Raw genomic sequence first — 42,007 nt, 5'->3', positions numbered from 1 at the left:
AAACAGAGCCAATCACACATCAAAAACACGACATCTGTATTTAGCCGGTGGTACGACATTTCAATTTTGCTTTGACATTGTTTGTAGGTCCCAAGTGAGAAACACCGCAGCCATACCGCGTGTCAGCCGCCACGAGCCGCCGGTATCACCCGCACGGCCCGTAGCCCAAACGATCATCAACTCCTTTTCAAACCCTGCCACGCTTCACCGTCCGGAAAGCGATGCCTGTCGAGCGACGGCGCATTCATCTCGATGCTGTAGCCCGGTTTCTGCGGCGGCATGTATCGCCCATTGCGGATCACGACCGGATCGACAAAATGCTCGTGCAGATGATCGACGTATTCGAGCACGCGATTCTCCAGCGACGCCGACACGCAAACATAGTCGAAAATCGAAATGTGCTGCACGTACTCACACAACCCGACGCCGCCCGCATGCGGACACACCGGCACGCCGAACTTCGCCGCCATCAGCAGCACGACGATCACCTCGTTCAGCCCGCCAAGACGGCAACTGTCGATCTGACAGAAGTCGATCGCCTCGGCCTGCAATAGCTGCTTGAACATCACGCGGTTCTGGCAGTGCTCGCCCGTCGCGACGCCGATCAGCGGACTCAGGCGCTGGCGGATGGCCGCGTGCCCGAGCACATCGTCGGGACTCGTCGGCTCTTCGATCCACCATGGATTGAACTCCGCGAGACGTCGCATGTTGGTCACGGCTTCGTCGACGTCCCATACCTGATTGGCGTCCATCATCAGCTTCGATTTTTCGCCGATCTCTTCACGCAAGATGCGCGCGCGCCGCACGTCTTCCTCGATGTTTCCGCCGACCTTCTGCTTGAAATGCGTCCATCCTTGCGCGACGCCTTCACGCGCGAGCCGGCGGATCTTGTCGTCGTCGTAGCCAAGCCAGCCCGCCGACGTCGTATAGCCCGGATAACCTTGTTCGAGCATTTCCTTCACACGTTCGCCGCGCGTCTTTTCATGACGCTTCAGAATCGCGATAGCCTCATACGGCGTGATGGCGTCGGTCACGTAACGGAAGTCGAGGCAACGCACGAGCTCTTCCGGCGTCATGTCGACGAGCAGCTTCCACACCGGCTTTCCCTCCGACTTCGCCCACAGGTCCCATGCCGCGTTGACGACCGCGGCCGTCGCGAGATGGATCGCGCCCTTGTCCGGGCCGATCCACCGCAACTGGCTATCCGACGTGAATTCACGCCAGAACGCACCCATGTTCGCGGTGATGTCCGCGAGCTTCTTCCCTACGATTTGCGGCGCCAGCGCATTCACGGCCGCCACGCAGATCTCGTTGCCACGGCCGATCGTGAACGTCAGGCCGTGGCCCGTGTGCCCTACCGGTGAATCGGTTTCGAGCGTGACGTAGGTAGCGGAATAGTCCGGCGCCGCGTTCATCGCATCCGAGCCATCGAGCGAACGCGATGTGGGAAAGCGAATGTCCCTCACGGACAGCCTGGTGATCGTTGTCATATGAACGCCCTCCGAAAGCGTCGTCGACCAAGTCGAGTCTGCGATTTAACCGATGAAAAAGTCGCTACGTCCCAATCTTCGAACTAGGCATATGCACGCGTTGACAACGCCGTCGATGCTTTCTAGCATGCTAGCATCCATCTCGAAAATCAAGCGCCGGTGAACACGTCTCTCGATACAGCGACGACCGTCAGCACTCCCTATGATGCACTGCACAAGATCGGCAGCGGCGAACGCGGCAGCCTGACCGATGCAGTCGAGGCAGCGTTGCGGGAAGCTATCGTCACGCTGGCGCTGGAGCCTGGGATGATGATCGACAAACTGGCCGTCTGCGAGCGCATGGGCGTCTCGCGATTTCCGGTTTCCGCCGCGCTGGCCCGGCTCGAGCACGCAGGTCTTGTCGAAGTGTTGCCGCAGCGCGGCACGCGCGTGAAGCCCATCGCGCTCGAAGACATTCATCAGCATCTGTTCATTCGCAGCGCGCTCGAAGTCGAGACGGTGCGCGGCGTCGCCCGCATTCGCGAGGCCGCGACGCTCGACGCGCTCGCGCTCAATCTCGAACAGCAACGGATGATGCTGAAGACCGATCAGCGTCTCGCCTTCCATACGCTCGATCTCGCCTTCCACGAAATCCTGCTCGACGCGATCAACCTGCCGCGCGTGAAGGAGATCGTCGCCGTGTCGCGCAGCGCGCTCGATCGCGCGAGACAGCTTCTCGCGAGTCCGGAGCGCCTCGTCCATACGCTCGATGAACACGAACGCATCTTCGACGCCATTCGCAGCGGCGACGCCGACACTGCCGCGAAGGCGATGCACGATCATCTCGATCAGGTCGTCGCGGAATTGCGCCGATCGGCGCAGGAACGGCCCGACCAGTTCGCGCCATAGCCGTTCAACGCACGTATGACAGATCCAACGAAACCGAGCATTCATGCCACATCCATGACACCCCTCATCTCCGTCAACCAGTTGAGCAAGCGCTTTCCGGGCGTGCGCGCGCTGCATGAAGTGCGCTTCGACGTCATGCCGGGCGAGGTCCATGCGTTGATGGGCGAAAACGGCGCGGGCAAGTCCACGCTCATGAAGATTCTCGCGGGCGTGTACACGCGCGATTCCGGCGACATGTTCGTCGACGGCAAGCCGGTCGACTTCACGAGTCCACGCGAGGCGCAGGCATCGGGCATCGGCATCATTCATCAGGAACTGCAACTGATGAATCATCTGACGATCGCGCAGAACATCTTCATCGGCCGCGAGCCTCGCAAGCTCATGGGCTTGTTGCTCGACGAAGACAAGCTCAACGACGACGCCCGCGCGATTCTCGCACGCATGCATGTGAATCTCGATCCGCGCACCGTCGTCGGCACGCTCACGGTCGCGAGCCAGCAGATGGTCGAGATCGCCAAGGCGCTGTCCTTCGAATCGCGGGTGCTCATCATGGACGAGCCGACTTCCGCGCTCAACGATGCGGAAATCGCCGAGCTGTTTCGCATCATCCGGCAATTGAAGGAGCGCGGTGTCGGCATCGTCTATATCTCGCACAAGATGGACGAGTTGAAGCAGATTTCCGATCGCGTGACCGTGATGCGCGACGGCGAATATGTCGCGACCGTGAACACGCATGAGACGAGCGTCGAGACGATCATCGGCATGATGGTCGGCAGAACGCTCACCGACCTCACGTCGTTTCTCGGCGGCGCGCATCAGGGCGAAGTGGCGCTCGAGGTGCGTCATCTGAACGCCGGGCCGCTGGTACGGGACGTCAGTTTCAAGTTGCATCGCGGTGAAATCCTCGGCTTCGCCGGCCTGATGGGCGCGGGTCGCACCGAAGTCGCGCGCGCGGTGTTCGGCGCGGACCCGGTGGAATCGGGAGAGATTTTCGTCAAAGGCGCGAAGGCCGCGATCAGAAAGCCGAGCGATGCGGTGAAGCGCGGCATCGGCTACCTGTCGGAAGACCGCAAGCGCTTCGGTCTCGCAACGGGCATGGACGTCGAATCGAACATCGTGATGTCGAACCTCGGCAAGTTTCTCGCGGGCCGCATGTTCCTGCGCCGCGCGAAGATTCGCAAGACGGCCGCGCATTTCATCAAGCTGCTCGCGATCCGCACGCCCTCGCCTACTCAGCCCGCGCGCCTGCTTTCGGGCGGCAATCAGCAGAAGATCGTCATCGCAAAGTGGCTCGAGCGCGATTGCGACGTGCTGTTCTTCGATGAGCCGACGCGCGGCATCGATGTCGGCGCGAAGAGCGAGATCTACAAGCTGTTGCGCGCGCTGGCGCAGGAAGGAAAGGCCATCGTGATGATTTCGTCGGAGCTTCCGGAAGTGCTGCGCATGAGCGATCGCATCGTCGTGATGTGCGAGGGGCGCATCACCGGAGAGCTGTCATCGGGCGAAGCGACGCAAGAGCGCATCATGCAGCTCGCGACGCGGCGCGAATCTTTGCAAGCGGCATAAGCCGGACTTTCGAACACACGAGGTCAACTCATGACACAACCCACGGATACCGCGCCGCTCACCAACGAACGACGCATTGGCGGCCTGCGCGCGCGCGTGTTTTCGCCTACTGCATTGCAGAAGCTGCTGGCGTTCGCGAGCCTCATCTTGCTGCTGGCGTTCTTCAGCTTCGCGTCGCCCGCGTTCATGCAGATGGACAACATCCTCGGCATCCTGCAGGCGACGGCGGTCAACGGCGTGCTCGCGATCGCGGCCACGTTCGTCATCATCACGGGCGGCATCGACTTGTCCGTCGGCACGTTGATGACCTTCACCGCAGTGATATGCGGCGTGTTCCTCACCTACTGGCATTTGCCGATGTGGATCGGCGTGATCGCCGCGATTGTCACCGGCGCGATATGCGGAACCATCTCGGGCACGCTGACCGCGAAGATGAAGATCCCGCCCTTCATCGCGACGCTCGGCATGATGATGCTGCTGAAGGGCTTGTCGCTCGTCGTCGCGTCCGACAAGCCGATCTACTTCACCGACACCGAAAACTTCTACATGATCTCGCAGGACTCGCTGATCGGTTATTTCCTGCCGAGCGTGCCGATTCCGAACGCGGTGCTGATCCTGTTCTTTCTCGCGATCGCGAGCGCCATCACGCTCAATCGCACCGCGCTCGGGCGCTATACGTTCGCGCTCGGCAGCAACGAGGAAGCGGTGCGTCTTTCGGGCGTGAACGTGGACCGATGGAAGATCGCCATCTACGGTCTGGGCGGCGCGATTTGCGGCATCGCCGGACTGCTTATCGCCTCGCGGCTGAATTCGGCGCAGCCCGCGCTCGGACAAGGCTACGAACTCGATGCGATCGCGGCGGTCGTCATCGGCGGCACGTCGCTATCGGGCGGCTCGGGAACGATACTCGGCACGATCATCGGCGCGTTCATCATGAGCGTGCTGACCAACGGCTTGCGCATCATGTCGGTCGCTCAGGAATGGCAGATCGTCGTGACCGGCCTCATCATCATTCTCGCGGTCTATGCGGACATTCTGCGGCGCAAGAAAGGCGGAGCGTGACAGGGAGCATCAAAGCTCGCACGGCGAGCACAAATCGATAACCTGACCTTTGGAGGAGATCCATCATGCTGAAAAGAAGAATCATCGGCGCACTGATCGGAGCGGGCGCGCTCGTCGGCGCAACGAGCGCCGCGTATGCGGACGAGCCGTATATTCCGCTGATATCGAAAGGCTTCCAGCATCAGTTCTGGCAAGCCGTGAAATCGGGCGCGGAACAGGCCGCGAAAGAGCAGAAAGCGCGCATCACGTTCGAAGGCCCCGAAACCGAAGCGATGGTCGACAAGCAAATCGACATGCTCTCCGCAGCGCTCGCGAAGAAGCCGCAGGCGATCGGCATCGCCGCGCTCGACAGCAAGGCCGCCGTCCCGCTGCTCAAGCGGGCGCAGAACCAGAAGATTCCGGTGATCGCATTCGACTCGGGCGTGGATAGCGACATTCCGCTCACCACCTGCGCCACCGACAATCTCGCCGCCGCCGCGCTCGCCGCCGACAAGATGGCCGAAGCCATCGGCAATGCGGGCGAAGTGGGCGTCATCGTTCACGATCAGACGAGCCGCACCGGCATCGACCGGCGCGACGGCTTCCTCAATCAGATGAAGTCCAAGCATCCGAACATCAAGATCGTATCGGTGCAGTATGGCGGCGGCGATCATCTGAAGTCGGCGGAGATCGCGAAGGCGATGATTCAGGCCAATCCGAACATCAAGGGCATCTTCGGCGCCAATGAAGGTTCGGCCGCGGGCGCGGCTATCGGCATCAAGGAATCGGGCAAGAAGCTCGTGCTGATTGGCTACGACTCGGGCAAGGAGCAGAAGGAAGACATCATGTCGGGCCTCATGGCGGGTGCGATCACGCAGAATCCGGTCGGCATCGGCAGGTGCGTCGTCGATTCGGCGATGAAGGCGCTCAAGGGCGAAAAGCTGCCGAAGAAGGTCGATACCGGCTTCTACTGGTACGACAAGTCCAACATGAACGATCCGAAGATCGCCGCCGTGCTGTACGACTGATCGGCAAAGGACGGGGTCGCGCCCGTCCTCTTCTCTTCATGCGATCACGTCCAGGGAACGTGCACGCGATCGAGATTCCTGTCGAGCTGATACGCCGCGCTGATGAGCGCGAGATGCGTCAGCGCCTGCGGAAAATTGCCGAGCGCCTCGCCGCTCGTCGCCACTTCCTCCGAGAAGAGCCCGAGATGATTCGCGTAGGCGAGCATCTTCTCGAACACGAGCCGGCCTTCGTCGACACGTCCGGCGCGCGCGAGCGCCTCCGCATACCAGAACGAGCACGCGGAGAAGCCGCCCTCGGTGCCGGGCAAGCCATCGAGCGTCGAGCCGCGCGTATAGCGGAAGATCAGCGGATCGACGCGCAACTCGCGGCCGATTGCATCGAGCGTGCCGATCCAGCGCGGATCTTTCGGGCCGATGAAGCGCACGAGCGGCATCATCAATGCAGAGGCGTCGAGCGTGTCGGAGCCGGGCGTCTGCACGAAACTCTCGATGTCGTCGTTCCAGAACTGTTCGTGAATGTCGCGATGGATTTCATCGCGCGTTTCGAACCAGCGCGCAAGCGCCGCGGGCAACGAGCGCTTTTCTGCAAGCCGCAGCGCGCGATCCACCGTCACCCAGCACATCAGACGCGAATGCAGCAATGCGCGCGTGCCGTTGCGAAACTCCCAGATGCCGTTGTCCGGCTCGCGCCAGTGTTCGACGACGTAATCGACTGTGCGCGTCACGTGACGCCAGCCATCGTAGGAGATGGCCGCGCCGTACTTGTTGTAGAGATAGACGGAATCGAGCAGCGCGCCGTAGACATCGAGCTGAACCTGCTCGCGCGCTCCGTTGCCGATCACGATCCGTCCCGGCACTTCGCCGACGAGACTCTTCAGCTCGCTTTCTTCGGGCGCGTCGGCGCCATCGACGGAATACATCACACGCAACTGGCCGTGCGCGCTGCAATCGCGGCTGCGCTCGGCGATCCACTTCATGAAGCGTTCCGCCTCGCCGGTGTAGCCGAGGCGCAGCAGCGCGTAGACGGAGAACGCGGCGTCGCGTATCCACGTGAAGCGATAATCCCAGCGGCGCGAACCGTCCTGCGCCTCGGGCAAGCCGAAGGTCGGCGCGGCGACGATCGCGCCGAATTCTTCCGAACTCAACATCTTCAAGGTCAACGCCGAGCGCAGCACGACTTCGCGATAGCGCCCGCGATACGTCGAACGCGACGACCATTCCTTCCAGTAATCGATGGTCTCGGTGAGGATCGAGTCGTGATTCGCGTCGATGTCGGCGAGCCCTTCGGCCTCGCCGAGCACGAAGCAGGCGCAAGCGCCTTCTTCCAAATTCAGCGTCGCGCATGCGCTCTGGCCGTCGATCGTAAGCGGCACATTCGAGCGCAGCCGCAACGACGGCGCACCGTCGTCGCGCATGAATTCGACGCCCTTCTCCACCGCATGGGCCGTGTGCTTCGCGCGCGCGTAATCGAAGCGCGGATCGCAGCGCACGTCGAGCGTCATGCGTCCGAAGACGAGCCGCACGATGCGCAGCACGCAGTTCGGCAACGCATCGGCGCGCGTCCCGTTCGATGCGACCGGCATCAGATCGAGCAGCTCGCACACGCCGTCGCCGGTCATGAAACGCGTGAGGAGCACGTTCGTTTCGGGCAGATACATCTGCTTGACGTTCGCGTTGGGCGCGCGCGGCGTGATGGCGAAAGCGCCGCCGCGATCGCCATCGAGCAGGGCGGCGAAGACCGTGGGCGAGTCGATGCGCGGGAAACACATGAAGTCGATCGCGCCGCAAAGCGACACGAGCGCCGCCGTCTTCATGTTGCCGATCATGCCGCGCCCGTCGACGGGCAGCGCGGCCGGTGGAATCTGCTCAGGATGGTGTCCCATCGCGAAGTGCTCCCGACGAGCGTGGAATGACATCGTCGGAAATCGAGCAAGTCATATTCCTGTCGAACGCGACCGCTACGATGCGTGCGACAAACGCTAGACAGTGCGAATCAGCGCGCGGCGGTCCGGTCGCCCGGTGCGGTCTCCGGATGCTTCGGCGCGTCGCCGAAAGCGGCCGCGCTCGCGGCGCCGTCTTGCGCGGCGAGCACGGAAGGCGTCGGCACGGGGGCATCCGCATGACGCGAACGGCCGAAGCTCGCGATATAGACCACAGCCGCCACGGCGACGCCCACCAGAACGGCCGCCACAGCCACGCCCGACGACTTTCGTCTCATTACTCCTCCCTTTCGGATACGATGACCCCGGCTCGCGGCCCGGTCCCGCGTCGATGGTAGCAGCGCGAGGCGTGTCATCTGCGTGGGCCGCCGCGCACTGCCGCAAAAAAATCCCAAACAATCCGAGGACATTCCATGCACGCCGCTACGGCATTCAATCTGGTGCTCGTCTCCTTGATCGCCATCATCGCGCTCGAAGTGCTCGCCAAGCGCGTGCGCCTGCCACCCGCGGCCGCACTGCTCGTCGGCGGCGTCGCGATGGCGTTCGTGCCGGGCCTGCCGCAATTCGAGCTCGACCCGGAGCTCGTGCTCGTCGTGTTCCTGCCACCGCTCCTGATGTACGGCGCGTACTTCTTCGTGTGGGACGACTTCAAGCGGAACCTGAGCGGCATTCTGCTGCTCGCGATCGGCGCGGTCGCGTTCACGACGCTCGTCGTCGGCGTCGCGGTACATCTCGTCGTGCCGCAACTTCCCTGGGCCGCGTGCTTCGCGCTCGGCGCGGTCGTCTCGCCGCCCGACGCGGTCGCCGCCAAGGCCGTGCTGGAGCGCGTCGCGCTGCCGCGTCGGCTGATGGTGCTGCTCGAAGGCGAAAGCCTGCTCAACGACGCCGCCGGCCTCGTGCTCTTCCGCTTCGCGCTCGTGGCCGCGATGAGCGGCGTGTTCAGCGCGCCACGCGCCGTCGCGAGCTTCGCGGGGCTGGCGATCGGCGGCATCGTCGTCGGGATCGTCGCGGGCTTCATCGCGGTGAAGCTCATGCGCGCGCTCGAGGACGATTACCTCGTCATCACCACGTCGATGCTGACGTCGTGGGTCAGCTATATCGCGGGCGAGGAGCTCGGCGTATCGAGCGTCATCGCGACGGTCACGTGCGGCATGGTCGTCGGCTGGCATCAGCACGAAGTGTTCACGGCGGCGCAGCGCATGCGCGGCACGGCGTTCTGGCAGGTTGTCGTGTTCGTGCTGGAAGCGCTCGTGTTCGTGCTGATCGGACTGTCGCTGCGCGGCATCGCGGTGCGGCTCGGCGGCGTCGGCGATGCATTCTCTCTCCTCGGACCCGCGACGGCGGCGGTGATCGCGGTCGTGATCCTCTCGCGCTTTGTCTGGGTGTTCGGCGTCGAGGCGATGAAGTGGCTCGCGTGGACTGTCACCGGACGCAAGCGCGCGGACGCCGCAGGCGTTCCCGACTGGCGCGCGGCCACGGTCGTCAGTTGGGCCGGCATGCGCGGCGTGGTGACGCTTGCCGTCGCACTTTCGTTGCCCGAGACGATGCCCGGCCGCGATCTGATTGTGTTTGCCGGCTTCGCGGTGATTCTCGTCACCGTGCTCCTGCAGGGCGCGACAATCGGCCCGCTCATCGCGCTGTTGTCGCTCACGCGCGGTCACGAGCGCTCGACACGCCATCTCAGCGAGCCGCAGGCGTGGGCGCGCATGGAGACCGCGCAACTGGCGGCGATCCAGCCACTGGTGCACGACGCCGATGGCAATGTGATCCATCCGCGACTGCTCGAGCAATACACGTATCGCGCGGGACTCACGAAGCGCTTCGAGGACATGGAGGAGTTCCCGACGGATGCCCGCCACGCGCACTACGACGTCGTGCTCGCCGCGATTGCCGCCGGGCGCACGGAGTTGCTGCGGATGCATCGCGCGGGGGAAATCCACGACGAGCTTCTGCATTCGCTGGAGCACGACCTCGATCTTCAGGAGATCATCGCGCTTCATGCGCGCGGTTGAGCAGGATCGCGCGCCCATGTTTCGTCGCACTGCATCCACGCATAGGCCGTGACGGTCGCGCGCGCGTTGTTCCTCAGGCGGATGAGCCACTCGCCCGCGGTCGCGCGGCGCACGCCGCTGCGCGTGGCGGTCGGCGCGAGCGCGACGAGGATCATGTGCCCTTCGCCGCGCGCGCCGCGCCCGAGATGCACGACGGTGCACACGGGATCGCCGCCGCGCGTAAACGTGCCGACGTTGCCGAGCCCGATCCATGCACTCGCGACGTCGTCGGGCGGCACGATCTGCACGTCGACGCTAGGCGTTCCATCACGGGTCGACAGCCAGATTTCCGCGAGACTCGGCGATTCGGAATGCGCGCGCACGCGCCAGCGCCACTCCGATTCCGCGCGCTCCGCGAGCGTCGATGCACCGCGACAGCGCGACAAGTCGACATTGCCGGACGGAAGCACGACCGAGCATGCGCCGCTGTCCATCAGTTCGTCGAGCGCGCATTCGATGAGCGAGCTGCCGTCCTGCTGCCACGCGACATTGCCGATATTCAGACTGACGAGCGCATGACACGCCGCACTGCCGATGTCCTGCGCGCGCTGCACGACATAGCGGACGGCGTCGAGTACTTCCGCATCGGGGCAAGGGCCGAACGCGTCGCGCATCGTGCGATAGCGTCGTTTGAGTTGCACGCCGATCATCGGCAAGGGCGCGTCGCAATCGGCTGTCGATTGCGTGCGCGACGGATCGTACATGCATGCGCCCGCCGCTTCCGCATGAAGGCGCGCGTCGCCCAGAAGCGCGTCCATCTGATGTTTGAGCAGCTCGCTTCCGTAACCGAGCCCGGCTGCGGAGTCGGCGGGATCGTTCTGATTCCAGAAGCATTGAAAGCGCGTGCGCGTTCCGTTTGCATCCTCGGAGAATCGCGGATGCGTGAACGCGATATCTTCATCGCACACGCCGACGATCGCATTGCCCAGCCCTTCGCGCATCGGTACATGATCGGCAGGCACGCGTTCCGTACGCGCATCGACGTGCGTTGGAATCGCCAGCGCCTCCGTGAAGCGCTCGAACTTGCCCGCGAGATCGGTGTTCAGATGCGCGAAGAATTCGCGCGTCACGTGAGCCGTGCAGAAGCGCGTCGCTTCGAGCCCCGCGGGCGGATCGCGATAGAGCGCCGACATCCAGATCCAGCGTTGCCAGCCGTTACGCTCGATCGTCTGCGCGAACTGCTGCGCGGTCTCGCCGCCCTGCTTCATCTCGATGGCGATGGGAATTCGGCCGCGCGGCATGCCGCCGAGATCGCGATAGCGCGTCGCGTGCGCCCACACGATGTATGGATCGATCCGCGCGATGGGCTCGAACGCCTCGCTCACCGTGCCGATCTCCCAATGCGGGCTCATCTTCGCTCCTGTCGCCTGCATTCCGCCGACGATTGGTCGCCATGGCCGCGACGCGCGCGAATTTGTCGGTTGATTATTTCGGGACCCGAAAGAATTTAGACGTTCGCTAACGAATAACGTAGTCACTCGGACGACGAGAAGCAAGCGGAATTACGCGCGGGAACGCTCGCCTCGCGCTTGCCCTTCGCGCGCCTTGCAAGCAGGTTCAAACCTTCGACGAATCCCGCGAAGCCCATCGCCGCGTAGATGTAGCCCTTCGGCACGTGCGTGCCGAAACCCTCGGCGATCAGCGTCATCGCGATCACGAGCAGGAACGAGAGCGCGAGCGTCACGACCGTCGGATTGCGTTCGATGAAACGCGAGAGCGGTTGCGCGGCGAACAGCATTGTCGCGACGGCGAAGATGACGGCGATAAACATGATCGGCAGATGCTCGGTCATGCCGACCGCCGTAATGATGCTGTCGACGGAAAACACGAGATCGAGCAGCAGGATCTGGCCGATCGCAGCCCACGCCGTCATGCCGCCGACGCTCGACGCGACGCCGGGCACGACATCGTGCTCGCGTCCGACGTGATGACGCATCTCCGTGGTCGCCTTCCAGACGAGGAACAGGCCGCCCGCGAGCAGGATGATGTCGCGCCACGAGAACGCATGATCGAACATGGAGAACACCGGCGTGGTCAGTTGCGCGATCCACGCGACCGTGCCGAGCAGCGCGAGCCGCATGACGAGCGCGAGCATGATGCCGATGCGCTGCGTGCGCGCGCGTTGCGCCACGGGCAGCTTGTTGCTGAGAATCGAAATGAAGACGAGATTGTCGATGCCGAGCACGACTTCCATCACGATCAGCGTGACGAGCGCGGCCCAGACGGCGGGATCGGCGGCGAGCGAAAGGAGATATTCCATGAGTAACAGGGTTTTTGATTGAACGTATCGCGCCATGATCGGCTGAACTCGTACTCGAAAAAATCAGCGATAATCGAAGCCCTACTTCGGTTTTTTCGATGTATCGAAAAGGACGCACGGCACATGCTCAACTATCGTCATCTGCATTATTTCTGGGTTGTCGTGAAGGAAGGCGGGTTCGCGCGCGCAGCGGAACGGCTCGACATGGCGGTTCAAACCATCAGCGCGCAAGTGCGTGAGCTGGAAAAATCGCTCGGGCATCAACTGCTCAAGCCGGAAGGCCGCGGCGTCACGATGACCGAAGCGGGACAGGTGGCCTTCGCGCGTGCGGAGGAAATCTTTCATATTGGGCAGTCGATTCAGGACGAAGTGCGCGAGGCGGCGAGCGGCGCGCTCGCGCGTCTCGCGGTCGGCCTGTCGGATGGCATTTCGAAGCTTGCTGCGCACGCGCTGCTCGCGCCAGTGCTCGGCAATCCGTCGCTGCGTCTTCTGTGTCACGAAGGCGAGACCGACGAACTGCTCGGCGAACTGGCGCTGCATCGGCTCGATCTCGTGCTCGCGAGCCACCCCGCGCCGCACAATCACAATCTGCGTCTCACGAGCGAGCGGCTGATCGCCTCGCCGGTCGACTGGTACGGGCCGGCTTCGATCGTGCGCAAGAGCGCGATCGATCGTTTCCCTGAAAGTCTCGCGTCGCTGCCCATTCTTTTGCCGACCGGCCATTCGTCGCTGCGGGCAAGGCTCGATCGATGGCTGGAGGCGCAAGGCATCGCGCCGCGCATCGTCGGCGAATTCGAGGACAGTGCGCTGATGGCCGTGTTCGGCGCGCGCGGCCTCGGGGTGTTTCCGCTCGCGGAATTCGGCGCGGGCGATGCGCCGCTGTTGCGCGGACTGCGCTGGCTCGGCCGCTCGCCGGACGTGAAAGAGGAAGTGCACGCGATCGTGTCGCGGCGCGGACGGCATCATCCGTTGACTCAGCAGGTGCTTGCGCGAGCCACGAGCTAACTTCGGTTTTTTCGAAGCTTAGGTTCCGTTCAGTCTGCTTTTTCGGATCGCGACCGGCCTTTACGCTGAATCCATGTTCAACGAGGAGGCGTCAATGAAAGTCCTGTTCAAGTCCCGCGACCCCGAAGCCATTGCGATGCACGAGCTTGCGAAAGCGCGCAGCGAATTCGTCTTTCGCCGTCTCGCGTGGCTGATCTCGAAGGCGACCGTCAGCTTGTCGGACATCAACGGGCCGCGCGGCGGCGTCGACAAGCGCTGTCAGGTGGAAGTGCAGTTGAATCGGGAAAACAAGGTCGTCGCGACGTCGATTGCGCGCGACTGGCGCGGAGCCATCGATCTGGCGCTGGGGCGCGCCGTGCGCTCGCTGGTGCGCCGGCGTGAGCACGTCAAGCCGACGCGCCGCGTGCGTGCGCGCAGCCTCGCCTGGCATTTCGCGGAGGAGCCGGCGCTGCAGGAAGCAGTCGATCCCCGCGTGCGCCTGATGAGAAAGATGGCCGGCGCGTAAGCCGCGATCACGCGGGTTTGCGGATCAGGAGCGGCGTGCGCGGCGCCGCATGTTCGATGGCTTCGAAGCCGCCTTCCGGCACCGAATCCATCGACATGAACAGCGCCCGCATCTCGGTGCTCAGGCCGTGAAAGTGACAGAGGAACGTGTTCCGGTCCGCGTAATACCAGGGCGTGTTCAGTTCGCGAAAGCTCACGAGTTCGGGCGAATCCATCTCGGGACACAGACCGTGCGCGATCAGTTGCTCCATGAACACATACTGGTCGCCCTGACTCGAAAACGTGTACTGGATGTCCTCGATCTCGCGCACCTTCGCCAGCACGGCGTCGAGCACGTTCGTATTCGCCTCGGTGTTGCGAAAGCCCATTACGCCCGAATTGAAACGCCAGCCGCAGATGTCCGCGGTCAGCACGCGTTCGCGCCCTTCGGTGAACTTCTCCAGTTTCACGCTCCGGTTCATCGCGATGATGTCCGCGTCCATCCAGAAAACCCATTCGTGCTGCGGCAGGTACTTGCTGAGAAGAAAAGGCTTGGCCCAGTTGCCGCACGCATCGCGGCCGAAATCGGCCGGCACTTCGCGATGCACGTAAAGCGTATAACCGTGCTGCTCGCAGTACGCACGCAGACTCCCTTCGCCGAAGCGCGCATAGCTCGCGATGTTCGGCGTATAGAGCATCACGACCGCGATCGGACGTCCCGGCTGATACACCGAAAGCGGCTCGTTCGAATCGCTCGACATCGGCGCTGCATCGTCGAAAAAGCGAAGATCGCCTGACGCGTGACACGCGCTCACATGCCGCGCGAACACCGCGCGCCACAGCGGCCCGTACTTGCTGTAAAGGCGCGGCGTGTAGACGATCGACACCGCGACGACTTCGCGGCCACGAATATCCGGATGCTGGCTCGCCCACATCGACGCGATCGGCACCACGCCGTTCAGGTCGTCCCAGTCGGGCACGGTCGGCAGGGCTTCGAGCAGTTCCTCTTCCGTGACGAACTTGCCGTATTCGAAGTATTTGCGGCATTGCGCGGCGAAGCCACGAATCATGCGCCGGTTCTCTTCATTGTTTCGCAGCACGAACATCTCGGTGTTGATGCCGAAATGCCCTTTCGTGACCAGGACGTCGCGGTCCGCCATGATCGGCTCGAAGTCGTGAAAGCGGAGGAACAACGCGTTTTCCGTGGCGAAAATGACGAGTTCGCCCTCTTCGGCCTCCCGCAGTACGTCGTTCAGCAACTGGTATTTATAGAGCGTGCGCAATTCGAGCGAATCGACGCAGCCGGATATCGGCTCGAAACGATGCTTCGCGTTCGCGCGCCGGCAATATTCGATGTGATTGTCGAGCGATGATGTCGCGTTGCGATCGGAGAAACAGCTAACCAGAGTCACCATGGCGGTTCAACAGTCGGAAGACGGAAAGCGAGCAGATACGGGCGACCCGCCCGGATGGAACATCCGAGCTTATCCGGCCCGTCTCGTGGATTTGTAAATTATTGCGTCAAATCAGCGGATTGCCCCTAGGAATAGGCCGATTCTCAGCATTTCTTGAGACGGGTCGACGGCGCGGTCAGCGATGCTATTGCGTGTGTTCTTGTCAATCCGCAGTAGGTGGTCGCGGCGGCGTTCGTGTGCGCGACGTCGAGTCTCGCGTCGTTCGGACATCTCGCGGGGAAACCGGCGCTCGCGTGGCTGTCGCTGAGTGCGCTCTTTGTGACGGGCACCGGCACGGGCGGCGCGATGCTCGGCGCGCCTGGTTGCCGCCGCGCATTTTTGAAGCGGTAGCCGGGCCGGTCGCGATCTCTGCGGTCAGCGTGTGCGCGCTCGTGGTGTATCGCGCGCGGCATCCGGCGACGCCGGACGGCGCCGCGGCGGCGACTTCGGGCGAGCCGCGCACGAGCGGCGCCTGAGCGACGGCATCAGCCCGACACCGCGACGCGCGGCGCGCGCATCGCGGATGCGCCGTCGAGTTCCGCCTTGCCGCATTCGAACGCGAAGTTCGCGGCGGCCTGCGCCGTCGCAAACGCGCGCATCGGCCCGATCGCGCGCCGCACGCCGCCCGGCCGCTCGATCAGAAGCGTCGCGACGAATTCTCCCGCCCGATGCTGGACGATGACCGAAAGCTCACAGCCTCGATATTCGATTGGGGTGGAGTCCATCGCTGACCTCGTTTGCCTGAATGCACTGGGAGAACTCAATCTACGCAAGGTCCGCGAAACGCGTAACCCCGCGTGTGAGTGGCTGCGAACGCATGCCGAGCGATTGTTCCGCGCAAACGTTTCACCTTGCCGTCGGTGGAAATAGGAATTAGTCAGAACTTTGCGGGAGTTTTCCTAAGTCTGTATCCTGCATCCGGAACAGACCGCACGAAAGTTGCCGGAACCTTCCGAATCCGACCTCGCCGATGACAAGAACCCAGAACGAACGACATTGCAGAACGGCCCTTCGCGCGATCGCTTTCGCGCTACTCGGCATTGCGAGCAGCGCGGCTCACTCGCAGGAATTTTCGTTTCTGGCTGGCGCACTCCAGAGCAGCAGCCAGAACACGTATTCGTGGGAAGCGAATTATCGTGAAGGGCTCGGGCCTTACGCCGCCTGGAGCTTTTCCTGGCTCAACGAGGGCCATATTCCCGATCATCACCGTGACGGGCAGGCGCTGGAGTTATGGGGACGCCTGCCGCTCTGGAACGAGCGGCTGGAATTGTCGGCGGGCGCCGGGCCGTATCGCTATTTCGATACGAGCGAGGCGCAGTCGGGCGGCGAATACTCGAACACGCACGGCTGGGGCGCGATGTTCACGCTGCGCGCGGCGTATTACTTCGACAACCGCTGGATCGCGGAGATGAAGCTCAATCGCGTGCAGGCATTCGGCGGTCCCGACACGACCGCGCTGCTCTTCGGCATCGGCTATCAGCTCGACGCGCCCGAAGGACGCGGACCGCGCGCGCGCCCCGTGTCGCGCACGACCAACGTCACCAACAACGAAGTCACGGTGATGCTCGGCACGACGATCCTCAACAGTCCCGACTCGGAAACGAATCTGGCGGAGAGCATCGAATATCGGCGCGGATTGTGGCGTTACTTCGACTTCACCGCGTCGTATCTGCACGAAGGCGGCCACGTCCAGTCGCGCCGCGACGGCGTTGCCGCGCAACTCTGGGCGACGCGCGCGTTCTTGAATGACAAGCTGACGCTCGGCGTCGGCGCGGGGCCGTATCTGTCGATTACGCAGAACGACGATCTGGCGCAGAACCGCACCGGCGACGGACGCTTCTCCGGTCTCGTATCGGTGTCGGCGAGTTACCGCTTCTCGGATCGATGGCTCGCGCGCGTGACGTGGAATCGCATGGTCACGCGTTACGACCGCGATGCGGACATCATCGAAGCGGGTTTCGGCGTGCGTTTCTAGACTCGGAACTCAGAACAGCTCTTTCTGACCGGACATCAGCGCGGTGAAATCGTCGCGCAGGAAAGGCAGAATGCCGTCCGCGACCGGCTGAAGCTGCTTGCTGACGTAGTGCTCGTAGTCGATCGGCGCGTGGCGCGCTTCCACCGGTTCGGGACCGGCCGCCGTCATCACATAGCTGATCCAGCCGCCGTTCTGATATTGCAGCGGGCGTCCGGCACGCGCGTTGTACTCATCGGCGATGCGCGCGGCGCGCACATGCGGCGGCACATTGCGCTGATAGTCGCCGAGCGTGCGGCGCAAGCGCTTGCGATAGACGAGCAGTTCGTCCAGCTCGCCGCGCCGCGTGCGTCCGACGTACTCGCGCACGTAGTCCGCGTATGCCTCACCCTTGAAGACGCGCAGGTAAAGCTCCTGCTGGAAGCGTTGCGCGAACGGCGTCCAGTCGGTACGCACCGTTTCGAGCCCTTTGTAGATGATTTCCTCGCTGCCGTCGGCGCGCGTCGTGAGGCCGGCGTAGCGCTTCTTGCTGCCCTCTTCCGTGCCGCGGATCGTCGGCATCAGAAAACGCGTGAAATGCGTTTCGAACTGCAATTCCAGCGCGCTGTCGAGCCCGAAGGTCTCGCGCAAATGCTCGCGCCAGTATTCGTTGACATGCGCGACGAGCGCGCGGCCGATGCGCCCCGCGTCTTCCTCGCTGCGCGCGCGCCTCAGCCAGACGAAAGTGGAATCCGTATCGCCGTAGATGACGCCGTAGCCGCGCGCTTCGATCAGCTCGCGCGTGCGATGCATGATTTCGTGACCGCGCATGGTGATCGACGACGCGAGACGCGGATCGAAAAAGCGGCAGCCGCTCGATCCGAGCACGCCGTAGAACGAATTCATGATGATCTTCAGCGCCTGCGACAGCGGCTTGTTGCGCTGACGCTTCGCCGCTTCGCGCGCTTCCCACACTTGCGCGACGATCGCGGGCAGACAGTGCGTGTCGCGTGAAAATCGCGCGCCGCGAAAGCCGGGAACCGTGGCGGTCTCGTCGGAAGCCGCCATGCCTTGCGCGAGCCCGGCCGGATCGATCAGAAACGTGCGGATGATCGACGGATACAGGCTCTTGTAATCGAGCACGAGCACGGAATCGTAGAGACCGGGACGCGAATCCATGACGAAGCCGCCGGGACTGGCTTCCTCGGGCACGTCGCCGAGATTCGGCGCGACATAGCCGAGCCGATGCATCCGCGGCATATACAGATGCGTGAACGCCGCGACCGATCCGCCGCTGCGATCCGCCTGCAAACCGGTGACGGTCGCGCGCTCCAGCAAAAACGGCAGCAGTTCGGTCTTGTCGAAAACTTTCGTGACGAGCTCGCAGTCGTTCAGGTTGTAACGCGCGAGCGCGGGCTTGTCTTCCTGAAAGCGCCGCTCGATCTCGTCCATGCGCGCGTACGGACTGTCGATGGCCTTGCCCTCGCCTAACAGCGATTGCGCGACGTACTCCAGGCTGAACGACGGAAAATTCCACGTCGCCGAACGCAGCGCCTCGATGCCGTCGATGACGAGCCTGCCCGCGATCGACACGAACCAGTGATTGCGCTTCATGCCGTGCTCGCGCCATTCGACCGTGCCGCCGTCGCGGCCGAGCGTAAGCGGCACGCCGTAGTCGTCGGCGTGCCGCTGGAGGATGCGCAAGTCGAACTGCACGACATTCCAGCCGATGATCGCGTCCGGATCGTGATGCGCGATCCACGCGTTGAAGCGGCGCAACATGTCGGCGCGGGTGTCGCAATAGTCGAGCGCGAAATCCGCTGGCTCGGCGGCGCCGGTCGGCGGTCCGAGCATGTACACCTGACGCGCGCCGCAGCCTTCGAGCGCGATCGAATAGAGATCGCCCTTCACGCTCGTTTCGATATCGAGCGACACGACGCTGAGCGACGGCCGGTAATCCGGCGCGGGCTTCAGTTCGCTGCAAATGTAACCGTCGCGCGGCGCGCCTTCGAACGACACCGGCGCCGTGATAAAGCGCTCCATCAGATAGCGCTCGTGCGGACGGATATCGGCCTCGAAGACATTGACGCCGGCGCTTCTCAGGTTCTTTTCGAGCGCGAGTAACTGACGATACTGCGGGCAGTAAAGCCCGAGCACCGGCTTTTGACGGAAGTCCTTGAGCGGCAGCTCGCGCAGATACGTGTCGCGCACGCCGGCGACGACAGGCTCCGCCTTCGCGCGATCTTCGGCGCGAATGAACGCGACGCTCGTCTGCGTCGCGATGCGGATCTTTCTCGGGCCGTCGTCGGTCGCGAGCCAGAAATCGACTTCCGTCCCTGCTGCGGTGTCGCGCCAGTGACGAGTCAGCAGAAAACCCTGTTGTGCGGTAGCCAAGCCGTTATCTTCGAGAGCGCGTGCCATCGAAGCATTTTACTGGGCGGCAAAACAAAAAAGCCCGGCACGCCAATCGGCGCCGGGCTATCGATTCGGGAAAACGGGCGGGAAGTAAAACGCGGTAGCGGCGAGCCGGACATCCACCATCCTCGCGGACAGTCCCCGGAAGGAAAGCCGGCGGCCGCTACCGCCTAAGCAGCCTGTGCGACCAGGCTAGCTCGTTGCGGCTGTAACGCCGCTACTGCCGCTACGTTAGCGAGTACCGTGTGCTCCGCATGCTCCGGCACTTCGTTCTTCGACATCACTACCTCCAGCGCGGCTTCTTTGCTGGCCTGTTTCGCGGCCGCCGCTTTCTTGGTCTTCCCCGCGCGTGACGGCGGCTGGCAGGCCCCGCACACCACGTTGTTCTGCAAATCATGTTTGTGTGCGACAAACTTCCCGGTGCAGCGGCAGCAAGCCGTCATCTGCAGCATGCCCGCGTCGAAGAAGCGCACAAGAGTCCAGGCCCGCGTAAGATCGAGTACCGCCTCGGCGCCGCTATGGTTGCAGTGCTCGAGATACAGCCGATACCCCTTGGTCAACGCATCGAGATGCGAACAGCCGGCTTCGTTCTTCAGGAACGTATAGGTGTTATAGAAAAGCGATGCGTGGATATTGGCGAGCCACGTCATGTACCAGTCGGCCGAGAACGGCAGCATGCCCTTCGGCGGCGACACGCCCTTCACTTCGCGATACAGGCGGATCATGCGATCGCGCGAGAGCGTGAGTTCGCTCTCCAGCACTTGCATGCGCGCGCCGAGCTCGATCAGCGCGATGGCGCGGAACACTTCCTGGGCGTCTTCAGTGAGGCTCTTCTTCAGCATGGCTCGCTCCGTCATCACTTAAGCGAACTGTTCGGCCGGCTGGCCAGCCAGCAGGATTGCCGCGTGCGTCGGCGCGATGTCCGCGTTCTTCGCGGGCTGAACCAAGGCCGACAGCATCGTGTGATCGTTGAAGCGGAATGCGCAAAGCAGGTTATCCGACGACGCGAGCTTGACGACCTGTGCGAGCGTGAGGCCCGACAGCAGATCGGCGAGTTCCGCCGACAGACCGAGCCGGAACATGCCGATGGCGCGGTCTTCGCGCAGCAGACGCTGCGCGAGCATGATGTACGACAAATTGATTTCCCGGATCGATTCCAGCGTTTCGCGACCGTTCATGGTTGCAACTTCCAGTAAATCCCCGATTTCCCGCCGGCTTTTTGCCGATGTCTTTTTTGTGCCTCACCGGACTCGTTCTGCCCGGCTACGTACTGCGTAATCTTTGTTTCAGTGCGTTACATCTTGTAACAACCACTGTGAGACGGATTCTAAGAACTGTCTGAACCTAAAGCAAGAGTGTCTCAATAATATTTTGTTGCAAACAACACTTTAGGTCGGTAATTTTTTCGGTCTGGAGAATTTGACCGATTCTTTGATCCGGTGCGTATTTGTCTAACGTTTGCGAGGTCCGCCCGGCGCGGCTTCGTTTTTATCTTAATAATCGCCTTCCGCGCCATATAACGGGCATTTACGGGATTCCGTTGACGCCAAGACCCAGCTTTTATTCGCCATTCATCGGACGTGAAAGAGCAAAAAAATGCCGCGAAATCGGCGATTACCGATCCGCGGCAGGTTAGGTAATAGTTACTTGGTCGCAGTAACAGAGTTGTTACTGCCAGAAACATGGCCTTGTTACCGGCTTTGTAACGCCGTGGCGTTACTTTTGTGGGATGCCTTTGCGCCAGGCGCCCCAATGTGTAACAACCTCCTGTATGAATGGATTGCCCGTTCGATACAGGTTTTCGATGGCCGGCGCAAAGCCGCCCTGATCGGCGTAATTGAGCAGATTGTCCGAAGCGGCTTGCCCTTCGTACGGCCGGTCGAAGTCCGATCCGGCGCGCAGCACCGCCACGCGCGACAGATCCACCCGTTTCACGCTCGCCGCGCGCTTGAGCGCCTCGTACGTCGCGTTGTCTTCCTGCTGCGTCGTGCAATAGACACCGCGCCCGTCGGTCAGGAGGCGCGTCCACTCCCTCGCCCGCTCGCCGATATATTTGCCGGACCACCACGTATCGCCGGCGAGCGTGTCGCACTGGATCACGCGCGGCGGCTGGTTGGCCGGCGCGTAGTTGAATTTCGCGCGCGCGACTTTCGCCTGATCGCTGTCCGAGAGCGTGACGTTGCGCGAGATCGCGAAGGCCGCATCCGCAAGCGACGCATTGAGCGCGAACGCCTCCGTCCGATAGTCGAGCGGCGGTTTCTCGTACGGACTTTTCGTGTTGATGCCGAGGAAACCCGAAGGCCAGTCGGCGGGCTTCTCGCGCGCGTCGAGTTCCCATTGAATGCCGAAATCGACGAGATACTTCGCCCAGGCTGCCGAGCCGACCGTGCCCTGCTTCGGATCGATACCGGCGATGCCCGCGACGAGAAAATACGTGTGCCGCAGATTGAAGCGGTCGGAGAATGCCAGCGCCATCATCGACGCGGCCGCGTTGGTGTGACCCATGCCCGTCGTGATGACGCAGACATCGTCGCGATTGCAATTGACCTCGGGATAATCCGGCGACAGTCCCGGCACCTTGATCGCCTGCCACGGACCGAGCTTGTCGAGCCAGACCTGGCCTTCGGGGCCGAACATCGTGACGATCATCACTTTGACGTGGCGGCCGCCTTCGGGGCCGCTGTCATCGGATGGCTGGGCGAACGCGCAACCTGTCAGGGTCGCGAGGCCGGCGGCGAACAGTGACGCACAGGCGGTTTTTCTGAGCTTTATCGATCGTGACGCGCGGAGTTTTCTCATGGCGAGCGGATCCTCGTAAGGGTTCGACCTTCGAAAGAAGACCGCGCCCGGCCAGGGCGCGGTCAACCCGCACGATTATAGGAGCGCTAACCGAAAACTCAGGTGCCGCTTTGCGATGACCGCGGCGGCGGCGCGTTCGACGCGACGTTCGCCGAACCCGCCGCCTCGCCCGTCGGATGCTGCGCGGCCTTCGACGGCTCGCCGCGCTGATCCGCGCCCGCCTCGTCCGCGTCCTGAACGCCATCCGGGCCGCCTTCCTGATTGCCGCCGTTCACGATCACGAAGTTGCGCTGCGGATTCGCGATCTCGATGCCGCGCGCCGTGAACTCGTTGAGAATGCGCCGGTTGAACTCGCGCTGCACCGGCCAGCGTGCGCTGTCGCGGCACTGGATCTGGCCGGCGAGCGTGACGGTCGAGCCGTCGACGGCATCGACGCCCCAGAAACTGAAGTCGGAGAGAATGCCGTCGCGGAACGCTTCGTCGTCACGCAAGGCGGCGCCGATTTCCTTCAGCGTCGATATGGCGAGATCGACGTCCTGACCGAGTGCGATCGAGACGCGCACCGCTGCATTGCCGATGCCGCGATTCGTGTTGTTCACCGTCGAGACCGAACTGAACGGCACGGTGTAGAGCGAGCCGTCGCCGCCGCGCAAGCGCACCGTGCGAATCGACAGATATTCGACCGTGCCCGACACGCCCGCGAGCGTCACCCAGTCGCCGACCTGCATCGCGTTTTCCATCAGCAGGAAGATGCCTGTGATGAGATCCTGCACGAGCTTCTGCGAGCCGAAGCCGAGCGCCACGCCGAAGATGCTCGCACTCGCGAGCAAGGGCGCGGTGTTCACGCCGAGTTCCGAAAGGCCCGTCAGCACGACGACCATCGCGATCACGATGAAAAGGCCGGTACGCATCATCGGCAGCAGCGTGCGCAGGCGCGCGGCGCGCAGACGCTCGCCGCTCGCGGTCCATTGTTCGAGCCGCCGTTCGACGACGATGTTCGCCGCTTCCCACACGAGCACGGCGAACACGGCCGCGATCACGATGGTGACGAGCGCCGACGCGAGCCGGTTGCCGACGCCGCCCGACGTGAAGAAATGCACGATATCGACGTGCCACACCTGCAGCAGCGCGACCACGGTGATGACGGAAATCAGCGCCTGCACGATGCGCCGCAGCGCCGGGTAATAGCGATACGCGCGACGCCGCGCGATCGACTCGCCGGCGAGATCCTCTTCGTCGTTCTGATGGAAAACGCGGCCGAGCGCGCCGAACGCGACGATCGCGAGCACGCGCGCGCCGACCAGCACGAGCAAGGACACGCCGCCGAGATGAAACAGCGTGCGGTAGCCGTTCTGCACGTCGAGCGCCCACACGAACCACAGCGCGATCACGAAGAAAATCGCGACGCCCGCCCAGATATCGGCGAACCACGCGCCGACCAATCTCACCGAGCGGTTCGAACGCGCGCGCTGCCGGATGCGCTCCGCCACCGAATTGCGGCTCTGGAAGATCACGAATGCGATCATCAGATGCACGATCAGCAGCGTGACCTTCAGCACCGCGATGCGCGCATCGCCCGACAGGCCGATCGGTTCGCCGGCATTGGCGAGCGCGATGCCCGCGCCGGCGGTGCACACGATGCGCCGCACCCAGCGATGCGTGTACGCGGCGGCGGCATCGCGCATCTGGATGAGGCGCAGTCCGGGCGCACGCGGCGCGACGAAAAAGCCGCTCACGATCACGACGGCGCGGCACGCCAGATAGACGTCGATGAGCGAGCCCGCGACGCGCGCCTCGGCCGTGTTGTCGTCGATGAAGATCGACATCAGCAACGTCACCACGCCGATGAACACGATCAGCGGAACCAGCGACAGCAAGCCGTACAGGAGCGCGCTCGGCAGGCGCTGCAACAGCGTCCAGTGACGCGCGGCGTGACGCTGGCCGCGCGCGGTGTCCGCCTTGCGCTCGGCAAGATGCATCGCGGTGGCGTCGCCGGTTTGCGCGGCGGCGTCTTCCGCGCGCTCGGCGGCGTGCTGTTCGCGCACGAGGTCGGGATCCTGCTCCTCAGCATCGGCGACGCCGCGTGCCGCGATCCGGGCGCGCGGGCGCTTCAGCAGGCGCAAGCATAAGAATTCGAGCAGCAACGCGGGAATCAGCGAGGCCAGCACGGTCCACATGACATGGCCGATGAGCGCGCGCCCCGCGTCGCTCGACGTACGGTCGCGCCACCACGAAATCACGGAGCCGAAATCGAGCAGCGCGACGGTCGAATGCCGCAGCCCCGCGCCGATCTCGACGAGCCAGTGCCCCGCCTGCCGCGACAATTGCGACGCGAGCCCATTCGCGGTCAACGAATGCGCGAGCACGCCCGATGCGCCCGATGCCGGCGCCGCGGACGATGCCGCCTGCGGCGCGCTCGCGGGCGCGGCCAGCGCGCCGGCCGCGGCGATCGCGCGCAACGTATCCGCGACTTGCGAACGGCGCGCGGGATCGTTGAGCACGGCAAGCGCATCGCGCGCCTGCTGCGGCGTCAGCGCGACCGCCGGCTGCGACGCGTGCTGCGGGGAAGCGGCTGCGGCAAAGGAGGACTGGGAAAAGATCGGGAGAACGCTCGCCACGGCGACGAGCAGCACTGCAAGGAGCAATTTGCGCATGGGTCGGATGAAGATCACAGAATTTCAGGGACTCGATGCGGACGACGCGCACGCCATATGCTAGCGCGATGACGTCCGCGCGGCAGGAGCGGTCCCGGACGACCCTGAAAGCCGTAGCACGCCGCGCTCCTGGCCTGCCCTCGCCTCAGGCGGCCGTCGGCTCGCCGCGATCGCGTGCTACGTCGGGTTCGAAGAACACCCAGCGCACTTGCGGAAAGGCGCGCTGCAGATCGTCTTCGATGATGTTGATCGCATCGATCATCGCGCGGCCGCTGGCGTAATCGATCATTTCGGCCTGCACTGCCACCACGACGTGCTTGCCCCATTGCAGCGTAATGAGGCTGATGATGCGCGTGATTTCCGGGCGCGTGCGCAAGTGCGCGTCGATCGCCTTGCGTACTTCCGGGCTCGCCGATTCGCCGACGATCATCGACTTCACTTCACGCGCAACGAGAAACGCGATGATCATCAGCAGCACGCCGACGCCGATCGAGCCGGCGGCGTCGTAGGCCGGGTTGCCGGTGAGCATCGTCATGAGCACGGCGGCGAACGCGATCGCAAGGCCGAGCAGCGCCGCGACGTCCTCGCCGGCGACGACGAGCAATTCCGATTCGCGCGTTTCGCGAAACCATCGCCATAAGGTTTTGTTCGGCGCGCCCTTGCGGATTTCGCGGATCGCGCCCGCGAGCGAAAAGGCTTCGAGCACGACGGAGATGCCGAGAATCACGAGCGCGACGATCGGGTTCGACAACGGCTCGTGATGCATCAACCGATGCGCGCCCTCGTACACCGAGAACGCTCCGCCGACGAAGAACAGCAGCAGCGCGACGATGAGCGCGTAGAAATAGATTTCGCGCCCCGAGCCGAGCGGATGCAGCGCGTTCGCGGGCGCCTGCGCGCGCTTCAGGCCAAAGAGCAGCAACAGTTGGTTGCCGCAATCGGCCGTGGAATGGATGGCTTCGGCGAACATCGCGCCCGAGCCGGTGAAGGCAGCCGCCCCGAACTTGCAGACGGCGATGCCGAAATTCGCGGCGAGCGCGTAGAAAATGGCTTTCGGGGATTCTTCCTTCATGCGTTTCGAGTTTGTTTAGCTGACGTCGACGTGGCCCCGGCCGTCCACCATTTCGCCGATGATCGTCGCGTCGTGAAAGCCGTCCGCGCGGAAGATCGCGAGCACGTCGTTCACGGCATGCGGGGCGCACGACACGAGCAGGCCGCCCGAGGTCTGCGGATCGGTCAGCAAGGCGCGGGCCTCCTCACCTTCCTTGCCTTCGACGTTCAACGAGATGTCGTCGCCATACGCGCTCCAGTTGCGTCCCGACGCGCCCGTGTAGATGCCCGCGCGCACGAATTCGCGCACCTGCGGCAGCCACGGCAGATTGGCGTAACGGATGCGCGCCGTCAGTTGCGCGCCGCGCGCGAGTTCGAGCGTGTGACCGAGCAGGCCGAAACCGGTGACATCGGTGAGCGCGTGCACGCCCTCGAGTTGCGCCAGTTCCGCGCCGGGACGATTGAGCTTGGTGGTCGCGTCGATCATCGCCCTGTAGCCCGCCGCGTCGAGCTTGTCCTTCTTCAGCGCCGCCGACAGCACGCCGACGCCGAGCGGCTTGCCGAGCACGAGCACGTCGCCCGAGCGCGCGGCCGCGTTGCGCTTCACGCGCGACGGATGCACGATGCCGAGCGCCGCAAGCCCGTAGATCGGCTCGACGGAATCGATCGAATGGCCGCCCGCCACCGGAATGCCCGCTTCCGCGCACACCGCTTCGCCGCCCTTCAGCACTTGCGCGATGACTTCATGCGGCAGCACGTTGATCGGCATGCCGACGAGCGCGAGCGCGAGAATCGGCTTGCCGCCCATCGCGTAGACGTCGGAGAGCGCGTTGGTCGCGGCGATGCGGCCGAAGTCGAATGGATCGTCGACGATCGGCATGAAGAAGTCCGTCGTCGCGACGATCGCCTGCTCGTCGTTGAGCTTGTAGACGGCGGCATCGTCGGCGGTGTCGTTGCCGACCAGAAGATTCGGGAACGCGGGCAGCGGCGTCGCGCGCTTGAGCAGGTCGGCGAGCACGCCGGGCGCGATCTTGCAGCCGCAGCCGCCGCCGTGGGACAGGCTCGTGAGCCGGGGGGAAGTCGTGTCGGTCATAGTGGAAATCGGTTGAGGCGAATGTCTGCGTATTATCGCCGGATGCGCGTGAAGAGGCCGGGATAGTCGATCACGAGGCCGTCTTCGTCGACGGTGATATCCGCCGTGAAGCCCGTGTCGAGCCCTTCGTAACGATAGCGACAATCCGGCTCGATGCACGTATAAGCCTGCTCCACCGCGCTCACGCCGAGCTCGGGCACGCGCACATAGGCGACGCGAATCACGCGCCGTTCGCCGCGTTCGAGTTTCAGGCGGCGGATGGGCAGCGTGTTGGTGAAAGGCGTCGCGGTGATGTCCACGTCGATACAGCCGCGCAGCGCCTCGAGCGGCTCGCCGTTCGCATCGGTCCATGCGTGCGCGTCGCCGTTGTCGCCGTCCCTGCGATGCAGATCGAGCGATGCGCCGCCCGCGAGCTTCAGCGCGAGCCGCGTCACTTGCCAGCGCGCATCGCATTCGATGCGATACACGAGACCGAAGGCACGCGCTTCGTCTTCGCCCACGACCGCGCTTTCGATCACGATGCCATCGCGCGTCTCATCGAGAACGAGATGCTCGAGCCCTGAGCCGTCTTGTTGCGACCATCGCACCGCTTTCATTGGGCACCTCGTTCGCGTGTTTATCGGCATCAAAGGATACATCGCTGCGGGCGAGGCTTTCGATCGGCATTCGACCTGCGCGAATCGCTCGACGTCACAAAACGTCACACGGTATACTTCGCGCCATTCCTGCGCAGGCGCGCGCACCGCACGTTCAGCGCCATTCACGCGATCCGTGCTCCGGCGATCCGCGCTCTGCCCGAACATCTCCGAACGCCCTTTTCATCGCCCATCGCATGAAGAACATTCTTGCTCCCGCCCTGGCCGCGCTCGCTTTGTCGGCGTCGATGTTTCAGCTCGTCCAGGCGCAGGAAACGCCGGACGTGCCCGAGGATTATTCGTATCTGACGAGGCTTCACGTACCGGATGCCGTCGCGCAATGTGTCGCCGCATTCGATCGCTGGGTGGAGAACGCGCCGAAGTACGACACGCTCATCGTGCCCGACCGCCGCGTGCTCTCCGCGAAGATCGACGACGATACTACGATCTTCAGTGTCGGCAACCCGATTCCGGTCGATCAGGTCATCGTGATGCGCGCGTTCGCGAAGGCGCGCGGCAAGGAGCAATGGACGCGCGTCGATAGCCGCTGTGGCGTGCGCGCCGGACATGTGGTCGGCGTATCGCTCACGCCGAACATGAAGCCGAAGATCGTCCGCTAAAGTCTTTCAGCGCTTGGCCGCGCGGCGCTGGTCCGTGCGCCCGCCGAGCCATTTGACGACCTGCGGCCCGAACGTGCGCGGCGCTTTCGCATGCATGCGCCCGGAGAGATCCGCCAGCCGATCCGCCGCGAGCGCTTCACGCATGCGCTTTTCGGCGTTCTTCATCACCGCGTGAACCGCGCATACGCCGCTCGTCGCCCAAGGCGGCGCGTCGTCGCCGAACACGGCGCAGCGCGCGCGAATCTCCCTGCATTCGAAGAGAGGCTTGTCGCCGTCGATTGCGTCGACGACATCGAGCACGCTGATTTCCTTCGACGGACGCGCGAGCGCGAAACCTCCGCGCGCCCCTTCCGTCGCGACGACGAGTCCCGCCTTGTGCAGCTTCGTGAAGAGCTTCGCGACGTATTCCGCAGGCACGCCCTGCAATTCCGCCAGATCGCGCACGCTCGCCTCGCGCACGCCGTGTGGCGGCTCCGCGAGATACAGCATGCAGTGCAGCGCGTACTCGACGCCCGTGCTGATGTGAGACATGTTCACTCCGACATTTCGAATCGGAGTTCAGAATAGCGCGTCCTGCATCCGCCGTACAACGGCGCACGACGGAGCTTGTAGACGCCCGTCGCGAATATTTCAGATTACACGTTTGCTTACAAACGAACACGGCTTGTCATTTTGCGAACCGCTAAATTGGTCTCCATGGATTCACACGGAGAAACCCATGAAGAAACTAGCGATCCTTGCAGCGTTGAGCGTGTTGTTGGGTAGCGCGCTATCGGGCTGCATCGTCGTGCCGGACGGTGGCGGTTATCACCATCATCACGATTACTACCGTTGATAAGCCGGTCCTGAACCACACGCCAAAGTTTGGCCGAACTGCGACCAATCGACTCGCGGTTTCACCACCAGGCAAACGACCAAGGAGCACACATCATGAACAAGACGAAGAAAAGCCTGTTGATCGCTTCCCTTGCCGCCGCGCTGGGCATGGGTCTCGCAAACGCGGCGTCGGCGGACGTTCACCGCGGTCCCACGCATCGCGTGACGGTCGGCTGGCATGGCGAGCGCTACTGGGACGGTCATCGTTACTGGCAGCGTCAGGAATGGGAACGCCATCATCACCACGTCGCGCCGCCTCCGCCGCATCGCTATCGATAAGCACGATCGCGCATGAGAAAGGCCGCAACGATCACGCATCGTTGCGGCCTTTTTATCGATTCCCGGCTCACCAGTTCTTCGGATCGCCGCCCAGCTCCTTGCAGGTGTCATAGGCGATTGCCTGCAGCTTTTCCTCGCCGATCTGCCCCGAAAGCGCATAGCCGACGCGATTCCACGCCCAATAGAACGTGGTGCGTTGTCCGTCCTTCAGCGTGCGGATCTTGCTGTCGTTGCGCCTGATCGTGGCGGTCGTCATGTAGAGCGTGAGGCGCTCGCCCGCCGCGTTCTGATACATGAACTGCGCGGCCGGACCCTCTTCGTCCGGCAACAGGCGTCCGCCGACGAGCTGAAATCCGTACTCGGCCAGCGACGGAATCGTCACCGCGCGATTCAGCCGCTTCGAGAGCCAGGTGACGAGATGATCTTGCTGCGACGCCGCCACTTCCACCGCGTGCCGCTGCTCGGGCGCGTACACGGCATACGCGATATCCGCGCGTTCCGCGAAGCGCGGCTTGTCGCCGAGCGCGGGAAGGAGCATCTGCAACAGGAATCCGCACGCGACCCCGACGGCCATGAAGCCTGCCGCGATCAGATAACGCTCGCGCGAGCGCGGCCGCAGACGCACGATCTGCGGCTCGCTCTGATCGGCGAAGAGCGCGCGCAACGCATTGTCCTGCGCACGATACGCGGCGACGGTCGCCTCGCTCGCGGGATCGCCCGAGACGCGTTCGGCCACGGCATCGCGCTCATTGCCGGGAAGTTCGTCGTCGATAAAGGCGGACAGCGCCTGCAGATCGCGATCGGGTTTGGGCGGCCCCATACGGTCGCCGCCTTCGGATGGACGGTCTTGATTGGTCATGAGCGGCTCACCACTTTCAGCGACGAAGGCGACGCCTTGCGGCCCGATTCCTCGCCGAGCAGAACGCGCATGTGCTCCCGCGCTCTCGACAAGCGCGACATCACGGTTCCGGTCGGCACATTCAACACCACGGACGCCTCCTGATAACTCATTTCCTCGACACACACGAGCAGCATCACTTCGCGCTGCTCGACCGGCAGACAGTACAGCGCGCGCTGCACGTCGCGCAGCACGAGGCCGTCGACTTCCCCGCGCGGCGCGGCCATCTGCCGCCAGGGCGCGCTTTCATCATCGACGGCGATATCGCGGCGACCGCGCAACTGGTCGATATACAGATTGCGCATGATCGTGAACAGCCACGCGCGCAAATTCGTACCCGCATGAAACGACCGGGCGCGATTGAGCGCGCGCTCGGTCGCGTCCTGCACGAGATCGTCGGCCCAGGCGCGATCGCCCGTCAGCGCGCGCGCGTAGCGGCGCAACTGCGGCAGATGCGCGAGAAGATCGCTCTCGAAGCTCAAGACCGTGCGTCCTCGTGCGTGCGGGGCGAGCCGGAGGCGTTCGCCATCAGTAGCTGCCTCCGCCGGCAGGTCCGCTCGGCGCGCCAGAAGAAGGCGGCGCACTTTGCGTACCGCTCGCGCAGCCCGCTGTGCCGAGCGCGAGCCCGAGCGCGATCAGGAGCGCCGTCACGCCGATCGATCGTTTCATGGTCGTTACCTGTTGATTGAAAGACTGGCGGACTCGCCGATTTATTCCGCGAGCCCGCATCGATGCGAAGGCGCTCAGGGCCTCACGACGTGCCAGACATCGCGGAAATTGTCCCCGTTCTTGTCGCCGGGCTTCGTGTCCTTCGCGAAGCGATAGACGCGCTTGCCGTCATAGGCCCACTGTTTGCCGCCGTCGGCGGATTCCATGGTCCATTTCCCGCTCGGCTTGTCGGAGTCGCTCGCCATCGCGGCGGGCCAGGCCTGCGCACAGCCGCCGCTGCACGCGCTCGGGCCGCCTTTCGTGTCCTTGTCGAAGGTGTAGAGCGTCATGCCGTTTTCATCGACGAACATGCCGTTCGATTCTTTCGGCGCCGCAGCGTGCGCGGACGACGCGAGCGAAGCAAAAGCGGTAGCGACGGTTGCGGCAGCGACGAACATCTGGATACGCTTCTTCATTTCATCTTCCTTGTTGTAGAAGTCTCCGTAGAACGTTCGGAAGCGCTGCACTATTCCGCGGACGATGAAATAAATCGATGCGGCAGCGCCGTCGCATCGCCTGTTGGCAATCCATTCAAGACCATTCGCGCGCGCTCGGCCAGTGCTTCGTTGAAATTTCGGTGCTCAGGCCCCCGCGGCGGCGGCCGTCGCGTCGCGCCAGCGGCGGGTGTCGCGCAACGGCGGCGCACCGAAAAGCCGGCTGTACTCGCGGCTGAACTGCGATGCGCTTTCATAGCCCACGCGATGCGCGGCGGTGGCGGCATCGACGATATCGAGCATCATCAGGCGGCGCGCCTCCTGAAGCCGCAGCTGCTTCTGGTATTGCAGCGGGCTCATCGCCGTCACCGCCTTGAAATGATGATGCAGCGAAGACACGCTCATGTGCACGTCCCGCGCGATGTCCTCCACGCGCAGCGGCTGGTCGAAATGCTGGCGCAGCAACTGGATGGCCTTCGCGATGCGCTGCGTCTGGCTGTCCTGCAGCGCGATCTGCCGCAGACGCGCGCCGGAGCCGTTCATCAGCAGGCGATACAGGATTTCGCGCTTGACGAGCGGCGCGAGGATCGGCACGTCCTCGGGCGTGTCGACGAGCCGCAAAAGGCGCAACACGGCATCGAGCATCGAGTTGCCGAGGCGGTTCACGTAGAGGCCGCGCGAGGCGTCGGTCTGCGTCGCGGGCGGCAGGCTTTCGTCCTGGATCAGCGACGTGATTTCGTCGACATCGAGATCGAGCCGCATGCCGAGATACGGCTCGGACTCGCTCGCCACCGACACCTGCCCGCACACCGGCAGATCCACCGACGACACCAGATAGTGCATCGGATCGTAGATATAGACCTCGTCGCCGACCATGAGGCGCTTGCTGCCCTGCGCGATGAGCGCGAGCGCGGGCGTCTGGATGCCGTGCTTCGGCCCGCCCGGATTCATGATCCGATGCAGGAACAGCCCCGGCACCGGCGTCTCGACCGAGCCTTCGCAACCGATGGTGAAACGGTCGAGCAGCGCGACGAGATCGAGGCGCGCCTGATCCAGCGCGGCGTCATGACGCGTTTCTTTCGGCTGGTCATGACTTTCTTTTCCGGCGAAGCCGGGCGTGTCGTTCAGAGCCATGGTTTGCGGACTATTTTCAAGATGGGAGAAGTCTGGTTAGCTTACTCGCGCGAGGGCGTGATTGCTCGCGCGCGCCCCCAGCGTTTGCAGGAACAGGCAAGGATTGAACAGGATCAGGCTATGAACCCGCCGCGCGCCGGGACGATACTGCATTGCCGGCGCGGACCCTGTCGTGAAGGTCGTGCGATGCCGCGCCATTCCAGTCACTCGGGAGCAACCATGCGTTACAGGAAATTCGGCAACACCGGTCTTTTTGTCTCGGAGCTGTGCTTGGGCACGATGACCTTCGGCGGCGGAACGGGCGGAATCTGGGACAACATCGGTCAGTTGCAGCAGGCGGAAGCCGACAAGCTGATCGGCCGTTCGCTCGATGCGGGCATCAATTTCATCGACACCGCCGACGTCTACGCCGACGGCCGATCCGAAATCATCACCGGCCAGGCGCTGAAGAACCTCAACGTGCCGCGCGAAAACGTGGTCGTCGCGACGAAAATCCTTGGCGAGACCGGCACCAAGGGCGTGAATTCGCGCGGCGCGTCGCGCTATCACATCATCGATGGCGTGAAGGCGAGTCTGAAGCGGCTGCAGCTCGATCACGTCGATCTGTACCAGATTCACGGTTTCGATCCGGCGACGCCGATCGAGGAAACGCTGCGCGCGCTCGATAATCTCGTGCAGCATGGACACGTGCGTTACATCGGCGTTTCGAACTGGGCGGCGTGGCAGATCATGAAGGCGCTCGGTATTTCCGAGCGTCTCGGTCTCGCGCGTTTCGAGTCGCTTCAGGCGTATTACACGGTCGCTGGCCGCGATCTGGAACGCGAAATCGTGCCGCTGCTGCAAAGCGAGAACGTCGGGCTGATGGTCTGGAGTCCGCTCGCGGGCGGCCTGCTTTCGGGCAAGTTCACGCGCGAAGGCGGCAAGGAAGAAGGCAGCCGGCGCACCAAGTTCGACTTCCCGCCGGTCAATGTCGAACGCGCGTACGACTGCGTCGACGTGATGCGCCGCATCGCGGAATCCAAGGGTGTATCGGTCGCGCAGATCGCCCTTGCCTGGCTGCTGCATCAGAAGGTCGTGTCGAGCGTGATCATCGGCGCGAAACGGATCGAGCAGCTCGACGACAACATCGCGGCGACCAACGTGCGTCTCAACGGAGACGAACTCGCCGCGCTCGATGAGGTGAGCCAGTTGCCGTCGGAATATCCCGGCTGGATGCTCACGCGCCAGGGCGAATATCGGCGTAATCAGTTGAAGGAGGAAGCGGCGGAGTAAGGCCGTCCGGCGCGGGCGACCGGCCCGCGCCGGCTAGGGATTTACCCGTATTTCAGGCGATTTTCCCGCGTTTTAGGGGCTTTATCTCCGAATCAGATAGTTCTTATCCTCCCTATTGCGTTGCGGCATAAGGCCGCTCTGCCGACACTGTACGCACAACATCACCACTACCTCACGGAGACAATCATGCGTACTCAAGTCGGCATCGTCGGCGCGGGCCCGGCCGGGCTTCTTCTCTCGCACCTGCTTCATTTGCGCGGCATCGAATCGGTCGTGCTCGAAGCGCGCAGCCAGAACGACATCGAATCGACGATTCGCGCCGGCGTGCTCGAACAAGGCACGATGGACACGCTCACTCAGGCCGGTCTCGGCGCGCGCATGCAGGCCGAAGGCGCGCTGCACCACGGTTTCGAGCTCGCGTTCGAAGGCCAGCGCCGCCGTATCGCGCTGACCGAGCTCACAGGTCACTCGATCACGGTCTACGCGCAGCACGAAGTCATCAAGGATCTGGTCGCGGCGCGGCTCGCGGCGAACGGCGAGCTGAAGTTCAACGTGTCGAATGTGTCGCTGCACGACTTTCAGGATGGCAGCGATCGCAAGCCGCGCATCAAGTATCAGCACGAAGGCCGCGACGAAGAACTCGAATGCGACTTCATCATCGGCTGCGACGGTTCGCAGGGCGTTTCGCGACAGTCGATTCCCGAAGCGGTGCGGCAGGATTATCAGCGCATCTATCCGTTTGGCTGGTTCGGCATTTTGGTCGAAGCGCCGCCCTCCTCCGATGAACTCATCTACGCGCGGCACGATCGCGGATTCGCGCTCATCAGCACGCGCTCGCCGGGCGTGCAGCGCATGTACTTCCAGTGCGATCCGAAAGATACGGTCGATGCCTGGTCCGACGACCGCATCTGGGCCGAACTGCACGCACGCGTCGATACCGCCGATGGCTGGCAGATCACCGAAGGCAAGATCTTCCAGAAGAACATCGTCGGGATGCGCAGCTTCGTGTCCACGCCGATGCAGTCGGGCAAGCTGTTCCTCGCGGGCGACGCAGCGCATATCGTGCCGCCGACCGGCGCGAAGGGCCTGAACCTCGCCGTGTCGGACGTGCGCGTACTGAACGCCGCGCTTCTCGATTTCTATCAGGAAGGCAACGGCGAGAAGCTCAGCCACTATACGGAAACGGCATTGAAGCGCGTCTGGCGCGCCGAGCATTTCTCGTGGTGGATGACGCGCATGCTGCACAAGCTGGACGATACGTCGCCGTTCGAGCAGCGCCTGCAGGTGGCCGAACTCGAACATGTGACGACATCGCGCGCGGCCGCCACTGCGCTCGCCGAAAATTACGTGGGCAGCGTCGCGGTATAAGCGCGGACCGGTCGCACGGCGCTTGGTCGGCGCCGTGCGTCGTCGACGTTACAGAACGGCCACGACCCTGACGTCGCCTTCGACGGACGGAATGACCTGCCCGCCGACGCGCCGGAACGTGATCGTCGCGGTCTTGTCGCCGAGCCGCAGATCGCCGATTTCGAGCCAGTCGATGCCTTCGGGCAACTCCGGCCGGTCGATACGCACTTCTTCCTTGACGGCGTCGACGGTCACGCCGAGACACGCTTCCAGAATCATGAAAGGCGCGCCCGCCGCCCACGCCTGCGGCAGACACGCGACCGGATAGGCGATCGGCCGTTCGCCGCGTTGGCGCGTGAATCCGCAGAAAAGCTCCGGCAGACGCATGTCGAACGTGACGGCGGCTTCGAACAGCGACTGCAGCAGTCCCACGGCCGCGCCGCGATCGCCGTAGCGCGCGAGGCCGCGTGCGCAGAGCGCGGTGTCGTGCGGCCATACCGAGCCGTTGTGATACGACATCGGATTGAAGCGCGGCTGCCCCGCCGCAAGCGTCCGCACGCCCCAGCCCGTGTGAAAGAGCGCCGATTCGAGTTGCTTGGCGACAGCCTCGCCGCGTTCGCGTTCGACGAGATCGAACGCGAGCAGATGCCCCGCATTCGACGACAGCACGCGGCATAGCTCGCCCTTGCCATCGAGCGCAATGCCGTAAAAATCCATCTCCGGCATCCAGTACATCTCTTCGACACGCTCGCGAATGTGACGCGCACGCCGCTCGAACTCGCTTGCGTTCTCGCCTTGCCCGCGCTCGCGGGCGAGACGCGCCATCGTGGAAAACGCGGTCGATGCGTAACCTTGGACTTCGACGAGCGAGATCGGGCCGATCGGAAACTTGCCGTCCGCGTGGAAGACCGAATCCTGGCTGTCCTTCCACCCCTGATTCGCCAGACCGTGCTCGGATGCGCGCTGGTAGTCGAGCAGACCGTGCGGATTCTTGTCGCAATGGCGCGCGACCCATTGCGCTGCGAGCTGCAGCGCCGGCCAGATTTCATCGATCAGGGCGGTGTCACCGGTGCGTTCCGCGTATGCGCCCGCCAGCACGATGAAGAGCGGCGTGCTGTCGACGCCGCCGTAATAGAGCGCGAACGGCACTTCGCCGGTTGCCGCCATCTCGCTCTTGCGCGTCTCGTGCATGATCTTGCCGATTTCGGCATCGCGGAAAGCGGAGTCTTCACGCGCCTGATTCGCGGCAAGGAAGCGCAGCACGCCGCGCGCGAGCGTCGGATGCAGCCAGAGCATTTGCAGCGACGTGATGATCGCGTCGCGGCCGAACGCCGTCGAGAACCACGGAATGCCAGCGTACGGATAAGGGCCGGTTTCGAGATCGGTGGTGAGCAGCCCGAGATCGGCGAGCGAACGGTCGATCCATTCGCTGAAGAGCGGATTGCTCGAACGCACGCGCGCGCTCGCGCGGCGCCGGTCGCGCATGCGGCGATGCGCCTCCACGAGCGCGTCGCGGATCGCGGGACGGCCCGATTCGGGCGCGCATTCGGCCGCTTCCGCGGCGTTGCGCTTGCTTTGCTCGCTGGCGTCCGAGAGCGCGTGCGTCACGGCCGTCACCGAGAGATACACGGAAATGGCCGTTTCCGACTGGATATGCAGCGCGTAGTCGGCGCGGGTGGGCGAAAGCACGTCCGGCGCGGGCGTGAACTGGATGCGCGCCGTGCGCTCCACCTCGTCGAGGCCGACATAGCGCAACACGACCTCGCCGTTCTCGACGACCGGCGGACGCAAAGCCCCGCGCTTGCCACGTATCGCGCCGCGAACCTCGAACATGTCGAGGAAGTCGGCCTTGAAGGAGATCGACAGCGGCACGGTGGACGGCTCCGTGCCGTAGTTCGTCAGCACGATGCTCTCGTGCAGCACATGCCCCGACAGCACGCGCTTGCGTTCGACGTGGATTACGCCTTCCGGCGTGCGTGCTCCGCCGATGGGCGGCAGCGGGCGGTTGGTCAGGTGCGCGGTAAAGACGGCGTTGTCGCTCGATACGCTGCCCGAAAGCAGCGACGGCGCGCGTCCGCCGAACGTCAGCACGAGCTCCGACAGCACGCGCGTGTCGTTGACGAAGAGGCCGTCGTCGTCGCCGCGGATATCGCCGTTCGCATCGTAGACGGCGAACGTGTTGCCCGACTTCAGCACGAACTGGCGTTCGCTCGGTATGTTCGGGTGCTCCGTCGGGATGAACGCTTCGTCCGGCAGCTTCGATTGCGACACCTGCATCTGCTGTTGTTGCTGCTGTTGCTGCTGTTCCTGTGTGTTCATTGCACCTTCCTGAAAGTAATCTGAAGGGTTTCGCGAGGCGTTCGGGGGCGCTTACCCGCTGTCATCGAAAGCCTTTCGACCCGCCCACGCCTGACGCGTTCTCCGCGCGCAATGTCATCTCGATATGTCGGACCATAAGCCTCTCGGCCTTATGTGGCAATGGCTTGGGCTAAAATTGCGCTTTTTGAGCGAACTCAGAGGTGGATTTGCGCAACAGAACAATCGACGCAGCCCGAGGGATCGGGATCGTTCTTGTTGTCCTTGGACACGCCATTGGTTTGCCAGAGTGGCTCTTCCGAGTCATTTACTCGTGTCATATGCCTCTGTTCTTTTTCCTGTCTGGATACCTTTTCAACGGCAAGAGAGGTCCGCTAGAGGTAATGCGCAGGAATTCCCGACGCCTTCTGATGCCGTACGCAGTCGCCGCCGCAATCGCGATCTTCCCGTCGATTCTATTTGGGAATACAACCAGTCTCTCCCAATTCTTCGTGCAACTCGGGGGTACGGCGTATTCCATACCTCGATCGAATCTTACTTTCTATTGCACGCCGCTCTGGTTTCTAACTTGCCTGTTCTGCACTGAAGCCATGTACGCGGCGTTGACCCGGTACGCGCGACACGTTGTGCATGTCGTGATCGCCGCATCATTGGTCGTCGGCTGCACGTTAATGGCCTTCGTGAAAGGCTTCTCACCCTGGAACATCAAGATCGCTTTTGTCGCGCTCTTTTATTTCCACCTGGGTTTCGTTGCAGCCGAATCCAAAATGCTGGACGGCAGGCGTTTTCCCGCTTGGACGCTGCCACTTTGCGCGCTCGGATGGATCATCGCTTCGCTGTGGAATCCCAAAGCAGCGAACCTCGCCGGCGAGACTATCGGTAATCCAGCGCTCTTCCTCCTCGCATCAATATGTGGGATATGGGCATTGGCCAGGTTAGCCCGGCTCACCGCGACGTCGCGCGCACTCAGTTTTCTCGGTAAGAACACGCTGCCCATATTCGCGTTCAACTATCCCCTCAATCTTTTTGCTCAGTGGCTGTTCGCGCCGACCACGCCGTGGTTCGTCTTCGCTGCTTCGGAAATGGCGTTAGCCGTCGGGTTCGTTTTCCTGCTTCGACGCATTCCGGCAATCGCGCGCGTGTTCTCGATCGAATCGGGACAACGCGCAAGCCCAACTGCGGTCTAGGCCGGCCAGGCTGGTCAGTTCGGCATAGGCTCCGCGAGCCATAGCTGAAGAGTGCTATGCTCTTAGCCCTTTTGTCCGGCCAGCGCTAAAAGGCGTCTGCCGGGAGGCGCACGGTTTCATTAGAAGGCCGGCGCAGCGTTTGGGCTCCGATCGCTGAAAGAGTACTTCGCGGACGCGCGCGAAATCGGGACGCCCTAAGCCGCGACGCCGAAAGGTTCTCACGAAATCCGACCGCTCTCGGCGCGCCTCCGTTTGCAGGAAAAAGGAAAGGATTTTGCCCGGGCAATTTTCGGGCGTCGGTCGGCCGCGATGACCGAGTCGTACAAGGATGTCCGAAGCCAAGAGTCGCGATTCGGACAAATTTTGGATGAACGTTAAACAGCCCCGCCCAGCAAGGGTTGCGGGCGTCCGGCATGTCATTTCCGCATATCGACTTACTTTATTCTGCCTCAGGCCTCGCAGTGGGTTTCCTGGTCGGCCTGACGGGCGTCGGCGGCGGCTCCCTGATGACCCCGCTGCTCGTCCTGCTGTTCGGCATACATCCGGCGACCGCCGTCGGCACCGATCTGCTGTACGCCACGGCGACCAAGACGGCCGGCACGCTCGTGCACGGCATCAAGGGTTCGGTCGACTGGCGCATCACCGGCCGTCTCGCGGCGGGCAGCGTGCCCGCTGCGGCCATCACCCTCTACTTTCTGCACGAACACGGTTTGACAGCGCCGGGCACCGCGCGGCTCATCCAGCTGATACTCGGCACCGCGCTCCTTATCACGGCGGTTTCGCTGATCTTCCGGCCGCAACTCGCGCGCCTTGCCTACAAAAAGGGACATGGCCGCCCCGAACACCCGACGCGTACCGCCGCGTGGACCGTCTTCACCGGCGCGATTCTCGGCCTGCTGGTCTCGATCACTTCCGTGGGCGCAGGCGCAATCGGCGTGACTGTACTTCTGCTGCTGTATCCGCGTCTCGCGACGGCGCGCATCGTCGGCTCGGACGTGGCTCACGCGGTGCCGCTCACGCTGATTGCCGGCACTGGCCATTGGATGCTCGGCTCAGTCGACTGGTCCTTGCTCGCCTCGCTCCTCGTGGGCTCGATTCCCGGCATCGTCCTTGGCAGCATGCTGTCGACCAAGGCGCCGGAAGCGTTACTCCGTCACGTTCTTGCCGCGACGCTCGTTCTCGTCGGAGCAAAGCTCGTGTTCAGTTGATGTTAGTCACGGTCGTTCGCGCTTTCCAGTCGGCCAAAAGACATAGGCCGATTCGTACGATATTCCTGTTTTTTGCCTATGTCGTTCGGCCGGGTTTCCCGCGGCGGGACGATGCGGCATCATCCCCACTCAGTTGAGCCGCACGCAGAGCGGTTCAAGTCGGGGCGCCGGTAACGGGCGCGTCATCTTTCGGCGTCGATCATGCAGCGTGCGTCAACGGGCGTGGGCCGCATATTCACGAGGAGTCAGGCGATGAATGAAAACAATCATCCGCAGCACGAGCTTCCTTCCGGCAACGATACGCCAGCAGGCGACGCACCCGCCGACCCCGCGCGGCGGCGGCTTCTCGCGGCGGGCGTGGGCCTGGCGGGGCTGTCGCTCGGCGGGTGCAATCTGTTCGAAAACAAGCCGACCACCCCGAAAACTGCCGCCGATATCGCACTCGACCGCACGCTCGCCGCGAAAGTGCAGCACATCGTCGTGATTTACGCGGAAAACCGCAGCTTCACGAATCTCTACGGCAACTATCCGGGCGTGCAATATCCGCTGTCGGCGGTGCCGGCATCGCACTACACGCAACTCGATCGCGATGGCGTCACGCCCATGCCCACGCTGCCGAAAATCTGGGGCGGGCTTGTGCCGCAGGCGCAGGAAGTCGACGGCAAGCGCTACGCGATCACCGAGCAGCAGATCATCGATCTGCGCAACGCGCCCTTCCAGATCGCAGACGCGCACGGTGCGCCGCTGCCCAATTCCGTCATCACGCGCGATCTCGTGCATCGGTTCTATCAGAATCAGATGCAGATCAACGCAGGGCGCAACAACCAGTTCGCGGCGTGGGGCGATTCGGGCGGCCTCGTCATGGGGCACTACCAAAACTCACCCGAAACGCTGAAACTTTGGGGGCTCGCGCAGCAATACACGCTCTGCGACAACTTCTTCATGTCGGCGTTCGGCGGCTCCTGGCTGAACCACATCTTCCTCATTTCCGCGCAGGCGCCCTTCTATCCCGATGTCAAAGGCAGCCCGGCTTCGAAGCTGCTCGCGGTCGTCGAAGGCGACGATCCTGCCGGTTCGCGCCTGAAGCTCGCCCCGGATTCGCACAAATCCGCGCTCGAGGGCCCGCCGAAGTACGTGCGCGACGGCGCGCTCACGGCGGACGGATACGCCGTCAACACCATGTTCCCGCCGTATCAGCCGAGCAACGTGCCGCCTCCGCAAGGCGGCGACTCGCGCTATGCGGACCGCTCGAACGCGCTGGTATTGCCGCCGCAGACGTATGCGACGATCGGCGACCGCCTGTCGGACAAGAACGTCGATTGGGCGTGGTACAGCGGCGCGTGGCAGTACGCACTGGAACATCGGGACACCGGCGCGGTGCCGGACTTCCAGTACCACCATCAACCGTTCAATTACTTCGCCAACTTTGCGCCGGGCACGGCCGCACGGGCGCAGCATTTGCGCGACGCGGGACTTGGCGACGATCCGTCGACGAACAAGCTGCTCGCGGACATCGACGCGGGCCGCCTTCCTGCCGTCACGTTCTACAAGCCCCAGGGCAATCTCAACATGCACGCGGGCTATGCGGATGTCGCTTCGGGCGATCGGCATATTTCGAACGTGATCGAGCGTCTGCGGCGCGGGCCGCAATGGGAGAACACCGTGGTGATCGTCACCGTCGACGAAAACGGCGGCTGGTGGGACCACGTCTCGCCGCCGAAGGGCGATCGCTGGGGGCCCGGTTCGCGCATCCCGGCGCTCGTGATTTCGCCGTTCGCGAAGAAGGGCTACGTCGATCACACCGTGTATGACACGAACTCGATCCTGCGCTTCATCTCGCGCGTGCACGATCTCGCGCCGCTGGACGGCGTGGCCGCGCGGGATCGCGCGTTCGCCGCAAGCGGTCAGGCGCCGCTCGGCGACCT

The 42,007-nt window shown here is 63.5% G+C and carries 38 protein-coding genes (1 of these 38 only partly in view); 16 read left to right on the top strand and 22 right to left on the bottom strand.

Annotation, left to right across the window (positions count from 1 at the left end):
- Window positions 1–176: 176 nt before the first annotated feature.
- Window positions 177–1,490, bottom strand: coding sequence for an L-fuconate dehydratase (locus NCS02_RS17395; RefSeq protein WP_250502977.1), 1,314 nt, complete (start codon window positions 1,488–1,490; stop codon window positions 177–179).
- A 159-nt stretch (window positions 1,491–1,649) separates the two neighbouring features.
- Here NCS02_RS17395 and NCS02_RS17390 point away from each other — a divergent pair, with 159 nt between their 5' ends.
- The 4 genes from NCS02_RS17390 (at window position 1,650) to NCS02_RS17375 (ending at window position 6,013) form a co-directional block, all read left to right on the top strand.
- Entirely contained in the window at window positions 1,650–2,378 is a 729-nt protein-coding gene (locus tag NCS02_RS17390; protein ID WP_175979340.1) for a GntR family transcriptional regulator, read from the top strand.
- A gap of 54 nt (window positions 2,379–2,432) precedes the next feature.
- Window positions 2,433–3,944 (top strand): sugar ABC transporter ATP-binding protein, encoded by a 1,512-nt coding sequence (locus NCS02_RS17385; RefSeq protein ID WP_175979339.1) that lies wholly within the window; start codon window positions 2,433–2,435, stop codon window positions 3,942–3,944.
- A gap of 30 nt (window positions 3,945–3,974) precedes the next feature.
- Entirely contained in the window at window positions 3,975–5,006 is a 1,032-nt protein-coding gene (locus NCS02_RS17380; RefSeq protein WP_008353353.1) for an ABC transporter permease, read from the top strand.
- Between the two features lie 65 nt (window positions 5,007–5,071).
- Complete coding sequence (locus NCS02_RS17375; RefSeq protein WP_008353355.1) at window positions 5,072–6,013, top strand: ABC transporter substrate-binding protein; 942 nt, start codon at window positions 5,072–5,074, stop codon at window positions 6,011–6,013.
- A gap of 44 nt (window positions 6,014–6,057) precedes the next feature.
- Here the strand turns inward: NCS02_RS17375 and NCS02_RS17370 are convergent, their stop codons facing one another.
- Together NCS02_RS17370 and NCS02_RS17365 are read right to left on the bottom strand one after the other, a co-directional pair.
- Window positions 6,058–7,896, bottom strand: a complete 1,839-nt coding sequence (locus tag NCS02_RS17370) for a glycoside hydrolase family 15 protein (protein ID WP_008353356.1) — start codon at window positions 7,894–7,896, stop codon at window positions 6,058–6,060.
- Between the two features lie 110 nt (window positions 7,897–8,006).
- Window positions 8,007–8,231 carry a hypothetical protein gene (locus NCS02_RS17365; protein ID WP_008353357.1) on the bottom strand — a complete coding sequence of 75 codons (225 nt, stop codon included), beginning with the start codon at window positions 8,229–8,231 and terminating at the stop codon, window positions 8,007–8,009.
- A gap of 135 nt (window positions 8,232–8,366) precedes the next feature.
- Between NCS02_RS17365 and NCS02_RS17360 the strand changes: the two genes are divergently transcribed.
- Window positions 8,367–9,965: a Na+/H+ antiporter gene (locus NCS02_RS17360; protein ID WP_250502976.1), complete on the top strand. Its 1,599-nt coding sequence runs from the start codon at window positions 8,367–8,369 to the stop codon at window positions 9,963–9,965.
- On the opposite strand, the gene NCS02_RS17355 is transcribed toward NCS02_RS17360, so the two are convergent.
- Both NCS02_RS17355 and NCS02_RS17350 read right to left on the bottom strand, forming a co-directional pair.
- Entirely contained in the window at window positions 9,950–11,356 is a 1,407-nt protein-coding gene (locus NCS02_RS17355; protein WP_250502975.1) for a S8/S53 family peptidase, read from the bottom strand. The two genes, NCS02_RS17360 and NCS02_RS17355, sit on opposite strands and share 16 nt — an antisense overlap.
- A gap of 122 nt (window positions 11,357–11,478) precedes the next feature.
- The gene (locus NCS02_RS17350) at window positions 11,479–12,264 is read right to left on the bottom strand and encodes a TerC family protein (RefSeq protein WP_008353360.1); all 786 of its coding nucleotides are present in this window, start codon (window positions 12,262–12,264) and stop codon (window positions 11,479–11,481) included.
- Window positions 12,265–12,387: 123 nt separating this feature from the next.
- On the opposite strand from NCS02_RS17350, the gene NCS02_RS17345 reads away from it, so the two are divergent.
- Together NCS02_RS17345 and NCS02_RS17340 are read left to right on the top strand one after the other, a co-directional pair.
- Window positions 12,388–13,269, top strand: coding sequence for a LysR family transcriptional regulator (locus tag NCS02_RS17345; RefSeq protein WP_008353361.1), 882 nt, complete (start codon window positions 12,388–12,390; stop codon window positions 13,267–13,269).
- Window positions 13,270–13,363: 94 nt separating this feature from the next.
- The gene (locus NCS02_RS17340) at window positions 13,364–13,774 is read left to right on the top strand and encodes an HPF/RaiA family ribosome-associated protein (protein ID WP_250502974.1); all 411 of its coding nucleotides are present in this window, start codon (window positions 13,364–13,366) and stop codon (window positions 13,772–13,774) included.
- A 7-nt stretch (window positions 13,775–13,781) separates the two neighbouring features.
- Here the strand turns inward: NCS02_RS17340 and NCS02_RS17335 are convergent, their stop codons facing one another.
- Window positions 13,782–15,167: a glycosyltransferase family protein gene (locus tag NCS02_RS17335; protein ID WP_250519902.1), complete on the bottom strand. Its 1,386-nt coding sequence runs from the start codon at window positions 15,165–15,167 to the stop codon at window positions 13,782–13,784.
- A 234-nt stretch (window positions 15,168–15,401) separates the two neighbouring features.
- Between NCS02_RS17335 and NCS02_RS17330 the strand changes: the two genes are divergently transcribed.
- A complete protein-coding gene (locus NCS02_RS17330; protein WP_160172886.1) occupies window positions 15,402–15,557 on the top strand; it encodes a hypothetical protein in 156 nt (51 codons plus the stop codon).
- 134 nt (window positions 15,558–15,691) lie between these two features.
- Here the strand turns inward: NCS02_RS17330 and NCS02_RS17325 are convergent, their stop codons facing one another.
- Window positions 15,692–15,931 carry a hypothetical protein gene (locus NCS02_RS17325; RefSeq protein ID WP_008353367.1) on the bottom strand — a complete coding sequence of 80 codons (240 nt, stop codon included), beginning with the start codon at window positions 15,929–15,931 and terminating at the stop codon, window positions 15,692–15,694.
- 245 nt (window positions 15,932–16,176) lie between these two features.
- Here NCS02_RS17325 and NCS02_RS17320 point away from each other — a divergent pair, with 245 nt between their 5' ends.
- Window positions 16,177–17,181, top strand: a complete 1,005-nt coding sequence (locus NCS02_RS17320) for a hypothetical protein (protein WP_250502972.1) — start codon at window positions 16,177–16,179, stop codon at window positions 17,179–17,181.
- A gap of 9 nt (window positions 17,182–17,190) precedes the next feature.
- On the opposite strand, the gene NCS02_RS17315 is transcribed toward NCS02_RS17320, so the two are convergent.
- The 8 genes from NCS02_RS17315 to NCS02_RS17280 form a co-directional block, all read right to left on the bottom strand.
- Window positions 17,191–19,578, bottom strand: a complete 2,388-nt coding sequence (locus NCS02_RS17315; protein WP_250523243.1) for a DNA polymerase II — start codon at window positions 19,576–19,578, stop codon at window positions 17,191–17,193.
- A 164-nt stretch (window positions 19,579–19,742) separates the two neighbouring features.
- The gene (flhC, locus tag NCS02_RS17310; protein WP_008353370.1) at window positions 19,743–20,414 is read right to left on the bottom strand and encodes a flagellar transcriptional regulator FlhC; all 672 of its coding nucleotides are present in this window, start codon (window positions 20,412–20,414) and stop codon (window positions 19,743–19,745) included.
- A gap of 18 nt (window positions 20,415–20,432) precedes the next feature.
- Window positions 20,433–20,750 carry a flagellar transcriptional regulator FlhD gene (gene flhD, locus NCS02_RS17305; protein WP_008353371.1) on the bottom strand — a complete coding sequence of 106 codons (318 nt, stop codon included), beginning with the start codon at window positions 20,748–20,750 and terminating at the stop codon, window positions 20,433–20,435.
- 538 nt (window positions 20,751–21,288) lie between these two features.
- Entirely contained in the window at window positions 21,289–22,371 is a 1,083-nt protein-coding gene (locus NCS02_RS17300; protein WP_033536139.1) for a purine-nucleoside phosphorylase, read from the bottom strand.
- Between the two features lie 98 nt (window positions 22,372–22,469).
- Window positions 22,470–25,025 (bottom strand): mechanosensitive ion channel domain-containing protein, encoded by a 2,556-nt coding sequence (locus NCS02_RS17295; protein WP_250502970.1) that lies wholly within the window; start codon window positions 25,023–25,025, stop codon window positions 22,470–22,472.
- A 145-nt stretch (window positions 25,026–25,170) separates the two neighbouring features.
- Complete coding sequence (locus NCS02_RS17290; RefSeq protein ID WP_175979332.1) at window positions 25,171–26,097, bottom strand: cation diffusion facilitator family transporter; 927 nt, start codon at window positions 26,095–26,097, stop codon at window positions 25,171–25,173.
- Between the two features lie 15 nt (window positions 26,098–26,112).
- Window positions 26,113–27,168 carry a selenide, water dikinase SelD gene (gene selD, locus NCS02_RS17285; protein WP_250502969.1) on the bottom strand — a complete coding sequence of 352 codons (1,056 nt, stop codon included), beginning with the start codon at window positions 27,166–27,168 and terminating at the stop codon, window positions 26,113–26,115.
- Window positions 27,169–27,200: 32 nt separating this feature from the next.
- Window positions 27,201–27,764, bottom strand: a complete 564-nt coding sequence (locus NCS02_RS17280) for a putative glycolipid-binding domain-containing protein (protein ID WP_175979330.1) — start codon at window positions 27,762–27,764, stop codon at window positions 27,201–27,203.
- A 236-nt stretch (window positions 27,765–28,000) separates the two neighbouring features.
- On the opposite strand from NCS02_RS17280, the gene NCS02_RS17275 reads away from it, so the two are divergent.
- Window positions 28,001–28,423 (top strand): BspC domain-containing protein, encoded by a 423-nt coding sequence (locus NCS02_RS17275; RefSeq protein WP_008353380.1) that lies wholly within the window; start codon window positions 28,001–28,003, stop codon window positions 28,421–28,423.
- Between the two features lie 6 nt (window positions 28,424–28,429).
- Here NCS02_RS17275 and NCS02_RS17270 read toward each other — a convergent pair whose 3' ends face one another.
- A complete protein-coding gene (locus NCS02_RS17270; protein ID WP_008353382.1) occupies window positions 28,430–28,954 on the bottom strand; it encodes an RrF2 family transcriptional regulator in 525 nt (174 codons plus the stop codon).
- A gap of 399 nt (window positions 28,955–29,353) precedes the next feature.
- On the opposite strand from NCS02_RS17270, the gene NCS02_RS17265 reads away from it, so the two are divergent.
- Window positions 29,354–29,578 (top strand): hypothetical protein, encoded by a 225-nt coding sequence (locus NCS02_RS17265; protein WP_250502968.1) that lies wholly within the window; start codon window positions 29,354–29,356, stop codon window positions 29,576–29,578.
- A 67-nt stretch (window positions 29,579–29,645) separates the two neighbouring features.
- On the opposite strand, the gene NCS02_RS17260 is transcribed toward NCS02_RS17265, so the two are convergent.
- The 5 genes from NCS02_RS17260 to NCS02_RS17240 all read right to left on the bottom strand — a co-directional run bounded on the left by NCS02_RS17260 (window position 29,646) and on the right by NCS02_RS17240 (window position 32,752).
- On the bottom strand, window positions 29,646–30,437 hold the full coding sequence (locus tag NCS02_RS17260) for an anti-sigma factor family protein (RefSeq protein WP_250502967.1): 792 nt from the start codon (window positions 30,435–30,437) through the stop codon (window positions 29,646–29,648).
- The gene (locus NCS02_RS17255; protein WP_008353386.1) at window positions 30,434–30,958 is read right to left on the bottom strand and encodes an RNA polymerase sigma factor; all 525 of its coding nucleotides are present in this window, start codon (window positions 30,956–30,958) and stop codon (window positions 30,434–30,436) included. The genes NCS02_RS17260 and NCS02_RS17255 overlap by 4 nt, the downstream gene beginning before the upstream one ends.
- A 46-nt stretch (window positions 30,959–31,004) precedes the next feature.
- Window positions 31,005–31,145 (bottom strand): hypothetical protein, encoded by a 141-nt coding sequence (locus NCS02_RS17250; RefSeq protein WP_160172887.1) that lies wholly within the window; start codon window positions 31,143–31,145, stop codon window positions 31,005–31,007.
- Between the two features lie 74 nt (window positions 31,146–31,219).
- The gene (locus tag NCS02_RS17245) at window positions 31,220–31,600 is read right to left on the bottom strand and encodes a COG4315 family predicted lipoprotein (RefSeq protein ID WP_250502966.1); all 381 of its coding nucleotides are present in this window, start codon (window positions 31,598–31,600) and stop codon (window positions 31,220–31,222) included.
- A gap of 165 nt (window positions 31,601–31,765) precedes the next feature.
- On the bottom strand, window positions 31,766–32,752 hold the full coding sequence (locus tag NCS02_RS17240) for an AraC family transcriptional regulator (protein WP_008353388.1): 987 nt from the start codon (window positions 32,750–32,752) through the stop codon (window positions 31,766–31,768).
- Between the two features lie 219 nt (window positions 32,753–32,971).
- On the opposite strand from NCS02_RS17240, the gene NCS02_RS17235 reads away from it, so the two are divergent.
- Complete coding sequence (locus NCS02_RS17235; RefSeq protein WP_250502965.1) at window positions 32,972–34,024, top strand: aldo/keto reductase; 1,053 nt, start codon at window positions 32,972–32,974, stop codon at window positions 34,022–34,024.
- 186 nt (window positions 34,025–34,210) lie between these two features.
- Window positions 34,211–35,392 carry a 4-hydroxybenzoate 3-monooxygenase gene (locus NCS02_RS17230; RefSeq protein ID WP_175979325.1) on the top strand — a complete coding sequence of 394 codons (1,182 nt, stop codon included), beginning with the start codon at window positions 34,211–34,213 and terminating at the stop codon, window positions 35,390–35,392.
- Window positions 35,393–35,440: 48 nt separating this feature from the next.
- Here NCS02_RS17230 and NCS02_RS17225 read toward each other — a convergent pair whose 3' ends face one another.
- Window positions 35,441–37,648: an amylo-alpha-1,6-glucosidase gene (locus tag NCS02_RS17225; protein WP_235366214.1), complete on the bottom strand. Its 2,208-nt coding sequence runs from the start codon at window positions 37,646–37,648 to the stop codon at window positions 35,441–35,443.
- Between the two features lie 242 nt (window positions 37,649–37,890).
- Here NCS02_RS17225 and NCS02_RS17220 point away from each other — a divergent pair, with 242 nt between their 5' ends.
- The 3 genes from NCS02_RS17220 to NCS02_RS17210 all read left to right on the top strand — a co-directional run.
- Window positions 37,891–38,874 carry an acyltransferase family protein gene (locus NCS02_RS17220; RefSeq protein WP_008353393.1) on the top strand — a complete coding sequence of 328 codons (984 nt, stop codon included), beginning with the start codon at window positions 37,891–37,893 and terminating at the stop codon, window positions 38,872–38,874.
- A gap of 413 nt (window positions 38,875–39,287) precedes the next feature.
- Window positions 39,288–40,082 carry a sulfite exporter TauE/SafE family protein gene (locus NCS02_RS17215; protein ID WP_250502964.1) on the top strand — a complete coding sequence of 265 codons (795 nt, stop codon included), beginning with the start codon at window positions 39,288–39,290 and terminating at the stop codon, window positions 40,080–40,082.
- Window positions 40,083–40,334: 252 nt separating this feature from the next.
- On the top strand, window positions 40,335–42,007 hold the 5' portion of the coding sequence (locus tag NCS02_RS17210) for an acid phosphatase (RefSeq protein ID WP_250502963.1). Its footprint extends 25 nt past the window's final position; the window shows 1,673 of its 1,698 coding nt (coding positions 1–1,673); the start codon lies at window positions 40,335–40,337; its stop codon lies off the right edge, out of view.

Source organism: Caballeronia sp. NCF2 (genome assembly GCF_023631205.1).
In the GTDB taxonomy this organism is placed as follows: domain Bacteria; phylum Pseudomonadota; class Gammaproteobacteria; order Burkholderiales; family Burkholderiaceae; genus Caballeronia; species Caballeronia zhejiangensis.
This window is presented reverse-complemented; position numbering and strand designations above follow the sequence as displayed.

Coding starts and splice junctions, on each gene's coding strand:
- NCS02_RS17355 (WP_250502975.1), bottom strand. CDS start 11,356: ATGAGCCCGCATTGGGAGATCGGCACGGTGAGCGAGGCGTTCGAGCCC.
- NCS02_RS17365 (WP_008353357.1), bottom strand. CDS start 8,231: ATGAGACGAAAGTCGTCGGGCGTGGCTGTGGCGGCCGTTCTGGTGGGC.
- NCS02_RS17225 (WP_235366214.1), bottom strand. CDS start 37,648: ATGCAGGTGTCGCAATCGAAGCTGCCGGACGAAGCGTTCATCCCGACG.
- NCS02_RS17265 (WP_250502968.1), top strand. CDS start 29,354: ATGAACAAGACGAAGAAAAGCCTGTTGATCGCTTCCCTTGCCGCCGCG.
- NCS02_RS17280 (WP_175979330.1), bottom strand. CDS start 27,764: ATGAAAGCGGTGCGATGGTCGCAACAAGACGGCTCAGGGCTCGAGCAT.
- NCS02_RS17385 (WP_175979339.1), top strand. CDS start 2,433: ATGACACCCCTCATCTCCGTCAACCAGTTGAGCAAGCGCTTTCCGGGC.
- NCS02_RS17290 (WP_175979332.1), bottom strand. CDS start 26,097: ATGAAGGAAGAATCCCCGAAAGCCATTTTCTACGCGCTCGCCGCGAAT.
- NCS02_RS17350 (WP_008353360.1), bottom strand. CDS start 12,264: ATGGAATATCTCCTTTCGCTCGCCGCCGATCCCGCCGTCTGGGCCGCG.
- flhC (WP_008353370.1), bottom strand. CDS start 20,414: ATGCTGAAGAAGAGCCTCACTGAAGACGCCCAGGAAGTGTTCCGCGCC.
- NCS02_RS17245 (WP_250502966.1), bottom strand. CDS start 31,600: ATGAAGAAGCGTATCCAGATGTTCGTCGCTGCCGCAACCGTCGCTACC.
- NCS02_RS17230 (WP_175979325.1), top strand. CDS start 34,211: ATGCGTACTCAAGTCGGCATCGTCGGCGCGGGCCCGGCCGGGCTTCTT.
- NCS02_RS17395 (WP_250502977.1), bottom strand. CDS start 1,490: ATGACAACGATCACCAGGCTGTCCGTGAGGGACATTCGCTTTCCCACA.
- selD (WP_250502969.1), bottom strand. CDS start 27,168: ATGACCGACACGACTTCCCCCCGGCTCACGAGCCTGTCCCACGGCGGC.
- NCS02_RS17295 (WP_250502970.1), bottom strand. CDS start 25,025: ATGCGCAAATTGCTCCTTGCAGTGCTGCTCGTCGCCGTGGCGAGCGTT.
- NCS02_RS17335 (WP_250519902.1), bottom strand. CDS start 15,167: ATGGTGACTCTGGTTAGCTGTTTCTCCGATCGCAACGCGACATCATCG.
- flhD (WP_008353371.1), bottom strand. CDS start 20,750: ATGAACGGTCGCGAAACGCTGGAATCGATCCGGGAAATCAATTTGTCG.
- NCS02_RS17370 (WP_008353356.1), bottom strand. CDS start 7,896: ATGGGACACCATCCTGAGCAGATTCCACCGGCCGCGCTGCCCGTCGAC.
- NCS02_RS17380 (WP_008353353.1), top strand. CDS start 3,975: ATGACACAACCCACGGATACCGCGCCGCTCACCAACGAACGACGCATT.
- NCS02_RS17320 (WP_250502972.1), top strand. CDS start 16,177: ATGACAAGAACCCAGAACGAACGACATTGCAGAACGGCCCTTCGCGCG.
- NCS02_RS17250 (WP_160172887.1), bottom strand. CDS start 31,145: ATGAAACGATCGATCGGCGTGACGGCGCTCCTGATCGCGCTCGGGCTC.
- NCS02_RS17325 (WP_008353367.1), bottom strand. CDS start 15,931: ATGGACTCCACCCCAATCGAATATCGAGGCTGTGAGCTTTCGGTCATC.
- NCS02_RS17260 (WP_250502967.1), bottom strand. CDS start 30,437: ATGACCAATCAAGACCGTCCATCCGAAGGCGGCGACCGTATGGGGCCG.
- NCS02_RS17340 (WP_250502974.1), top strand. CDS start 13,364: ATGAAAGTCCTGTTCAAGTCCCGCGACCCCGAAGCCATTGCGATGCAC.
- NCS02_RS17300 (WP_033536139.1), bottom strand. CDS start 22,371: ATGAGAAAACTCCGCGCGTCACGATCGATAAAGCTCAGAAAAACCGCC.
- NCS02_RS17275 (WP_008353380.1), top strand. CDS start 28,001: ATGAAGAACATTCTTGCTCCCGCCCTGGCCGCGCTCGCTTTGTCGGCG.
- NCS02_RS17270 (WP_008353382.1), bottom strand. CDS start 28,954: ATGTCTCACATCAGCACGGGCGTCGAGTACGCGCTGCACTGCATGCTG.
- NCS02_RS17375 (WP_008353355.1), top strand. CDS start 5,072: ATGCTGAAAAGAAGAATCATCGGCGCACTGATCGGAGCGGGCGCGCTC.
- NCS02_RS17360 (WP_250502976.1), top strand. CDS start 8,367: ATGCACGCCGCTACGGCATTCAATCTGGTGCTCGTCTCCTTGATCGCC.
- NCS02_RS17215 (WP_250502964.1), top strand. CDS start 39,288: ATGTCATTTCCGCATATCGACTTACTTTATTCTGCCTCAGGCCTCGCA.
- NCS02_RS17240 (WP_008353388.1), bottom strand. CDS start 32,752: ATGGCTCTGAACGACACGCCCGGCTTCGCCGGAAAAGAAAGTCATGAC.
- NCS02_RS17235 (WP_250502965.1), top strand. CDS start 32,972: ATGCGTTACAGGAAATTCGGCAACACCGGTCTTTTTGTCTCGGAGCTG.
- NCS02_RS17315 (WP_250523243.1), bottom strand. CDS start 19,578: ATGGCACGCGCTCTCGAAGATAACGGCTTGGCTACCGCACAACAGGGT.
- NCS02_RS17345 (WP_008353361.1), top strand. CDS start 12,388: ATGCTCAACTATCGTCATCTGCATTATTTCTGGGTTGTCGTGAAGGAA.